The sequence below is a fragment of the Vibrio qingdaonensis genome (genome assembly GCF_026191675.1).
In the GTDB taxonomy this organism is placed as follows: Bacteria; Pseudomonadota; Gammaproteobacteria; order Enterobacterales; family Vibrionaceae; genus Vibrio; species Vibrio qingdaonensis.
Window position 1 is genome coordinate 1 of record NZ_JAKRRY010000020.1, and the last position, 57,671, is coordinate 57,671.

61 protein-coding genes (1 of these 61 running past the window's edge) are annotated in these 57,671 nt (G+C 44.7%); 20 read left to right on the forward strand and 41 right to left on the reverse strand.

Annotated elements, in window-relative coordinates:
* From MD535_RS14650 to MD535_RS14665, 4 genes are all read left to right on the forward strand, one after another.
* A partial coding sequence (locus MD535_RS14650; protein WP_265675770.1) for a dicarboxylate/amino acid:cation symporter occupies positions 1-1,121 on the forward strand: 1,121 nt, incomplete at its 5' end.
* Positions 1,122-1,516: 395 nt separating this feature from the next.
* Entirely contained in the window at positions 1,517-1,915 is a 399-nt protein-coding gene (locus MD535_RS14655) for a YgiW/YdeI family stress tolerance OB fold protein (protein WP_265675771.1), read from the forward strand.
* Positions 1,916-2,268: 353 nt separating this feature from the next.
* Entirely contained in the window at positions 2,269-3,672 is a 1,404-nt protein-coding gene (locus MD535_RS14660) for a methyl-accepting chemotaxis protein (protein ID WP_265675772.1), read from the forward strand.
* A gap of 122 nt (positions 3,673-3,794) precedes the next feature.
* On the forward strand, positions 3,795-4,529 hold the full coding sequence (locus MD535_RS14665; RefSeq protein ID WP_265675773.1) for an RNA methyltransferase: 735 nt from the start codon (positions 3,795-3,797) through the stop codon (positions 4,527-4,529).
* Between the two features lie 132 nt (positions 4,530-4,661).
* Here MD535_RS14665 and fdxA read toward each other — a convergent pair whose 3' ends face one another.
* Complete coding sequence (gene fdxA / locus MD535_RS14670; RefSeq protein ID WP_265675774.1) at positions 4,662-4,985, reverse strand: ferredoxin FdxA; 324 nt, start codon at positions 4,983-4,985, stop codon at positions 4,662-4,664.
* A gap of 268 nt (positions 4,986-5,253) precedes the next feature.
* On the opposite strand from fdxA, the gene MD535_RS14675 reads away from it, so the two are divergent.
* Complete coding sequence (locus tag MD535_RS14675; protein ID WP_265675775.1) at positions 5,254-6,870, forward strand: NAD(P)/FAD-dependent oxidoreductase; 1,617 nt, start codon at positions 5,254-5,256, stop codon at positions 6,868-6,870.
* 138 nt (positions 6,871-7,008) lie between these two features.
* Here the strand turns inward: MD535_RS14675 and MD535_RS14680 are convergent, their stop codons facing one another.
* Together MD535_RS14680 and MD535_RS14685 are read right to left on the reverse strand one after the other, a co-directional pair.
* Positions 7,009-7,410 carry a hypothetical protein gene (locus tag MD535_RS14680; RefSeq protein ID WP_265675776.1) on the reverse strand — a complete coding sequence of 134 codons (402 nt, stop codon included), beginning with the start codon at positions 7,408-7,410 and terminating at the stop codon, positions 7,009-7,011.
* A gap of 263 nt (positions 7,411-7,673) precedes the next feature.
* Complete coding sequence (locus MD535_RS14685) at positions 7,674-8,174, reverse strand: DUF3332 family protein (protein WP_265675777.1); 501 nt, start codon at positions 8,172-8,174, stop codon at positions 7,674-7,676.
* 558 nt (positions 8,175-8,732) lie between these two features.
* On the opposite strand from MD535_RS14685, the gene MD535_RS14690 reads away from it, so the two are divergent.
* Positions 8,733-10,325 carry a BCCT family transporter gene (locus MD535_RS14690; RefSeq protein ID WP_265675778.1) on the forward strand — a complete coding sequence of 531 codons (1,593 nt, stop codon included), beginning with the start codon at positions 8,733-8,735 and terminating at the stop codon, positions 10,323-10,325.
* A 575-nt stretch (positions 10,326-10,900) separates the two neighbouring features.
* On the opposite strand, the gene MD535_RS14695 is transcribed toward MD535_RS14690, so the two are convergent.
* The 4 genes from MD535_RS14695 to MD535_RS14710 form a co-directional block, all read right to left on the reverse strand.
* Positions 10,901-12,157: a DEAD/DEAH box helicase gene (locus MD535_RS14695; protein ID WP_265675779.1), complete on the reverse strand. Its 1,257-nt coding sequence runs from the start codon at positions 12,155-12,157 to the stop codon at positions 10,901-10,903.
* Positions 12,158-12,337: 180 nt separating this feature from the next.
* A complete protein-coding gene (locus MD535_RS14700) occupies positions 12,338-12,820 on the reverse strand; it encodes a YehS family protein (RefSeq protein WP_250615501.1) in 483 nt (160 codons plus the stop codon).
* Positions 12,821-13,084: 264 nt separating this feature from the next.
* Positions 13,085-14,695 carry a methyl-accepting chemotaxis protein gene (locus MD535_RS14705; protein ID WP_265675780.1) on the reverse strand — a complete coding sequence of 537 codons (1,611 nt, stop codon included), beginning with the start codon at positions 14,693-14,695 and terminating at the stop codon, positions 13,085-13,087.
* 258 nt (positions 14,696-14,953) lie between these two features.
* Complete coding sequence (locus MD535_RS14710; protein WP_265675781.1) at positions 14,954-15,796, reverse strand: crotonase/enoyl-CoA hydratase family protein; 843 nt, start codon at positions 15,794-15,796, stop codon at positions 14,954-14,956.
* 365 nt (positions 15,797-16,161) lie between these two features.
* Between MD535_RS14710 and MD535_RS14715 the strand changes: the two genes are divergently transcribed.
* Together MD535_RS14715 and MD535_RS14720 are read left to right on the forward strand one after the other, a co-directional pair.
* Positions 16,162-16,437, forward strand: coding sequence for a hypothetical protein (locus tag MD535_RS14715; RefSeq protein ID WP_265675782.1), 276 nt, complete (start codon positions 16,162-16,164; stop codon positions 16,435-16,437).
* Positions 16,438-16,613: 176 nt separating this feature from the next.
* Positions 16,614-16,856: a hypothetical protein gene (locus tag MD535_RS14720; RefSeq protein WP_250615505.1), complete on the forward strand. Its 243-nt coding sequence runs from the start codon at positions 16,614-16,616 to the stop codon at positions 16,854-16,856.
* 79 nt (positions 16,857-16,935) lie between these two features.
* On the opposite strand, the gene MD535_RS14725 is transcribed toward MD535_RS14720, so the two are convergent.
* The 11 genes from MD535_RS14725 to MD535_RS14775 form a co-directional block, all read right to left on the reverse strand.
* A complete protein-coding gene (locus MD535_RS14725) occupies positions 16,936-17,829 on the reverse strand; it encodes an acyltransferase (protein WP_265675783.1) in 894 nt (297 codons plus the stop codon).
* 145 nt (positions 17,830-17,974) lie between these two features.
* Complete coding sequence (gene pgpA / locus MD535_RS14730) at positions 17,975-18,481, reverse strand: phosphatidylglycerophosphatase A (RefSeq protein ID WP_265675784.1); 507 nt, start codon at positions 18,479-18,481, stop codon at positions 17,975-17,977.
* Positions 18,478-19,449, reverse strand: a complete 972-nt coding sequence (thiL, locus tag MD535_RS14735; RefSeq protein WP_265675861.1) for a thiamine-phosphate kinase — start codon at positions 19,447-19,449, stop codon at positions 18,478-18,480. Before thiL ends, pgpA begins: the two co-directional genes overlap by 4 nt.
* 91 nt (positions 19,450-19,540) lie before the next feature.
* A complete protein-coding gene (gene nusB / locus MD535_RS14740; protein ID WP_265675785.1) occupies positions 19,541-20,008 on the reverse strand; it encodes a transcription antitermination factor NusB in 468 nt (155 codons plus the stop codon).
* Complete coding sequence (gene ribH / locus MD535_RS14745; RefSeq protein WP_004741508.1) at positions 20,008-20,478, reverse strand: 6,7-dimethyl-8-ribityllumazine synthase; 471 nt, start codon at positions 20,476-20,478, stop codon at positions 20,008-20,010. Before ribH ends, nusB begins: the two co-directional genes overlap by 1 nt.
* A 175-nt stretch (positions 20,479-20,653) precedes the next feature.
* The gene (ribBA, locus tag MD535_RS14750; RefSeq protein WP_265675789.1) at positions 20,654-21,763 is read right to left on the reverse strand and encodes a bifunctional 3,4-dihydroxy-2-butanone-4-phosphate synthase/GTP cyclohydrolase II; all 1,110 of its coding nucleotides are present in this window, start codon (positions 21,761-21,763) and stop codon (positions 20,654-20,656) included.
* A 145-nt stretch (positions 21,764-21,908) separates the two neighbouring features.
* The gene (locus MD535_RS14755; protein WP_265675790.1) at positions 21,909-22,562 is read right to left on the reverse strand and encodes a riboflavin synthase; all 654 of its coding nucleotides are present in this window, start codon (positions 22,560-22,562) and stop codon (positions 21,909-21,911) included.
* 79 nt (positions 22,563-22,641) lie between these two features.
* A complete protein-coding gene (gene ribD, locus MD535_RS14760; RefSeq protein WP_265675792.1) occupies positions 22,642-23,772 on the reverse strand; it encodes a bifunctional diaminohydroxyphosphoribosylaminopyrimidine deaminase/5-amino-6-(5-phosphoribosylamino)uracil reductase RibD in 1,131 nt (376 codons plus the stop codon).
* 23 nt (positions 23,773-23,795) lie between these two features.
* Positions 23,796-24,245: a transcriptional regulator NrdR gene (nrdR, locus tag MD535_RS14765; RefSeq protein ID WP_250615512.1), complete on the reverse strand. Its 450-nt coding sequence runs from the start codon at positions 24,243-24,245 to the stop codon at positions 23,796-23,798.
* Positions 24,246-24,346: 101 nt separating this feature from the next.
* Positions 24,347-25,126 carry a tRNA pseudouridine(65) synthase TruC gene (gene truC / locus MD535_RS14770; RefSeq protein WP_265675862.1) on the reverse strand — a complete coding sequence of 260 codons (780 nt, stop codon included), beginning with the start codon at positions 25,124-25,126 and terminating at the stop codon, positions 24,347-24,349.
* Positions 25,127-25,185: 59 nt separating this feature from the next.
* Positions 25,186-25,485, reverse strand: coding sequence for a YqcC family protein (locus MD535_RS14775; RefSeq protein WP_265675793.1), 300 nt, complete (start codon positions 25,483-25,485; stop codon positions 25,186-25,188).
* A gap of 117 nt (positions 25,486-25,602) precedes the next feature.
* Here MD535_RS14775 and MD535_RS14780 point away from each other — a divergent pair, with 117 nt between their 5' ends.
* Positions 25,603-26,652 (forward strand): DUF3549 family protein, encoded by a 1,050-nt coding sequence (locus MD535_RS14780; RefSeq protein ID WP_265675794.1) that lies wholly within the window; start codon positions 25,603-25,605, stop codon positions 26,650-26,652.
* Between the two features lie 9 nt (positions 26,653-26,661).
* Positions 26,662-26,961, forward strand: coding sequence for a DUF3301 domain-containing protein (locus tag MD535_RS14785; protein ID WP_265675795.1), 300 nt, complete (start codon positions 26,662-26,664; stop codon positions 26,959-26,961).
* Positions 26,962-26,996: 35 nt separating this feature from the next.
* Here the strand turns inward: MD535_RS14785 and MD535_RS14790 are convergent, their stop codons facing one another.
* Entirely contained in the window at positions 26,997-27,476 is a 480-nt protein-coding gene (locus MD535_RS14790; protein ID WP_265675796.1) for a GNAT family N-acetyltransferase, read from the reverse strand.
* A gap of 790 nt (positions 27,477-28,266) precedes the next feature.
* On the opposite strand from MD535_RS14790, the gene MD535_RS14795 reads away from it, so the two are divergent.
* Positions 28,267-28,554: a hypothetical protein gene (locus MD535_RS14795; RefSeq protein WP_265675863.1), complete on the forward strand. Its 288-nt coding sequence runs from the start codon at positions 28,267-28,269 to the stop codon at positions 28,552-28,554.
* Entirely contained in the window at positions 28,547-28,999 is a 453-nt protein-coding gene (locus MD535_RS14800) for a YaiI/YqxD family protein (RefSeq protein ID WP_250615518.1), read from the forward strand. The genes MD535_RS14795 and MD535_RS14800 overlap by 8 nt, the downstream gene beginning before the upstream one ends.
* Positions 29,000-29,077: 78 nt before the next feature.
* On the opposite strand, the gene MD535_RS14805 is transcribed toward MD535_RS14800, so the two are convergent.
* The 6 genes from MD535_RS14805 to MD535_RS14830 all read right to left on the reverse strand — a co-directional run bounded on the left by MD535_RS14805 (position 29,078) and on the right by MD535_RS14830 (position 35,374).
* Complete coding sequence (locus MD535_RS14805) at positions 29,078-30,328, reverse strand: glutamate-5-semialdehyde dehydrogenase (protein ID WP_265675797.1); 1,251 nt, start codon at positions 30,326-30,328, stop codon at positions 29,078-29,080.
* Between the two features lie 19 nt (positions 30,329-30,347).
* Complete coding sequence (gene proB, locus MD535_RS14810; RefSeq protein ID WP_250615520.1) at positions 30,348-31,484, reverse strand: glutamate 5-kinase; 1,137 nt, start codon at positions 31,482-31,484, stop codon at positions 30,348-30,350.
* 162 nt (positions 31,485-31,646) lie between these two features.
* On the reverse strand, positions 31,647-32,036 hold the full coding sequence (gene crl, locus MD535_RS14815; RefSeq protein ID WP_265675864.1) for a sigma factor-binding protein Crl: 390 nt from the start codon (positions 32,034-32,036) through the stop codon (positions 31,647-31,649).
* A 128-nt stretch (positions 32,037-32,164) separates the two neighbouring features.
* Positions 32,165-33,412, reverse strand: coding sequence for an esterase FrsA (gene frsA, locus MD535_RS14820; protein ID WP_265675798.1), 1,248 nt, complete (start codon positions 33,410-33,412; stop codon positions 32,165-32,167).
* A 164-nt stretch (positions 33,413-33,576) separates the two neighbouring features.
* Positions 33,577-34,041: a xanthine phosphoribosyltransferase gene (gene gpt, locus MD535_RS14825; protein ID WP_265675799.1), complete on the reverse strand. Its 465-nt coding sequence runs from the start codon at positions 34,039-34,041 to the stop codon at positions 33,577-33,579.
* 37 nt (positions 34,042-34,078) lie between these two features.
* Positions 34,079-35,374, reverse strand: coding sequence for an NCS2 family permease (locus tag MD535_RS14830; RefSeq protein WP_265675800.1), 1,296 nt, complete (start codon positions 35,372-35,374; stop codon positions 34,079-34,081).
* 903 nt (positions 35,375-36,277) lie between these two features.
* Between MD535_RS14830 and MD535_RS14835 the strand changes: the two genes are divergently transcribed.
* From MD535_RS14835 to MD535_RS14845, 3 genes are all read left to right on the forward strand, one after another.
* On the forward strand, positions 36,278-37,747 hold the full coding sequence (locus MD535_RS14835) for an aminoacyl-histidine dipeptidase (protein ID WP_265675801.1): 1,470 nt from the start codon (positions 36,278-36,280) through the stop codon (positions 37,745-37,747).
* Positions 37,748-37,894: 147 nt separating this feature from the next.
* Entirely contained in the window at positions 37,895-38,098 is a 204-nt protein-coding gene (locus MD535_RS14840; protein WP_265675802.1) for a YaeP family protein, read from the forward strand.
* Positions 38,099-38,108: 10 nt separating this feature from the next.
* Complete coding sequence (locus MD535_RS14845; protein WP_265675803.1) at positions 38,109-38,300, forward strand: DUF4250 domain-containing protein; 192 nt, start codon at positions 38,109-38,111, stop codon at positions 38,298-38,300.
* Between the two features lie 117 nt (positions 38,301-38,417).
* Here the strand turns inward: MD535_RS14845 and MD535_RS14850 are convergent, their stop codons facing one another.
* The 13 genes from MD535_RS14850 to bolA form a co-directional block, all read right to left on the reverse strand.
* Positions 38,418-39,797, reverse strand: a complete 1,380-nt coding sequence (locus tag MD535_RS14850; protein ID WP_265675804.1) for a sodium-dependent transporter — start codon at positions 39,795-39,797, stop codon at positions 38,418-38,420.
* Between the two features lie 248 nt (positions 39,798-40,045).
* Entirely contained in the window at positions 40,046-40,795 is a 750-nt protein-coding gene (locus MD535_RS14855; protein WP_390902939.1) for a YggN family protein, read from the reverse strand.
* Positions 40,796-40,843: 48 nt separating this feature from the next.
* Positions 40,844-41,320 (reverse strand): transcription elongation factor, encoded by a 477-nt coding sequence (locus tag MD535_RS14860; protein WP_265675805.1) that lies wholly within the window; start codon positions 41,318-41,320, stop codon positions 40,844-40,846.
* 1 nt (position 41,321) lies between these two features.
* On the reverse strand, positions 41,322-42,392 hold the full coding sequence (gene dinB / locus MD535_RS14865) for a DNA polymerase IV (protein WP_265675806.1): 1,071 nt from the start codon (positions 42,390-42,392) through the stop codon (positions 41,322-41,324).
* Positions 42,393-42,506: 114 nt separating this feature from the next.
* Complete coding sequence (nqrM, locus tag MD535_RS14870) at positions 42,507-42,740, reverse strand: (Na+)-NQR maturation NqrM (RefSeq protein WP_265675807.1); 234 nt, start codon at positions 42,738-42,740, stop codon at positions 42,507-42,509.
* A gap of 12 nt (positions 42,741-42,752) precedes the next feature.
* Complete coding sequence (locus MD535_RS14875; RefSeq protein ID WP_390902940.1) at positions 42,753-43,751, reverse strand: FAD:protein FMN transferase; 999 nt, start codon at positions 43,749-43,751, stop codon at positions 42,753-42,755.
* 165 nt (positions 43,752-43,916) lie between these two features.
* Complete coding sequence (gene nqrF, locus MD535_RS14880) at positions 43,917-45,143, reverse strand: NADH:ubiquinone reductase (Na(+)-transporting) subunit F (protein ID WP_265675808.1); 1,227 nt, start codon at positions 45,141-45,143, stop codon at positions 43,917-43,919.
* A gap of 35 nt (positions 45,144-45,178) precedes the next feature.
* Positions 45,179-45,775 (reverse strand): NADH:ubiquinone reductase (Na(+)-transporting) subunit E, encoded by a 597-nt coding sequence (gene nqrE, locus MD535_RS14885; RefSeq protein ID WP_265675809.1) that lies wholly within the window; start codon positions 45,773-45,775, stop codon positions 45,179-45,181.
* Between the two features lie 7 nt (positions 45,776-45,782).
* Positions 45,783-46,415 carry an NADH:ubiquinone reductase (Na(+)-transporting) subunit D gene (locus MD535_RS14890; RefSeq protein ID WP_244358056.1) on the reverse strand — a complete coding sequence of 211 codons (633 nt, stop codon included), beginning with the start codon at positions 46,413-46,415 and terminating at the stop codon, positions 45,783-45,785.
* Positions 46,415-47,182 carry a Na(+)-translocating NADH-quinone reductase subunit C gene (locus MD535_RS14895; protein ID WP_265675810.1) on the reverse strand — a complete coding sequence of 256 codons (768 nt, stop codon included), beginning with the start codon at positions 47,180-47,182 and terminating at the stop codon, positions 46,415-46,417. Before MD535_RS14895 ends, MD535_RS14890 begins: the two co-directional genes overlap by 1 nt.
* Positions 47,172-48,413, reverse strand: coding sequence for an NADH:ubiquinone reductase (Na(+)-transporting) subunit B (locus MD535_RS14900; protein ID WP_265675811.1), 1,242 nt, complete (start codon positions 48,411-48,413; stop codon positions 47,172-47,174). The genes MD535_RS14895 and MD535_RS14900 overlap by 11 nt, the downstream gene beginning before the upstream one ends.
* A gap of 3 nt (positions 48,414-48,416) precedes the next feature.
* A complete protein-coding gene (locus tag MD535_RS14905; RefSeq protein WP_265675812.1) occupies positions 48,417-49,757 on the reverse strand; it encodes a Na(+)-translocating NADH-quinone reductase subunit A in 1,341 nt (446 codons plus the stop codon).
* 511 nt (positions 49,758-50,268) lie between these two features.
* Positions 50,269-50,577: a transcriptional regulator BolA gene (bolA, locus tag MD535_RS14910; RefSeq protein WP_265675813.1), complete on the reverse strand. Its 309-nt coding sequence runs from the start codon at positions 50,575-50,577 to the stop codon at positions 50,269-50,271.
* Positions 50,578-50,726: 149 nt separating this feature from the next.
* Between bolA and MD535_RS14915 the strand changes: the two genes are divergently transcribed.
* The 4 genes from MD535_RS14915 to MD535_RS14930 all read left to right on the forward strand — a co-directional run bounded on the left by MD535_RS14915 (position 50,727) and on the right by MD535_RS14930 (position 54,540).
* The gene (locus MD535_RS14915; RefSeq protein ID WP_265675814.1) at positions 50,727-51,857 is read left to right on the forward strand and encodes a methyltransferase; all 1,131 of its coding nucleotides are present in this window, start codon (positions 50,727-50,729) and stop codon (positions 51,855-51,857) included.
* A gap of 152 nt (positions 51,858-52,009) precedes the next feature.
* Complete coding sequence (locus tag MD535_RS14920) at positions 52,010-52,579, forward strand: YajG family lipoprotein (protein WP_265675815.1); 570 nt, start codon at positions 52,010-52,012, stop codon at positions 52,577-52,579.
* Positions 52,579-53,124, forward strand: a complete 546-nt coding sequence (locus MD535_RS14925; protein ID WP_265675816.1) for a peptidylprolyl isomerase — start codon at positions 52,579-52,581, stop codon at positions 53,122-53,124. Before MD535_RS14920 ends, MD535_RS14925 begins: the two co-directional genes overlap by 1 nt.
* A 69-nt stretch (positions 53,125-53,193) precedes the next feature.
* The gene (locus MD535_RS14930; RefSeq protein ID WP_265675868.1) at positions 53,194-54,540 is read left to right on the forward strand and encodes an AmpG family muropeptide MFS transporter; all 1,347 of its coding nucleotides are present in this window, start codon (positions 53,194-53,196) and stop codon (positions 54,538-54,540) included.
* Positions 54,541-54,662: 122 nt separating this feature from the next.
* Here the strand turns inward: MD535_RS14930 and MD535_RS14935 are convergent, their stop codons facing one another.
* The 3 genes from MD535_RS14935 to MD535_RS14945 all read right to left on the reverse strand — a co-directional run bounded on the left by MD535_RS14935 (position 54,663) and on the right by MD535_RS14945 (position 56,650).
* The gene (locus MD535_RS14935; protein WP_265675817.1) at positions 54,663-55,355 is read right to left on the reverse strand and encodes a ChrR family anti-sigma-E factor; all 693 of its coding nucleotides are present in this window, start codon (positions 55,353-55,355) and stop codon (positions 54,663-54,665) included.
* A 1-nt stretch (position 55,356) separates the two neighbouring features.
* Entirely contained in the window at positions 55,357-55,935 is a 579-nt protein-coding gene (locus MD535_RS14940) for a sigma-70 family RNA polymerase sigma factor (RefSeq protein ID WP_265675818.1), read from the reverse strand.
* A gap of 124 nt (positions 55,936-56,059) precedes the next feature.
* Positions 56,060-56,650, reverse strand: coding sequence for an LON peptidase substrate-binding domain-containing protein (locus MD535_RS14945; protein ID WP_265675819.1), 591 nt, complete (start codon positions 56,648-56,650; stop codon positions 56,060-56,062).
* A gap of 311 nt (positions 56,651-56,961) precedes the next feature.
* Here MD535_RS14945 and MD535_RS14950 point away from each other — a divergent pair, with 311 nt between their 5' ends.
* Positions 56,962-57,671: the 5' portion of an outer membrane protein OmpK gene (locus MD535_RS14950; protein ID WP_265675820.1), read on the forward strand. It continues 76 nt past the right edge of the window; 710 of the gene's 786 nt are visible here — the first part of the coding sequence; it begins with the start codon at positions 56,962-56,964; the stop codon falls past the right edge of the window.

Genomic DNA, 57,671 nt, shown 5'->3' on the forward strand with positions numbered 1-57,671 from the left:
AAATGGTCGTTGGTATCGTTGTTATGCTGTCCTTATTGCAAGGTATTACCAGCATTGGCTCAACCATGCGCCTAAAGAAAATTGGCCGTTCCACGCTACTGTTCTATAGCTTCACATCGTTCATTGCCGTTAGCTTAGGTCTTGGTGCATCACTCATGCTGCCTGCTTGGCAGCCATTAGCAACCCCCGTTCCACTTAATGACAGTGTGCAACTGATCAATTCAGAAGCCACGACTGGCGGCGCTATTGCAGCAAAGCTAGTAAGCATGGCATTAGTAAACCCTGTCGCGGCGCTTGCTCAAGGGAACTTGCTGGCTATTGTCGTTTTTTCGTTTATGTTGGGCGTGGCGCTGCTGGCCTCTTTACCTGAAAAGCACTCACTATTTGAAACGCTTTCTGGATTGAACAAAGGCATTACTACCATTGTAAGTGCGATTATTCGTTTGGCACCCGTCGCCGTATTTTCAATCGTGTTTGAATTCACGGTTAATGGCAATAATGCTCTATTTCATCAGCTGGCTTTGTTTGCTTTACTCGTTTTTACCTTAACTGTCGTTCATGGCGCGATCGTACTGCCAAGCATTGCCAAATTCATCACTGGTATTCGCTACCGTCGTTTGTTCCGTGCGATATCCGCGCCTATGGCCATGGCGTTTGCCACGTCATCAAGCTCAGCAACGCTGCCTCTATCCATGCAAACGGCAGAACAGGAGCTGGGTGTTTCTCAAAGTACTAGCAGCATGGTATTGCCTCTCGGTGCGGTAATGAATATGGATGGAACCGCTCTATTTGAAGGGGTGGCGGCTATTTTCTTAGCGCAACTGTTTGGCGTTGATTTAACCACGACTGGCCTAGTGATGATTTTCATTATGGCGATGGTTTCCTCCATTGGTGCACCTGGTATGCCATCAGGGTCCATGTCTGGTATGCAGATGGTATTGCTTGCGGCAGGCATCCCGCTGGAGGCCATTGCGATACTGCTGATCATTGAGCGCCCACTCGACACCTTCAGAACCGCAGTAAACGTTGAAGGCGATTTAATTGCGTCACTTGTCATAGACAAATGGCAGCAAGAGCAACCAGCCTCCATCAAAGTAGCAGGTAAACAATGCCTAAATTAGTCAACTTATTCCGCTCTATTTCTTATGAATGTCATTTGAAAAATTGATTGTAGGTATCAGCCTACGCTCGTACTTTGACGCTGAGCGATATGAATATCAAGATCCCAATGAGCCCGTGGTACCTAGCGTAAGAATAATATAAGCATGGATTGGAGGTTAGCGAGTACGCAAGAAAACTGACATTCTTGCATACAATTTTCAATCTAATTTTTTTAGCAGCTTATTTTGCAAATATCGCCATTGAGCATGGAAGGTGAAGTTTGCAAAATGATCACCTATATTTCATAGCATCAGCACATGGAATTTCTAGCACGCTGATCTATAGTGAAAATTAATGATTAATTTATTCACTGCATAAAGTCGTGATTGACTCACTGTGATTTCTGGGGAAAACAATGAAAAAAACATCTCTCGTTCTAATTTCATCACTGCTTCTTTCCGCTTCTGTTTTAGCCTCTGAAGGGGCGATCAATAAAGAAGCCATGCAAACTACCACGGGTGGATTTCAAGGCCCAACGGATAACGACACATTAAGTACGGTCGAAGAGGTCATGAATGCGGGCTGGTTAACCGATGGCAATAAAGTCACGCTCGTCGGCCATATTGTTAAATCAATGGGAAATGACGTCTACACCTTCCAAGACAGTACCGGTCAGATGCCAATCGAAATTGAAGCAGACGAATGGGGCGGTCAAACCGTTACACCAAAAGACAAAGTAAAAATCTTTGGTGAAATCGAGAAAAATGACAGCGATGTGGCGGTTGAGGCCGATTCAGTGCAAATTCTGAAATAGCTTCCCATCCCCCTAATAAGTTCTACATGCCATGCTTAGCTCACTATCGCCAAAGCATGGCTTCATTTTCATGCGCACTGTACACCAGCGCTTAGTGGCGCCCTTCTCTACTCTCTACTCTCTACTCTCTACTCTCTACTCTCTACTCTCTACTCTCTACTCTCTACTCTCTACTCTCTACCAGAGTAACAAGCGTAACCGCCGACAAAACAAACAGACTTTGTGAACATCATTAATCCCATCGCGCACAACGTGACTTAGATCACATAAAGACTCTAACCCCAATACGCTTTACATGGATAATGTGCCCCAAGCACCTCCTGCTATTCATACAAGACCTAAAGAGTAACGTCATGAAAGAAATCGCATTCCGCTGGATTGATAAGTATTTGATCAACGTAACGATCAGAGAGAACTTTCTCATTCTTTTTTTCGCGCCAGTTCTTACCATCCTTATCGTTAGTTCAACGCTTATCAGCGCATCAGAAAGTCAGCAACAACAGCTACAACAACAAAACATGAACACGGTAGCGAGCCTCATCGCACAATCTTCGCTCTCAGAAAATGACGTCCGTCGTGTACTTTCAGGCAGTCACATACAAATTGGTCACGATAGTCGCGAGAGCATTCCAGTACCCGGCGCTTCATATAGCCTGACAAGCACTGAGCAACCCAGCTTACTTTCATCACTCACCATCACGCATATCAGCGTAATTTTAGTATCGTGCCTCTTTATCGCACTGAGCCTTTACTACATCATGACTTTTATGGGTGGCGCGCTCTACAATATTTACGATGCCGTTCTTCGCCTTGCTGATGGCGATCTATCCTACCGAATCGGTCATGCGCCCGCGCGTAATGATTTCAACTTAATCGCAAGAACCGTGGATCGCGTCTCTACCCGTGAACAGCAGTTAGTCAAAGCGACGCAAGAAGCCATTGCTCTCGTTCAACAGATTAGCTCCGACCTACGCCAGCGTAGCCAAGCGAACCAACAACTCACTCACGATCAACAAGAACGAATTGACTCCCTAGCCAGCGCAACGGAACAAATGGCAGGCTCTATTCGTGAAGTGGCTAGCCATGCACAAGGCACCTCCAGCCAAACGAACCAAGCAACCAAGGCAACGGCTCAAGGGCTGGAAAACGTCAGCCAAACATTACAGGCAATTAACCAATTAGGCTCAGAAATTAACAGCGCAGCTGAAGCCGTGGCCGAGTTAGACAGTAACACCACACAAATTGACGACGTGGTCACCACCATCAATGCGATTTCTGAGCAAACCAATTTACTGGCACTAAATGCGGCGATTGAAGCGGCACGCGCAGGTGAGCAAGGCCGAGGTTTTGCGGTAGTGGCCGATGAAGTCCGTACCCTAGCAGGCAGAACGCAAACCGCGACCGTCGAAATTAAGAAGATGATTGAGGCGCTGCAAACCAACAGCCAAGGTTTAATGACCGTCATGCACCAAACGGTGAACAACGCTGAGTCCAGCGAGCAACTCATGAGCTCGGTGAACAATGATATCAACCACATCGCAGAGCAAAACCAATACATCTCCGATCGAAGCATTGAAATTGCCGCTGCCGCCGAAGAGCAAGGAGTAGTGGCTGACAATATTGCCTCAGATGTCGAGCAAGTTCGCGCCCAGTCACAACGAGTCGCTGATATGGTGACGCACTCAAACAATGAGATACAACGCTTAAATCAGCAAGCCGACGCGCTTGAAGCGCTCATGACCGGGCTTAAGGTATAGCGGATACGTACTGGTATGACGATGCCAGTACACCATCTTCTCTATTTCACTGAATGGCTTCAGACTCGCATCTATCACTCACTTGAGGTTATAATGCCCGCGCTTTCATCTGGGACATAACTATGATTTCTAAAAACCAATTAAAACTACTTCGTGCATTAGGCCAAAAGAAACAGCGCAAAGCGCATGGTTTGTTTTTAGTCGAGGGTGAAAAAAACGTCCTTGAGCTGGTTGGTGCGCAGCTGACGGTCAAGCAAGTCTTTGCCACCAGCGACTTTCTTAGCGCTAATGAGCAAGCGCTTAGCCGTTTTGATTGTATTGAAGCGTCTTTGGATGAATTGACGAAAGCAAGCAGCTTAGTGACTAACAATGCCGCTGTCGCAATTGTCGAAATACCGAGCCACGATATTCCTGAAGCAAAAGGATTGATGATTGCCTTAGATGGTGTCTCTGATCCCGGTAACCTTGGCACCATTATTCGCGTTGCCGATTGGTATGGCATCAAGCACATTGTTGCCAGCACTGATTGCGCTGACCCCTATAACCCGAAAACCATCCGCGCGACGATGGGCAGTTTTGGCCGTGTTCAAGTTAGCCTAACCGACTTGCCGAGTTACTTAGAACAAGCAAGTATCCCTGTTTATGGGGCGTTTCTGGAAGGTGAAAGTGTCCACAGTACCCAATTTTCTGCGCAAGGCATCTTACTGATGGGCAGTGAATCTCATGGGGTGCGTGCGGAAGCTGAAAAACACGTCACTGACAAAATTACCATTCCAGCCTTTGGCGGAGCAGAATCGCTCAATGTCGCCATGGCAACAGGTATTATTTTGGATAACCTTCGCCGCCAGCACAGCTAAATAGCACCTTGCATAGATATCGTTGAATACAAATGTATTGATGTCACTTGAATACAAAAAAACGCAGCCACTGAGTCAGTGGCTGCGTTTTTTCTTTCTAGTAACGTGTCCTAGAAGGTAAAAAGAGCGCGGTTATTTTTCTAACATGCCTAACTTGTTTGGTACGCCATTCCACTTATCCGCTTCGTCCATTGCAGGCTTCACTTCGGTAATGTTTGGCCACACTTCTGCTAGCTCTTCATTCAATGCAATAAACACTTGCTGATCTTCAGATAGCTCATCTTCTTGAAAAATCGCCTGAGCATCACATTCTGGAACACAAAGACCACAGTCAATGCAGTCTATTGGGCTGATCACCATAAAGTTCGGGCCTTCATAAAATGCATCGGCCGGGCACACCGCCACACAATCGGTAAATTTACATTGAATACAATTATCTGTTACGACAAATGCCATGGTCATCAGCTCTTGGTTAGTCAGTCAATCAATAGGCAATACGTACAAAAACCGCTCATGCCTAATATGGAGGGGCGATGATACGGATTCACGGGTAAAATTCAACATCATGCCAAGCATAAATTTTTCACGCTCGGTATTCCCGCACTGCCCGGTCATTTGAATTAAGTATGACAGACAAACCAACTTCACGTAAAATGCGCGCCATTGTGAGCGTAGAAGCGAATTAGGTTCTACGCTAAGACACCTACTAACACGAGACATCACCATGATACGTTTAACCGAAATTAAACTTCCTCTTGATCACGAGGAAGACGCAATTCTTGCCGCCATCGCGAAAAAGCTAAACATTCCAAGCGAGCAAGTCCTGTCATTCAATATGTTTAAGCGTGGCTATGATGCTCGTAAAAAAAGTAAGATTTTACTGATCTATACGCTCGATGTTGTCGTCGATAATGAAGCGCAACTGCTTGAACAATTTGCCAATGATCCGCACGTTAAAGTGACCCCAGACATGGAATACAAGTTTGTTGCTCAAGCGCCGGCAAACTTAGCTGAGCGCCCTGTAGTGATTGGTTTTGGTCCTTGTGGCTTGTTTGCTGGCCTTGTACTTGCGCAAATGGGCTTTAACCCAATTATTGTTGAGCGCGGCAAAGAAGTACGCGAGCGCACCAAAGACACCTTTGGTTTTTGGCGTAAACGTACACTGAACCCTGAATCCAACGTGCAATTTGGTGAAGGTGGCGCAGGGACATTCTCCGATGGCAAATTGTATAGCCAAGTGAAAGATCCTAAGCACTATGGCCGCAAGGTGATCGAAGAATTTGTTGCCTCTGGCGCACCAGAAGAAATCCGTTACGTCAGCAAGCCGCACATCGGGACCTTTAAACTGGTCACTATGATTGAAAAAATGCGCGCCAAAATCATTGAACTGGGCGGTGAAATTCGCTTTAGTACTCGCGTTGACGACATTCACATGGAAGACGGTCAAATCACGGGTTTAACCCTTTCTGACGGTGAGCAACTTCACACTCGTCACGTTGTGCTAGCGGTGGGTCACAGCGCCCGTGACACCTTCGAGATGCTGCATGAGCGTGGTGTTTACATGGAAGCGAAACCGTTCTCGGTAGGTTTCCGTATTGAACACAAGCAATCTGTTATTGACGAAGCTCGCTTTGGCAAAAATGCTGGCAACCCAATTTTAGGGGCTGCTGACTACAAATTGGTTCACCACTGTAAAAACGGTCGTACTGTCTATAGTTTCTGTATGTGCCCAGGTGGAACCGTGGTTGCCGCGACATCTGAAGAAGGTCGCGTGGTAACAAACGGTATGAGCCAATACTCTCGTGCCGAGCGTAACGCAAACAGCGCGATCGTAGTGGGTATTTCACCAGAAGAGGACTTCCCTGGTAATCCATTGGCAGGTATTCAATTCCAGCGTGAACTTGAAACAGGCGCGTTCAAGCTAGGCGGAGAGAACTACGATGCTCCAGCACAAAAAATTGGCGACTTCTTGAAAGGTCGCGATCCAAGTGCTCTTGGTGATGTGACTCCATCGTTCACTCCTGGTATTAAGCTCACCGATATCTCTAAAGCACTGCCTGCTTTTGCTATTGAAGCTATTCGTGAAGCCATCCCAGCCTTTGACAAAAAGATCAAAGGTTTTGCTGGTGCAGATGGGCTACTAACAGGTGTAGAGACGCGTACGTCATCTCCTGTTTGTATTAAACGTGGCAAAGACTATCAAAGCGTTAATCTAAAAGGCTTCTACCCAGCGGGTGAAGGCGCGGGTTACGCGGGCGGTATTCTATCCGCTGGCATCGATGGTATTAAGGCAGCTGAGGCTCTTGCGCTGTCGATGGTTGAGCAAGCAAATAACGCGTAAATTCAAATACGCGCAGTAACTCACTTCGACGACCTTGTAAAACCAAAAAGCGATGGTTCAATACCATCGCTTTTGTTCGTTTACACGGCTATATTTTTTACTCGTTGCTTGACGAGACTGCCAGGATTCAACTTTACGTTAAAACTTCCAAGACACACCAAGGTCAACGCCAACGCCCAAGTTGGCACCGTTATTGAACTTCACTTCTGGAGTGGCAAATAAATCGACATCAAGGTTTTTCACCGGCTCCCAGCGAAGACCGACAGGTGCATGAATATCAATCGCTTCACTGTGCCAGTTGTAACCTACGCCACCTTCCACAAACCAACTAATGTTGTGCTCTTGGGAAATGGGTTTTTGCAACAGTGCCATACCACCATTCACATAATTGTCTTTGACACCAATAATAAGGGTATTGAACTGAAATGTGACGCCTCGTTTGCTGTCAGCACCTAACTCAAAAGCATGAGCGGTGGTTGCTGTCATTGCAATAAAACCAGTAGCGGCAAGTAAAAGTGATTTCGTCAGTGTGTTTTTCAATGTGTTTTCCTCTATTGAAACATCCTGTTTGTTTTTATCCTGCAATAATGAATGCACTTGCCCGCTTAGGCGTTGGTTTTACTGTGTGCATTTGATGAGGCAGAGTTTAGAGGAATCGAAAAATTGAACTTACCACTTTGTGCCATGCGGGTATGACAATTCGGGCAAGGTAACGGAGAAGGCTAAATAGCAGTGATGAAATACATAAAGGCCTGCCCTATCTCATGTAGGCAGACCTTTATCGGTGTATTCGAGAAATACAGCTACGATAGAGAAGAGTGGGCTTTTAACTCATCGTGTGATGCCGTAGTGACATACTCACCGTCAAGATAGAAATCAACGCTGTCTTTACCACTCACGCCAAGCAAAACACGTGATTGACCGTTGTCATCAACAAAGTTCATTTGAGTCGTATTGCCATCAAGCATAGATATCTTAACGGGTGCGCTTGTTAGTTTCTTGTCTATCTTATGGTTCACTTTAATATAAGAGTTAGCAGGCATATCAGCCAAAGCTTTCTTCTTACTTAATGGGTTAGTACCGGTCCAAAACTCAATTGAGTTGACGACAAATAAGTCTGCCATTGATGTTATTGCGTAAACCGGAGACATCAGCGTATAGAGACCTGCACGAGCATAACGGTTATCAACACCTTTTATGTTCACTTCATGCATAACAAAGCCTGTTGTCGCCATTTGGCCAATACAACCAGAAAGCACGGAAGCCATCACAGCGCTGGCCATCAGCGTCTTAATTTGTTTCATGGTACGTTTTCCTTCTTACCTCCTACCACTAAAAATGGTGGGTAAGTTGAGCTAAATATCATCACTAAAAATAATATGGCTATTATCTTCATCACCCCCAACTATGGAGCGACGCCGGATTATATTGACCGCCTTATAAATGGCAAGTGATTCAACCGCGTAGAATTCACGAAATAATCTTACTGTTTATCGACCAAATGTCCCCTGAAACCACCCCATACGAGAATTCAATGTTAATCTCTTTTATTTCAACCAATTAAGCTCACAGTTACCCTTTCCTATTTCACTTCCAAAGCCGTAAAGAAAACGGATGACGTTTGCCGTTTATTGCACTAAGCAGGCCAAATCCTACAATACGAAGCTTTTTGCGTATTAAGGAGATCACCGGGAAGCACTTGAACATTGCTCGATTTTTAATCGCAGCAAAAAGTCCTGTTTCGATGCTAACAATGTGTTAGGATGTCCGGCTTTTATGATTCAGCTCACACTTTGCTTGTCAAATAGTGAGAAAACACACATTGCTGGCTATCACAGCGGCACATGAATAGTGAACTTTTAATGCCAAATTCTAATACTGTCGTAGACTCTTCGACAGCTTCTCGCTCAGCGTATGACGCCATTCATCCGCCCGAACGACTGAAACAGCTAGCTGATAAACTGGAAATGAATAATCCAGTATTCTGGATCAGTGGCTCTTTCCTAACGTTATTTGTTTTACTTGCTCTAACCCACCCTGTCGCACTCTCCTCTGTTGTCGATTCTGGCTTTCAACTGGCCACGAAATACTTTGGTGCCTTCTGGCAAATACTCCTTCTCGCGAATTTTGTTATTGGTCTAGCACTGTGCTTTGGTAAAACAGGTGACGTTAGACTCGGCGCACTATCTGCACCTGATGTAGAAAACTTCAAATGGATCTCAATCATTCTCTGCACCCTACTTGCAGGTGGCGGCGTATTTTGGGCCGCAGCAGAGCCGATTGCGCACTATGTTTCTGCGCCCCCTTTATTTGGCTCAGCAGATCCGTACACCAACGCGATTAATGCGCTGTCGCAATCTTTTGTTCACTGGGGATTTCTTGCTTGGGCGGTACTAGGCTGCCTGTCTTCCGTTGTTCTCATGCACCTGCATTACGACAAGGGCTTGCCTCTTAAGCCACGTACGTTGCTCTATCCGTTATTTGGTCAACGTGTTATCAGTGGCTGGCTTGGCAACACCGTCGATGCGCTTAGCATTATTGCTGTGGCTGCAGGCACCATTGGACCTATCGGTTTCCTTGGCTTGCAAATTAGCTACGCACTACAAGAACTGTTTGGCATTCCAGATACTTTTGCGACCCAAGCAACGGTAGTGGTGTTTGCGATGGTGTTCTATACCTTATCAGCATTAAGTGGCGTTAATCGCGGCATTCAAATCATCAGCCGCTACAACATTATCCTTGCTGCAGCACTTATTGGCTTTATTCTGATTGCCGGACCAACAAGCTTTATTGTGGATAGTTATGTTCAGGGCCTAGGACAAATGATTGATCAATTTGTTCCTATGGCACTTTATCGTGGCGACCCAGAGTGGCTTGGTTGGTGGACGGTATTCTTTTGGGGCTGGTTTATTGGCTATGGACCAATGATGGCGATCTTTATCGCTCGTATTTCTCGCGGTCGTACTATTCGTCAATTGATCTTGTCTATTAGTATTGCGGCTCCGTTAGTCACTTGTTTCTGGTTCACCATTGTCGGTGGCTCTGGGCTAGCGTTCGAACTGGCGACACCTGGTATCATCAAAGCAGGTTTTGAAGGCTTTAACATGCCGGGCGCACTATTGGCGATTACGCAACAATTGCCATTCCCAACGCTAATTTCAGTCTTGTTCCTAGTGCTGACCACGACATTTATCGTGACAACGGGTGATTCCATGACATACACCATCACTATGGTTATCAGTGGTGATGAAGAACCTAATGCGGTCATTCGTGCCTTTTGGGGTGTGCTGATGGGGGCGGTCGCGATCGTTCTTATCTCAATGGGAAGTGGCGGCATCTCGGCACTGCAATCATTTATCGTGATCACGGCAGTTCCAGCCTCGCTAATCATTGCACCAAGTCTATGGTACGCACCGAAAATAGCCAATCAAATGGCAAAAGCACAAAACCTATAGCTTTGTTTAAGAACCTCAACACCCTGTGTTGAGGTTCTATAATCCTTCATTAACAGCTATATCTCTCTTTCTCTTTGTATTACTTCGTTTTTACTCGTTCTGAGTGTTGCTGTTCTCCATGACTAAATAGCTTCGAAAACCACGATTACAATCACCCCCATCAATCTTACCACCCAAGAGATTGGCACTGCGAATATCTTGCTATATAACACTATCGTATTAATAAATAACACGCATATTGACTATTCACACAAGTGAATATGAATGACATAATTTTCCAGGAAAAATAAGAGTGGAACAAAGATCACGACCTCTTACTCTTTATCAGTAAGAGCAAAGTGACAAAAATTACTATTTCTCAGGATGATTGACATGTGTGAACACAATGAATACTTGGTCAGGGTACGTCGGACAACGTGGCAGCGACGAATAAAGCGAATTAAGGAGTTATATCGCTGCAGGGTTTGTAGGAGAGCTTTAATCATTAAATAGTATTTACATTGTTCCCTCTACGCAGCCTATGCGTAGAGGGAACAATGTTACATGCCTAGCTTAAATAACAATTGCGGCCTTACCTAACGCTTAGTCTTAAACTGCTTCGCGCTGCCTTTTTTGTTGGTGCGGCGGTTCGCTTGTTTGTCTCTTTTCGGACGTTTACTTTCTGTAGAAGCTGGCTTATCTGTCACTGGAAATTCGGCAAGTTGTTGCAATGGTAGTGAGCGCTCTGTCAGTGTTCTAATGGCGTCCAAGTATCCTGTTTCACCATGACAAACCAGAGAAATTGCCAAGCCAGATTGGCCGGCACGCGCCGTTCGACCGACACGATGAACATACACTGACGCATCTGCAGGTAGCTCATAGTTGATGACGACTGGCAGCTGTTCAACATGTACGCCGCGAGCGAGTAAATCGGTGGCAATAAGCACTTGCACCTTGCTCTCTTTAAACGCCTGTAACGTCTGCTCTCTTTCTACTTGATCTTTATTACCATGTAACGCGGCTGTCTTAAAGCCAGCCTTAGATAGCTTTTTACACAAAGCGTCGGCATTATCTCGTGCACCGATAAACACTAAAACTTGCTGCCACTGATTGTCTTTAATCTGTTCAATCAAGACATTGGCTTTGCTGCCTTTATTTACTAGGTATAAGGATTCTTGCACGTCAGTGACTACGCTGTTGGTCACATGGCTTTGTACGCGAGCTGGCTCATTGAGTAGCAACGCCACTTTTTGTTCCAACGCATCGGGCAACGTCGCCGAGAACATCATCGTTTGACGCTGACTTGGCAAAGCAAGCAAAATGCTCTGTACATCCGACCAAAATCCCATATCAAGCAAACGGTCTACTTCATCCAACACGACATGCTTGATATCGCCTAGCCGGATCGCTTGTTGATTAATCAAGTCAAGTAAGCGTCCAGGAGTGGCAATGATCATGGTCGGGTGTTGCTCTAACTGGTACTTTTGGGCATCAATATCCACACCACCACACAGTACGATTGACGACTGAGATAGGCTTTTCGCCAGCGGCGCCAAAGCATCATTCACCTGCATCGCCAACTCACGTGTCGGTACAAGAACCACTGCTCCACTGACGTTTTGATGGCTATCAGCGCTCTCTTCACCCGTCGCTGCCCTTTCTCTGTACAATTGTTCGATTAATGCTAAACCATAAGCCATGGTTTTACCGCTGCCTGTCTGAGCAATCGCTAACACATCTTTACCCAATAATGCCTGTGGCCATGTTAACGATTGAATTTTAGTCGGCGACGGGTACATCTTCGCAATAGCGGTAGTCAGCTTAGAGTTAAAATTGAAGGTTTTAAAAGGCATAATCAAGTTCATCGTAGGAGAAAAGTGAGTGGGTACTCTCGGTGTTGCGTCTGGTGGTCTACAGCAACCACTATGAGGGTAAATGAGCGAATATCAGTGAGAACTGAGAGGAATTGGTAAGCTGGCATGGCAGCAAAAGACATTGCATCTTTTGCTGCTTAACTGACTTAACTTACAAGCTTAATCTTGGTATTCGCTTTTGTCTTCAGGACGTAACTGGCGTTGAATCGCCATTAAGAAGTTACGCAAAATCTGATCTTTACATTCACGATAGTGCTTATTGTCTGGCTTACGGAAAAACGCACTCAATTCGTGCTTACTTAGATTAAAATCTACCGATTGTAGGGCATCTAAGATATCTTCCGCTTTCATATTTAGCGCGATTCTAAGCTTCATGAAAATCATGTTATTGGTTAGGCGCTTTTCAGGCTCAGGTTGTGCCCCTTCGCGCTTACCGCGTTTAATATTGATTAAGCCATTCAAGAAAATCGCTAAGTCTGTATCGCTTGCTGACTTATAGTTATCATCGCTGTCTTTTTTTAACCAATTCGACACTTGTTCACGTGTCACTTTGTGCTCTGCCGCTGCAAACACGTCAATCATTTCTGCGTCTTTAAAGTCAAAGGTATAGCGAATACGGCGTAAAATATCGTTATTAGTCAAAATAAATTCCAAACAAGAAAGTAATCAGCATGGTCAGTAACACAGGGTGTGTAGCCGTATGTACCACTGACCTTGAAAGTCAAGCGCGAAGCCTAACACAACCGTGTTTGACTACCTACCTATTTAAGCACTGATTCGACGATGAAGCCATGTCTGAGAACGAATTATTCAGACACACCTTGGCGTCACTCGGTAAACATACATACACTCACCGATGAGCGATGCTTTACACACTGAATGGCTTCCGTTTAACCGCTGACCGCGCTACAACGTGAACCGCGCAACTAAGTGCTCAAGTTCGTTCACTTTCTTGTTGAGCTCATCTACTTGCTTAGCACTGGAATGGGCTCGTTCTAATGTACGATCTGAGATATCACTAATCGAGGAAATATCCGATGCTATTTCCTTTGTCACTGCTGTTTGCTCTTCTGCTGCGGTCGCAATGGCGTTAATCATATTCTGGACATTGCCCGCACCTGAAACTATCTCTTCAAGTGCACCAATTGCCCCTTCACTTTGCTTTACTCCCAACTCAACCAGCTGACAATTATCAACCGTAAGCGAGACCGCCTGTTCAGTTCCTGATTGAATTGACTGGATTAACGTTGCCACTTCTTGCGTCGCACGTGTCGTGCGCTCTGCCAGGGCTCGAACTTCATCCGCAACGACAGCAAAACCACGGCCTAATTCACCCGCTCTTGCCGCTTCAATAGCCGCATTCAGTGCCAATAAATTGGTTTGTTCGGCGATCTCTTGTATCACCTTAATCACGCTTCCAATTTGTTGACCATGTTCACCGAGGGTACTCATTTGAGATGACATCTCTTGCATTTGGATAGACACTTGCTGAACACTCTCGACCATTCCGGAAATAACTTCGCGCCCTTCTACCGCACTCGACTCTGAACGCTGCGCTTCACTATAGGTCTGGTTACCTTGCTGGGCGACTTCAGAAATCGTTAAGCTAAGCTCCTCTGACGCAGTCGCTATCAATGTCGCTTTGTCAGACTGCGATGATGCCCCAACAACCATCTGCTCACTAATCGCACTTAGTTCATAGGTTGCTTCTTTGACATTCGCACTGACAGAGTGGATCGAACATATTAAGTCAGCCAGCGACTGCTGCATTTGATTAATAGATTGCGCGAGAGTCGACAGTTCATCACTGGCGTCATCTTTCACTTTCGCATTCGATAAATCACCATTAGCGATACGACGAGCAATATCGTTTAATACCGAAACACGACGAACAATAGAGTTAGACAGTAAATAAGCAACTACGATGGAGCCTACCACTACGGATATTGCTGAAATAATGATGGTCAAAAAGATCACATTGAACGAATCGACTAGACCATTTAAGGATTGATAAGTATCTTTTTTTTCTGAAGCAGAAGCCTCATCAAGCGCCTTTTCTAGCGGGACTAAATACTGCTGAAATAGCTGTTTGGTAATATCAAAATTGACTGAGATACGTTCTTCAGAAACAGACGTCATAACTTGTGCTTCAAAGTTATCGGTATAACGTTGCAGCAGCGTCAAACCTTCTTTCAGCATCAAGCTATCGGCCCGGTTGCTCGCTTCTAAGCGTCGCAACTCCGTAAACGCGGCATGGGCACTGGCTAGGTTGTCCTGATAGGCGTGGGCAGCTTGAGCGTCACCCATTATCACTTCAAGTGAACTACGATAGACGTCGCCAATCTCATCAATCAAAATAAGATACTGCTCAAGCTCAGGGACATCATCACTACTCGCTTCTATCGCAACTTGCTCTGAAGCGGTCACTTCAAACCAAATAATGCTTAACCCAGAACACATAATTGCGAATACTGCAAAAAAACCGCCGTACAACTTATTCTTAACTGACCACTTCACGCTAACTACCTATCAATAGACTTATTTTTCTTCGAGAATTATAAGGCTAATTTGATATAATCACTAGGTAAAGTCGCTCACTATGGGAAACAGTTAACACGTCTCCCCTCATCGTGAGAACACTCGTATCCCATTGAAAATCATATGCTACCGCCAATAAGTGCAGTCATTTTCAGAACAACGAGCAAAGGTAAAACCTACTAGCATTAAGGTCTATTTGCCAATATTAAGGTTTATTTGCCAATACTAAGACGTTACCTACCAATATTTTTGTCGACTTTTAAAACTGGCCGCTGTTTTATTACGCAAGCCTTTTTGCGCTTGTTTGAAGTTTTGGCCCAGCATAATTCGAATCTGGCTATACGTTTCATAGGCAAGTAACTTCCATGCAGGGGCGGTCCAATAGCGAGTATAGATGTGCTTGATTGCAGCGGTAACGTCTGGTGACTTAAGAGCGAGCTCTTGGCATAAGTCATCGGCGGCCTGCATCGGTGTATCATGGATTTCGGTGATCAATCCCAACTCCAAGGCACGCGCCGCATCAAGTTGTGTCGCGCACATGGAAATTCGCATCGCTTGATCTTTTGCCATCACCTCTCTAAGTCCAAGGGAACCTGCCATATCGGATGTTAAGCCCATTTTTGATTCCATAATAGATAGATTAGCGTTCGGTGAACAGATTCGAAAGTCAGCGCCCAACGCTATTTGCAAACCCGCTCCCCAGCAGTAACCTTCAATGACAGCAATAACAGGTATCGATAGCGCTCGCCAATTAGCACTAACTTGCTGAGCTCGATTAGCACTTCCTGGCCACACTTTAACAAGCAGTTGGGCGGCAAACCGTTTATTGGCCATCATGGCACTAAAATCTAAACCAGAGCTAAAGTTATCACCATTACCCGTCAGAATGACCGCTCGAAGCTGACGATCTCGCTTTAACCGACGACTGATATCAATCAATTCATCAAACATAACCATATCGACACCATTGAGCTTATCTGGGCGATTCAGCGCTACTGTGATGACATTATCCCGCCTAACAACCTCAATATTTCGATAGTTATATTCATTGCTAGAATCATGAATAGATTCAGATTTCATACTCCACCTTCTCTGCGTGCGGTTGACAGGCTGAATTGAATTCTAAACAGACTACCATTACCGCGGACTTTAGATGTGTTAACACGTAGTCACACATGACGCGGCTTTATTAGACAATAAAAAGCCGATGAAGAAAGTGTAGACACTCACCGACAACGCATTAGTGTATTTACTCGAACTGAGACATTAAGCAGAACACTCACCGCTAATATCCCTTTGTCATTTTGTGACTCCCTCGCTTAATAATAAGTCAAGTAAACTGCGATTCTTTGCACTGTATCCAATTAATATGATTATCAACTTGTGTTATTCGCGGGAGTTGTTTGAATGGGCGGGTAGTAATGGATAAAAGGGAACGCTATCCAATGTCAAATGACTCTAGCAATAAAGATATTAATCACTCACACCCTCTTTGGTTATCGGCTCTATTCGCCGTTTTTACTTTTGTACTGCTTTATTCGGTATTACCTAGCTACGCTGGCTTAGATAGCCCAGCAGGCTCTGCTTTACTATCAACTATGAGTGAATGGGCCGCGCCTATCGCAACGTTGTGGTTACTTCCACACGTTAAGGGAGGCTTTCATCTGCGCGATAACGTTCAAAAAGAATCTAACTTAAAAAAAGCAATTAACGTGGAATAACCGTAACATCACAATGATTCCATAATTTATGCATTAGGTTTATTATCTATTTAACAACAAGTTACAAGTCAATACCGAATCACGACTAAAAATGTGATCAAGTTCAACTTGATCCATGAATATGGCGGTGGTAGTGTGGTCAGCGATGACGAAAACATGACCACAAGGAGCGTGCTTTGCCGAATATTCAAGTGAGTCGTTGGCTAGTTGAATCTTGCCCTAAAGTCTTAGAGCAAAAGATCATCTCAGCTGTCGCCTACCGAGAAATGAAGGGATCTATTTCTGATATGGAATTATGTCAGATATTCGGAGAAACCGTTTGGAAGAGCGGTGACAACTACCACACACATGCGGTCTCATTGCACATCAATGAAGAAGAAAAGCGTTGTCGAGTCATTCCTAGACTATCTATCGCTTAATTCAATAAAAAAGGTCTACCTCACGGTAGACCTTTTTTATTATTCATATTTCGCACTAAACAGCGACGTAAGTGTACGCTTACTTTAAACCATTATTCTGATAAATTGATTCCAGCGTTTCGTCTTTTCGCTTCCAAAGCGCGTTCAGCCAGTGATGAAAACGACGTTTAAACGCTTTGTCTTTAAAGTAATCCCCATTTAGATTTTCATCCATAGGGTAGACCTCTATCTTAACCACCACTTTAGTTAATCTACCTTTAAGCAAATCTTCAAACGGGCTTTCACGGTTTTCTGGGTAAGCCAAGGTAATATCAACAACCCCATCTAACAATTGATTCATCGCGTTCAAAGTAAAGGCGACACCACCTGTTTTCGGTTTGAGTAGATGACGATAAGGCGTTTTACCTGTTTGAACCTTTTCAGGGCTATAGCGCGTGCCTTCAACAAAACTGATCATCGTGGTGGGTACATGCTGAAATTTTTTACACGCCTTTTTTATCGCATTGAAGTCATCATTACGACGCTCTGGGTGCTTAACAAGGTAAGCTTGGGAGTGACGTTTCATAAACGGCATGTCTAGCCCCCAGCACGCTAAACCAACAAAAGGGACGTACAACAAGCTTTGCTTTAGTAGAAATTTGCACATTGGCATTCTGTCTTTCATTACCGAGCTGATAATCACAATATCGGTCCAGCTCAAGTGGTTTGAAAGTAACATATACCATTGCTCAGGGGTGAGCTCCTCTCCCCCTTCTATCTGCCAATCGATGTTGTTGTTTACGTTTAACAGCCAGAGGTTAACGGTTGCCCATACCCACATTTGCTTATTTGCCAAACTCGTCATGGTCTTTTGCACTGGATGAAGTGGCAAAATCAGTTTGATAATAGAAAGTGTTGAAACCACGACTGCGGTGACCGCCGTGTTCAATATGACGAGAAGTGAGTTGATCAATAAACGCAGATTACTAAGCATACATCTTGTTACGAGTTCAAAAAGGGAGGCTAATAATAACAATTTTTTCAGCTCAGTATAGTAAAGCTTTGTCCCTACCCGGCAATAAATCGAGAAAATCACCCTATGAGTGCATAGGGCAAAAACTCTAACGCTTACTTTCGCTTTACGCTAGCCAACCAGAGAAATGACCGACTAAGTACAGACATAGCCCTGCCATCACACCAGCAACGATGTCGTCAATCATAATACCTAAGCCGCCATGAACGCGTTTATCTAGCCATCCGATAGGCCATGGTTTCACCATATCGAAAAATCGAAATAACACAAAACCCGTAATTAGCCACTTCCATTCATCCGCTGGAATATTCAATGCAGGCACGAGCATCATGGTAATCCAAAAACCTGAGAATTCATCCCAGACAATAGAACCATGATCATGAACTCCCATATCATCAGACGTGACCTGACAAATTTTCACGCCTATAAAGCACGACGCCACAACCAATACAACATATAGGCTAAACGGTAGTTGCACCAACAGAAGATACAATGGAATGGCCGCTAGTGTCCCCATCGTGCCGGGAATGATTGGAGACAAGCCACTACCAAATCCTGTCGCCAGCAGGTGCCATGGGTTTTTTAACGAGATCAGGCTCAATGGGTTGGTCATACGGTTACCTTAAAGTGGTCAAAGCCACTTACGTTCCAGTCTAAAGGGATATTATTGCGATGCAGTTCTAAGTCACGAGTGCCTGTGATTCTGCCTATACAGCGAAAAGGCGTGTTCGAAAGCGCAACCTCTAGTTGCCCGCGGTTCGTTTCCGGAACAGTAAAGCACAGTTCATATTCTTCACCGCTAGTCAGGGCGTAGTACTGTCTCTCATCCTCTTGCTGCAAAAATGCCGTCAATGCCGGTGAGATAGGTAGCTCTGCGACATCAATTCGCGCCCCTACGTCAGAGCGAGCAAGAATATGTCCGAGATCGGAGACAAGCCCGTCTGAAATATCGATAGCAGAAGAGGCAATGTCTCTTAGTGCCATACCACTTAACACTCTAGGAGTAGAGATAAAATGTTGCTCTACCAGATGCTCATTAAGCGCTACATCGTCGCTCATACGCTGCTGTAAAATAACATCTAACCCGGCCTTAGCATCACCTAACGTCCCCGTTACGTAAATCCAGTCACCTACTTTTGCACCACTGCGAGTGAGTCCCTTACCTTCGGGCAACGTTCCCTGAACGGTCAACGTAATCGACAATGGACCTTTTGTCGTATCGCCACCAATTAATTGTATGCCGTAATAATCAGCCAGTTTGAAAAAGGTTGTGGTAAACACTTCGAGCCATGCATCATCAACGTTAGGAAGCGCGATCCCCATGGATACCCATGCAGGAGAGGCTCCCATGGCAGCAAGGTCGCTAATATTTGACGCTAACGCCTTATGAGCAATATGAGCAGGGTTTGCATCTGCGAGAAAGTGAGTGCCAGACACTAGCATGTCTGTGCTAATAGCAATGTGGCTATTCTGTGCGGGAGCCACAATAGCGCAATCATCACCTTGGGCTAGGATTACATCTTTACGCTGTTGCTGCTGATGAGCAAAGTATTTGTCAATTAAGCTAAATTCACCGGACATATGGGTAATAGACTCTAGAATTAGGTGTTCAGAGTATATAAAAAAGGCCAGCATAATGCTGACCTTTTTAGGATAAGACGAACGTTAATTGTTACTTTTTACGTACGCTTGGCGCGGCTTTATCAAGCACACCGTTAACGAACTTGTGGCTATCTTCTGCTGCAAATACTTTTGCTAGCTCAATAGCTTCATTGATAACAACTTTGTAAGGAACGTCTTCACGGCTTGTCATTTCGTACATAGCTAGACGAAGCAACGCCAGTTCCATCATATCGAGATCTTGCATTGGGCGAGATACGAATGGACGCAGTTTGCTGTCTAATTCTGTGTGATTCAACGCGACACCCGTGAGCAAATCACGGAAATACACAACGTCAGTCTCTGGTGCGCTTAACGCTGGCTCTGCGGCATGATGTTCTTCTTCATCATACTTACCACCTGACAAGAATTGTTCTTCTACATTGGCAACATTTTCTTTAGTAATTTGCCAAGAATAAATTGCTTGCAGAGCAAATTGACGTGCATTACGACGTGCGGCTGGTTTCACACTGGCCCCCATTAGGAATCGATTTCAGAAAGAACGTTGATCATCTCTAGCGCGCTTAGTGCAGCCTCTGCACCTTTATTACCAGCCTTGGTTCCGGCGCGCTCAATAGCTTGATCGATAGTATCAACAGTCAAAACACCAAATGCGACTGGTAGGCTGTATTCCAGTGACACTTGAGCAAGACCTTTATTACACTCACTACAAACATAGTCAAAATGTGGCGTTCCGCCACGAATCACTGTACCTAGTGATACGATAGCGTCAAACTTGCCTGTTTTAGCAACGCGTTGAGCTACCAATGGCAGTTCAACCGCACCAGGACAACGAACAACAGTAATGTTGTCTTCGCTAACCTGACCATGACGTTTCAAAGTATCGATAGCACCAGACAATAGGCTTTCATTAATAAAGCTATTAAAACGAGCAATAACAATCGCAATTTTTGCGTTTGGTGCAGGGAAGCCACCCTCGATAACTTTCATATACTTTCCTTATAAACTATGTTCATCTCGCGAGAATCGCCGGATTCTAGCACAACTCAATTATCAATATCTAGCTCAAACTTCCTCACACCTAAATCATTTAAGGCTTGAAGAAGCTTGAATCTATGTGTTAAACGCGGTTTGTTCCGTTTTCATTGGATAAAAACGTTAGCGCCTATTTAGTTACGTACTCAGTCACCGTTAAACCAAAGCCGCCAAGTGCGTGGTATTTTTTATCGGCCGATGACAGCAATCGCATTTCATGCACACCAAGATCAGCCAAGATTTGCGAACCGACTCCCACACGACGTGAGGTGCCTTGTTTTTTCGCCATGGTTGGTGCTTGGCCGCTGTCTTGCTGCTCAAAGACTTTGATCTTGTGAACGATAGATTCCGTTGTTTCTTCATTACCTAGCAAGACTAAAACGCCGCCCTCGCTACCAATACGCTGCATGGCCTTGTCCAAAGTCCAGCTACGTTCAGAGTTTCGATCTGAGCGAAGAATATCAGTGAAGGTATCTTGTAAGTGAACACGCACTAGCGGGGTTTGTGCGGTCAAATCACCACTGCACATCGCATAGTGAATTTGGTTATCAATGGTATCGCGGTAAGTCACGAGCTCAAACTCACCAAACTCAGTAGGAAGGTGACAAGCTGCCACTCGCTCAATCGTCGTTTCGTTATTATTACGATACTCAATTAAATCCGCAATGGTGCCCAATTTCAGATCATGCTTCTCTGCAAAGATTTCTAAATCCGGGCGACGAGCCATACTTCCGTCGTCGTTAAGAATTTCAACAATCACTGACGCAGGTTCAAAACCCGCTAACTTTGCCAAATCACAACCCGCTTCAGTGTGCCCTGCACGGGTTAATACCCCACCATCTTGCGCGGCAAGTGGGAAGATATGCCCCGGCTGAACCAGATCGGCAGCCTTCGCCCCTTTCGCTACGGCCGCTTGAACCGTGCGCGCACGATCCGCTGCTGAAATACCGGTGGTCACGCCCTCTGCGGCTTCGATAGAAACGGTAAAATTCGTCGTGTATTGGGCGTTGTTATCTTGCACCATTGGCGGTAAGCCAAGTAGTTCACAGCGCTCTTTAGTCATGGTCAAACAAATCAAACCGCGACCATGTGTTGCCATGAAGTTGATCGCTTCTGGCGTGACATGTTCCGCAGCCATGATGATATCACCTTCATTTTCACGATCTTCGTCATCCATCAAGATGACCATTTTACCTAATCGAATATCTTCTATAATGGCTTGGGGCGTACTAATTGGCATATCACATTCCTGTTATTCATTTTGTTTGGTTGCAGCGTTTGCCATATTGCTCAACGTTTGCTGTTTCACTAAGCGTTATACCGCTCTAAACGGTCATTGTTTCGCTATGCGATGCTGTCTCTCTAAACATGGTCTTATCACTAAACTAAGCGAAACCATTTTGTTGCAAAAATTCCATTGAGATGCGTGACTCTGGTTCGCTCTGCGTGTGGCTTTGCAGTAAGCGCTCCATATAGCGAGCCATGACATCCACTTCTAAATTCACTTTGCGCCCGACTTGAAAGCGATCAATGGTCGTTTCTTCAGTTGTATGCGGCACAATGGTGAGTTTAAAGGCATTTTTTCGTAATCCATTGACGGTCAAGCTAATACCATCAACAGTAATCGATCCTTTTTCTGCGACATACTTATTAAGTTCTTGAGGCATCTGAACCCAGAACTCGATGGCTCGTCCCACATGCTGGCGATCAATAATCTCGCCAACGCCATCGACGTGTCCAGAAACAATGTGCCCACCAAAGCGCGTCGTTGGCAGCATTGCTTTTTCCAAGTTTACCTTTTCACCCACCTGGTAATGCGCAAAGCCTGTTTTATTTAACGTTTCAACCGACAGATCCGCAGTATATGTGGTGGCCGTATGTGCCGTTACGGTTAAACAAACGCCATTGGTGGCAATACTGTCGCCCAACTTCACGTCACCCATGTCAAGCTTCCCCGCATCAACATGAATACTAATATCTTCTCCACGAGGAGTGATGGCTTTTAATGTGCCAATTGCTTCAATAATACCTGTAAACATCTGTCTCTATTTCTATTTTGTTGGGGACGCGACGATTAATGTCGCCATGTATAACGTATTCATAAAGAATATCGATTTATCAACTGTGTCGCGACTTAGGTGTGGCTACAATGCGTATATCTTGCCCCACCATTCTTACGTCTTTAATCACCAAATCGATGGTGTCTTGCATATATTGCAGACCTAAAGCGCCGATCAAACCGCGACCATCCGCACCCATAAGTTTAGGCGCTAAATACACGATCAGCTCATCAACCAATTGTTTTTGGATTAACGCGCCAGCTAATGTTGCGCCCGCCTCAACCCATACATGATTAATTTGCTGTTCTGATGCCAATGTGGTCAGAGCCTCTTCGAGGCAAAGCTGCCCCTGATCATCCAGCGATATATTTATATCACTATCCGATTGAGCGATGCGAAGCACAGCACCGTCACTTTGATAAAGCGCTAAATCAGGGGTTAAGTGATGTTGCCTATCTAAAATAGCTCGAATAGGTTGACGCAGCTGCTCCGAAGTTATCGTATCTGTCACCTGACTTGGCAGTTCGTGCCAACGTACATTCAGTGATGCGTTATCCTCTATCACGGTTTTACTCGTCGAGAGGGTTGCACCAGCTTGCGCTCGATAGGCCTGAACATCTCGCCTTGCACAAGGTCCCGTAATCCACTGGCTCTGGCCATTTTCTAGCGCGGTTTGTCCATCAAGGCTTGCCGCCATTTTAAGCTGAACAAACGGTAATCCCGTTTCCATTTTCTTCAAGAAACCTGGATTTAATGCGCGCGCATCCGCCTCTAACAAGCCTACTTGAACCTCAATCCCGGCTTCACGCAACATGCTAAATCCCCGCCCCGCGACTTGCGGATTGGGATCCGACATCGCGCAAATCACTTTCGCGACACCAGCTTTAATCAAGCCTTCCGCACACGGAGGCGTTCTTCCATAATGTGAACATGGCTCAAGAGTCACATAAGCCGTGGCACCCAAAGAATGCTGACCTGCCATTCTAAGCGCGTGCACTTCAGCATGGGGCTCACCTGCTTTTTGGTGATACCCTTCAGCGACAATCTGCCCATTGAGTGTGAGCACACAACCAACATTAGGGTTTGGAGCCGTTGTAAAGCGACCTTTGTACGCCAGCGCTATTGCTCGACTCATCATCTGATGATCAATAGCACTAAATCCAGCATCACTTGTGTTGGACTGCTTCATACAAGGTGTTCCTTTTGTATCGATTAATCTTCTAGTCGAGCGATTTCTTCGCCAAACTCTCGAATATCTTCAAAGCTGCGATAAACCGATGCAAATCGGATATAAGCCACTTTATCGAGTTCCTTTAGCTGGGTCATCACCAAGTTACCTATCATATCACTTGGAACTTCGCGCTCACCGGTCGCTCGAAGCTGCGATTCTATATGGCTAATTGCCAGTTCGATGGCGTCGGCACTAACCGGACGTTTTTCTAACGCACGCTGAATCCCACCTACCATTTTATCTTTATTAAATGGCTCACGGTTACCGTTTGACTTAATCACTTTCGGCATCACAAGTTCTGCGGTTTCAAAGGTAGTAAACCGTTCACTGCACGCCAAGCACTGTCGTCTACGGCGAACCTGATGACCATCCGCTACCAATCTTGAGTCGATGACTTTTGTATCATTTTCTGAGCAAAAGGGACAATGCATAACACCTCCTAGGATTGAAGTGACCATTTATGTGGGTCGAAGAGACAGTCTATCGAAATTCAACCCATTAAGAAATCTACTATTTCCGCTTCTCAGCTTGATTACTTCACGTAATCCTGAATCGCTTCACATTCTTGCCAACCAAATTCATTAATCAGGTCGATCCATGTATCATCAAAACGAGCGTTGATCACAATTTCAGTCTCTAGGATTGGGTGTGTAAACTTCAACGACGACGCGTGAAGCATCAATCGGCGAGCAGAAAAGTGATCACGAAACAAACGATTGTGTTTACCATCACCATGCGTTGTGTCGCCAATAATGGGATGGCTAAGATGGTGCATATGCCTTCTTAGCTGATGCTTACGCCCGGTTTCTGGCTTCATTTCAACTAAGCCATAGCGGCTTGTTGGGAATCGTCCTGTCGAGTAAGGCACTTCGACTTGGGCTAGCGGTTCGTAAACCGTCACCGCGGGTTGCGCTTCTTTTTCTTGCGTCGCAAACTTGTCCGCGATTTTGTCCAATTCAAGCTTGAGCGCGTAATCAAGGCGATCACCCTCTTCTATCCACCCTCGTACAATCGCGTGATAGGTTTTTTCCATTTTGTGTTCGGCAAACATTGGCATCGCTTTCGAGGCTACATCACTCGATAATGCAAACAACAACACGCCAGATGTGGGTCTATCTAAGCGGTGCAATGGGAAGACATGTTGACCAATTTGGTCACGCAGAGTCTGCATAACAAACCGAGTTTCCCCTTTATCTAACCACGAACGGTGAACAAGCATCCCTGCAGGTTTGTTCACCGCAATTAAAAACTCATCACGAAAAACAATCTCTAGCGGGGCAACCGGTTCTAAGGTGGTCGTTGATTCTTTCACGGTTTCTGACGAGTTTTCTAAATCACGCTCAGAGGGATGACTGGTGCTGTTCGAGGTGGTCACGACTTGGACGCTCCATCAATTTTTTTTAGGATGTGGATAACATCATTATACTGTGGCAAAGTTTGCCAAGCCTGCTCAAAATACGGTGTTATGTCGAAATTAGCCGGTAGCGCTTGTCCGGCGGCAAGCATGGCTTCAATACGAGACACAAACACCCATTGTAACCACTCTTCTGGCGCTAATGTATCTATCGCAAACGGCTGCGTGCTTAACAACTTTTCTTCTGCAGGAGATTGCTTCTGCCATAGGCCATGTTGCTGCATCGCCCATTTTAATTCTTCAATATGTTGCTTCATGTTCAATATCTGAGTTGTCAGGCTGATTTAATTCAATGAAAACCAACCATGACCTTGAAAATTCGCGATAGAATACCATCTATTGCTCTATACCCAAACCGTACTAGGAACAACGCCATGGATACCCTTCATACTTTGACAAACATGCTGGTGAACAGTGGTTGCCAATACCACATCTACGATCTATCACGACGTGTTCAGAAAATTGATAACCAGCAATTTGCCAATGTTGAAAAAGGCAGCCAACCTTATCCGTTTCCCATTCAACGCAAAGCACAATTTGCGGTGGCATACTGGAATGAAGAGAAACAGCCTTGGATCTGGTTTTTAACGTTCAACTTAGACGAGCGCGGGTTATTAAACCAAGGTGATATTGGGCAATTTATCCAATTTGTCCTAGAGGCAATGGGATCTCGTTTAAGCCAGGAAATGACTGACGAACAGCAGCAAAAGCTAGCAAACAACCCGTTTACCTTCCGGCCAAAAGACGACAAGCTCGCCATTTTCCATAGCCTATTAAGAGCTCAGCTTGCTTTACCTACTAGCCAATACTACACACACGCTCAAGAATATTTCCAAGGAAAGCTAGGCTGGAACAACTGGCAGGGTGTTGGTTTACAGGGGATTACTGATCTCGCAGCACGATTAACGAATGACGATAATGGTCGAATCGTTCGTACCAGCTTACGTCATATTGCTAGCGAACCTAAATACGCACTACTCGGTGCCCTTGAACATGTTGCGTTACCTGACAAACTATCTGATGTCATATTTGAACTCGCACACGATGAATGCCAATCAAGCGACGCTGATCTGTTTTTGCTGTCCGCTTACGTTCGTGCATTAGCAGGTGGCAAGCCACAACAGCTCGAAACCTTAGTGACGGGCATCCTAAATAGCGCTCGCCTTAGCCACCAAGAGATCCTCATTGCTATTGCTGGTAGAGCTTGGCTTCCTCTCACGACCACTACGATCGCCGACCAATACCTCATTCGCTTAGCACAGACAGGTAATCAAGCGCTGTTTAACCAGTTATTTGCAGATCTAGTGATGATGCCCAGCTTAAGAATGGTGCTATTACCGTTGTTGCATTCCACCCCTTCACAAGAACTCACTACTGCTCTCGTAGGCTTGCAACAAGCCGCAACGCAAGGGCGTACGCACTAAGGATAGGCTGTGATTGATAACCTTTTAATGATTTTGGCACTGAGCCTATTTTGCTTTTTCTTTTGGCAACAAAGGCGTCAATCCGAAATCGCGAAGTCGGCGGTAAGTCGTCGCTGTAAAGAGCTCGATTTACAGATGCTCAGTGTTTCGTTCGGTACTCATAGGATTAAAGATGCCAATGGCCGGTTTGGCTGGCACACCATTTATGAATTTGAGTTTTCCGCACTTGGTGACGACTACTATCAAGGCAAGCTAGTGATGAAAGGATTTTATGTTCTAAATTTTCATATTCCGCCTTACCGCATGTAAAGACAACAACATTGCCTTTAACTCAACGGTTAAACTTAACGAGCGGTCATGGTGAACATTAAATAGGGTCCGTGCTCATTAACGGCTCGGCCACAGGACTGAAAGCCCAGCTTTTCCAATAGTCGAATAGAAGAATGATGGTCAACATCAACGTTGGCTGTCAATGATTGCACGCCGAGCTCATGACTCGCAGTCGGCAGAAAACGCTGCAACACTTCTGTGGCGATTCCTTGGTTCCAATACTGCTTATCAAACAAAAATACCAATTCAGCCTGCTCTTTAACGTTATCAACAAACACATGACCTAAATAGTCACGCGTTCGAATATCTAACACCGCCATTGCAAATATTTTTGGCTCTTCTAGTAACGTTTGAAAGAGTTGACGAGCAGTCTGCAGTGAATGAGGGCCATTCATATGCTGACGATTTTTGGCGCAAACATTTAGCATTAAAAAATCCGATTCTAAATGCTTGGTATAAGGGACTAAAAGTGTCCTAAGTGTCGCGATTGTCATGAGGCATTCCTTTACGTTCATTCGGTCGTAGAACAATATCAGGAGAGGGGAAAGGCGTTGGGGTGTGATGTGGGAAAAAGAAAAGCCCCAACACTCGCGTATTGGGGCTATAGTCTTACTCGCAGCAGTCCGGCTACTATAGGTGCTCCATGCATCATCCGTAATAGTGGCTGAATCCTTCAGCTATATCCTTTCATCGCCGTCCTAGCGGTGTCCATATCATCCAATGACACTAACCATCCCAGTCAGCTCGCTTCACTTGTTCCTTGAGCGGTGTCCTTAAACATCATCCTGATGTGTGTCCTAGCACTCTCCTGAGTGTGTCCTTGTCCTTTTAAATCATCGTCCTGATGATTTTTACGCATCCAGCGTTTGTCCTTACTTCCGTGCTAGTCACTCTTACCTTGAGTCACTAAATCTTCTTCCTGAAGATGACCTTCCTGTGTCTTTCCTATTCCGTGTCAGCATCCTTCCGACAAGTTCTAATTTACGCGATTTCAGCATTGAGACAATATACTGACAGAAAAACTTTCTTCAAAAATAAAACAAAAAACCACTATATTCACTTTAAATCAACCACTTAAAAACAATAAACCAGACAAAAACCTGTTATTTTTCTCTTTATCCTACAGCTCATGTGAGAGATCTCTCACGCCGCATTTCCACTTTGTCCGTGCCTCTGTTCATCACATAAGTCACCATAGCGCCCCAGCATCACAATTTGTTAGGCTGTACCCCCACGCCATTCAAATGTACTATTCATTGATGACCTGTTTAATGGATAAAAATGATGTTAACCAAAGACGTTTCTGCTGAGATTCACGCAGTCCTCACGAGTTTGAACGAAGAAGGAAAAGAACCTACCGTCGCTTTGGTCAAAGGCCGATTATCGACAAAAGTCCCAATGCCGGCTCTCATCACTGTCATTAAGTCATGGAAAGCCACTCAGCACATTCCTAAAGTTGAAGTTGCAGCAGACAACCGTTCGCTTTCACAAGAAGCCCGAATTGCAGCCTTAGAAGCTCAGGTGCAGCAGCTCACAACAAGATTAGAAAAGTTGGAAAATACACATGGTTAAAATTTGGGTAGATGCCGATGCATGTCCAAAAGTGATTAGAGAAACACTTTGTCGAGCAGCAGAAAGAACCGGGCTGACCTGCACGTTTGTCGCAAACCACACCGTCCCAGTTCCCAAACGCGACAACATTCATTCAATTACGGTACCCGCTGGTTTTGATATTGCCGACAATGAAATCGTTAGACGCGTTGAAGCGGGGGATTTAGTCATTACCTCAGACATCCCATTAGCGGATGAAGTGATCACTAAGAATGCTTTAGCGCTAAGCCCTCGTGGTGAGCTCTACACAAAAGAAACCATAAAAGCACGGCTTAACATTCGTGATTTTATGGACACCATGCGCTCGAGTGGTATTCAAACCGGTGGGCCTGCTCCATTAGGTCAAACGGAAAGACGTGAATTTGCCAATAATTTGGACCGTTTTTTGGCTAAGGCGAAGCGTTAAGCTTACCTGTGTTCAATTTAAAGCATTAAAAAAGGCGCAGTATTCTGCGCCTTTTACTTTGTATTACGTGAAGACTCGTTACGGTCTTGCAAGGTAATCGGCTTTTCCGACCCATTTATAACTGGTCAATTCTTCTAAGCCCATAGGACCACGCGCATGAAGTTTCTGTGTCGACACAGCAACTTCCGCTCCTAAACCAAATTGCGCACCATCGGTAAAGCGTGTCGATGCATTCACATAGACTGCCGCCGAACCCACTGAGTTAATAAACGTCTCTGCGCTCGCCAAGCTATTGGTCATGATGGCATCAGAATGGCTAGCATTATGAATTCGCATATGGTCAATCGCTTCATCAACATCAGCAACCACCTTCACACCAAGCGTATAGCTGAGCCACTCAGTATCAAAGTCACCTTCTTGCGCTGCTCGTAACTCATCAGCACCCTCAAGTATGGCAAGCGCTTTAGGTTCGGCAACCAGTGCTACTTTACCCTGAATACGCTGTGAGAACGCTGCTAAGAACTCTACCGCGACTTTTTCATGTACCAACAAGGTATCAAGTGAATTACACGCAGAAGGACGTTGGACTTTGGCATTTTCTACCACATCCATAGAGCGCATTAGATCAGCCGATTCATCAACAAAAATATGACTAATACCAAAGCCACCGATGATCACTGGAATATTACTGTTCTCTTTACACATTTTGTGTAAACCAGCACCGCCGCGAGGAATAATCATATCGACATAATCATCGAGCTTTAGCAGCTGTGACACTAACTCACGGTCAGGCTTCTCAATATATTGAACGGACGCAGCAGGCAGCCCAGCTTTTGCCAACGCTAATTGGATCACTTTCACTAGTTCCATATTGGAGTGAAAGGTTTCTTTTCCGCCACGTAAAATACTCGCATTGCCCGTTTTCAAACACAATGCGGCAATATCAATGGTCACATTGGGGCGCGCTTCGTAGATAACACCCACAACACCAAGAGGCACGCGACGACGAGACAAGCTCATGCCATTTTCTAAGACTTTGCTGTCCATCTCACTGCCAACAGGGTCATTGAGCGTGATAACGTTACGAACGTCATCGGCAATGCCTTTTAATCGCTGCTCATTAAGCAGTAAACGGTCAAGTAACGCTTCCGTCAGTCCAGCTTCTCTTCCTAGATTGATATCGATGGCATTGGCAGCCAAGATAGCAGGCAAGTTCGCCTCAAGTTCATCAGCGATAATATGCAATGCCTGATTTTTTTGTGCCGTCGATGCTGTAGCCAGTGCAAAACTTGCTTGTTTTGCATCACGACCCATTTGGATCATATCCATTATTTATCCTTTTGAATTCTTAATCTTGAATGACAACCATGTCGTCACGGTGAATCACTTCTGAGCCGTAGTCGTAACCAAGCAGCGCCGATATTTCATTACTATGCTTGCCAGAAATCTTAGCTAAATCGCTATCAGAATAGCCACAAATACCACGAGCAATAAGAGCGCCGTCGAGCGTTGTCACGCGCACGACATCGCCGCGACTAAAGTGACCAGACACACTAACCACACCTTTTGCTAATAGACTACTTCCCTTGCCAATCACCGCATTTACCGCGCCTTTATCGATAACAATATCACCCGTCGCTGCTGGACCGGCTAAAATCCAACGCTTGCGATTTTCTAGCGCTTCAGCAAGTGGCAAGAAGCGCGTACCTTGCGGCTGTTCAGACAAAGCATCAAAAATCACGTTCTCCGCACTGCCTGCGGCAATAATAACTTCAATACCAGCTCGTCGAGCGATATCAGCCGCTTGTAATTTCGTCGCCATACCACCGGTACCCAACGTTGTGCCACTACCACCAGCAATTTTTCGTAGCGTTTCATCAATCGTCGTGACTTCTCGTATCAGCTCAGCGTTTGGATCTTTACGAGGATCCGCGGTAAATAAACCACGTTGATCCGTCAATAATAGTAATTTATCCGCACCACATAAAATGCCGACTAACGCGGATAAGTTATCGTTATCGCCGACTTTAATTTCGGTTGTCGCCACCGCATCATTCTCATTTACAATAGGAATAATGTCGTGGTTAACAAGCGCATTGATCGTGTCGCGTGCGTTAAGGAAACGCTCACGATCATCCAGATCAGCACGAGTCAGTAGCATCTGCCCTATTTTAAGACCATAGATTGCAAATAAAGACTCCCATACTTGGATCAATTGGCTTTGACCAACCGCGGCAAGCAGTTGTTTGCTTGCCATTGAGTTGGGAAGTGCGGGGTAATCTAAATGCTCACGACCAGCCGCGATCGCGCCAGACGAAACAATCACGACAGAATGACCCAGTTTTTTTAACTCAGCACATTGTCTAACTAGCTCCACCATATGCGCCTTATTTAGCGCCAGTGAGCCACCCGTAAGAACACTTGTTCCCAACTTCACCACAACGGTTTGTGTATTGGTCGTTACAGAATTGATTTCAGTTGCCATTTCTTTGAGCTTGATATGAAAAATTTAATAGGAGTGATGTTTTAGCAATCAAACATCAATTGTACAAGTAAAAACTGGTTAGCTGGGAAAGAGGGGGGTAGATAAACGATAAAAATAGCCTCAGAGATCCCCAAGGCTACTTACTTGCTACATTAAGCCTACTTACACAAACTCAACCGAATCATCATGAATCTCTACAGAGAGCTTAAATTTATCATTTAATGCTTTCGTCAGTTTTTCATGAAACACTTCTTGAGTGCGAGTAATTTCCGCCGTTGCCGCTTTCGGGGCAGATTCAAGTACCCACTCACCCACTTGGTTATAACGGCCGATCTGATACGTAGCTTCTAATTTTGCGTCGTCTATAGATAAATCTAACCACCAGCCCCAAAATTCACGATCTTCGGGTGATTTACTATCATCCACACAAACCGATAAGCAATCAAAGTGGTAGGCTCCTTCTTTACACAATGGCTCTCTCAAGTAGGGACCAATGGCTTTTAGTGCCGTAACCAAACGGTAATGTGTGGGTTTTTTCGCCTCTTCTGACATCATGAAACTCCGTTTCAATGTAAAAATACTAGTTAGACGGTATAAACCTATTACTCATGATTTATTTATATTTTTATCATAGAGTTGATTACACCATTATTTCATATTTAACTAAATACAAACAAATGTCACCTGAAAAGTTCATCTTCTAACCACTTTATCGCCATTTCTAGCGATTGCTCATACCCTTTGGCGATCCCTTTCGCTGGGATCTGCTTCGCTTTACCATAGTCACTAAACATCGCAACAAGACGATTGTCAGAGATTGGCGAGACCATATCGCCTTCGAGACTCATCGCGAGAATAGGCACCCGTGTGCGGCGAGACGTCAAAAAACCTTGCACTTTTAATGACCAAGCCATGAGTTGACCCGACAGACTGTTTATATCGACGATATCTTTGCCTAAACGCGATGCCAGCATATCCAAATACATCTTTGGCATCTGCTTGATTTTTTCTGGTTTGGTCAACACGTCGTGTATCGGGGCGCCAAGAGAAACGCAGCCCTTAATTTTATAGGGCTCTAAAAACGATAACCGTACCATTGCGTTACCGCCAAATCGGAACCCGAGCAAGCCAACCTTAAAATGATCGACCCAAGGAATATTTGGCAATTCGTTGAGTACCGCTTGATGCAAACAAGAGCTGTCTTCACTCAATGGCCAACGAGCGCTGTGACCAATAGAGGGCATATCAACCGTCAACATCGCAATACCTGCAGGAGCAAGGTAATCACGGTATAAACGCCACATATCCGTTTGCAACGAATCTAGCCCTGCGCTAACAATGACTACCGGTTGAGGTTTATCAGTACTTGGCAAATGAAGGTTGGCGACAATGCGCTTGTTCTTATACGGGATTTCAAGTTGTTTGATAATATGGCTTGTTCGCTTAGCGGCTTCATTATAAGCCGTATTGGCAAGCACCTGAGCTTGAAGTGCCAAATTGTCATTTTTTAAGTGCGGATAACCAGCAATACTAAAACACAACGACGCAGTAAAAAGTTGCTCTGCCGAAGCATCACCATTGAGATCGTTGGCCTGCTTTTGATGCTGCATACCCAATTTTGTCCACTCGTAGTTCCAGTTACCACTGTGGTATCCCATCACCGTGTCTAACCACTCATCCACCGTACGAGAATGATCAGAAGAAGCAATACGAGCAAGAATTCGCTCTTGTTCTATGGGATCGACACCTTGCCAGACCCACTGCAACCGTAGCAAGTTTCGATACCAAGCTCTTGGCATCAGCTCTCGCTTCTCCTCAAGAATTTTTTCACTACTCGGCATATACCTCATAAGGCGAGAGGTTTCTTTCGCCTGCTTGTTCTTTTCAAACAAGGTTTCGGAGATATTTTTACTGACTTCTTCTGACATACGATGACCTTACTCATATCATTCACGCCCTATAGTAATCAAAAAACCGTTTGGGTTCAGTTCTTTTACGTCGCCGAGGGGCAAACCGCACCTAACTCACTACCGTTTCAGGCATAAAAAAAGCCCACATTTTCATGTGGGCTCTCAATCTACGAATAAGCGTATTATTTTTGCTTGCGATTCACAGGCTCTACATAAGATAGAACCATATCCCAAGGCTGTTCAATCCATGTATCTTGCGGAATATCAACAATGTACTCGTCAACCAGCTCGATGCCAGCAGGCTTAGCACAAACAGTGATCAACTTTGCTTTTGGATACATTTCACGAATTTTACGAGCAGTATCGCCACTGTCGACTAAATCATCGATGATCAAGAAGCCTTCGCCGTCATGCTCAGGTGCTTTTAGTACTGTCATATCACGTTGATGGTCGTGATCGTAGCTAGAAATACATACCGTATCAACAAAACGAATGCCCAATTCACGAGCTAGAATCGCAGCAGGAACCAAACCACCACGGCTTACACCGATGATGCCTTTCCACTGCTCTGCCGGCATTTGTAGCTCAGCAAGTTGACGGCAATATGCGTGCATATTGTCCCATGTAATGACGAATTTGTTAGCCATAGTAAAAACCTAAATTATTTAAAATCGAATGAGCCAATTATGCAGCTTCAAGGACATACTTGATGATGAAAATCGCAGCCATCACCCAAACACTGACTGAAACATCGCGGCCTTTGCCACTAAACAGTTTGATTGCAGCGTAAGAAATAAAGCCCAGAGAAATACCTTCAGCAATAGAGAACGTAAAAGGCATCATCAAGCAAGTCACCACAACAGGTGCGGCTTCTGTAAGGTCACGCCAATCAATGCTCACTAACCCTGACATCATCAGAATTGCGACATATAACAGCGCGCCAGCCGTTGCGTAAGCAGGAATCATACCCGCTAAAGGCGAGAAGAATAATGCAAGTACAAACAAAATGCCAACAACTACGGCAGTTAATCCTGTTCGACCACCGACAGCAACACCTGCCGTACTTTCCACAAACGATGTGGTGTTTGATGTACCAAGCAGAGCACCAACCGATGTTGCCGTTGAGTCAGCAAGTAGCGCTTTATTTAAACGAGGGATTTTACCGTCTTTACCAATAAGGTCTGCTTTTTGAGCAACGCCTACTAGCGTGCCTGCCGTATCAAATAGATCAACAAACAAGAAAGCAAAGACAACTGAAATCATGCCAATTTCAAACATATGTGAGAAATCAAGCTGTAAAAACGTAGGTGCAATGCTTGGGGGCGCAGACATAATGCCGTGCCATTGAACATCACCAAAAATAATACCCAACGCTGTTACCGAAAGAATCGCGATCATCACTGCGCCTTTTAGGCCGCGATGTACAAGAGCAATCGTAAGGAAGAAACCAAAGGCTGCTAAAACAGCAGGCAGTGATGTGATCGCTCCCATTGAAACCAGTGTTGCCGGGTTATCAACGACAATGCCCGAATTTTTTAGGGCGATAAGTGCTAGGAATAAGCCAATACCCGCTGAAATACCGGTACGCAAAGACATTGGAATGGAGTTAATGATCCATTCACGAATCTTGAAGACACTCAATAGGATGAACAACACGCCCGAACAGAACACTGCTGCAAGCGCCACTTGCCATGTGTGGCCCATGCCAAGAACAACCGCATACGTAAAAAATGCATTCAAGCCCATACCCGGCGCTTGTGCAATAGGATAGTTTGCTACAAAACCCATAATGAAACAGCCAATTGCCGCTGCCAAACAGGTTGCTACAAAAACAGCATCACGATCCATTCCTGCATCCGCTAGAATAGCTGGGTTTACAAAAATAATGTAAGCCATTGTCAGGAAGGTAGTAAGTCCAGCAATGATCTCAGTGCGCACATTCGTGCCATTTTCACTGAGTTTAAATAGCCTTTCGAGCATATTCGAATCCCTAAAGAGTAAAAAGTAAACGGTTGCGTAAACGATTGGCGCGAATTATAAGGGGTTCAATTGGCAAATTCCACCTAGAATTTTCACTCTATTGCAGATAAATGTTCTTCGATATGAAATCAATTAACTATGCAATAGTAACAAATTGAGACAGTTAGCAATAAAACCAACGTGAACAAAAAGAATTATTCACACACCAATTGCATACTATTTATACAGCAATTGACATTATAGAAGACAAGAAAGAGAGAGGGGACGAGATCGCAGGCAAAAAAAACGCCACTCATTGAGTGGCGGTAGAAAAATTTTGGTCATCAATTGGGGTAACCAGCAATAATTTCTAAAATATAGGGGTATAAACTTTATTATCTACCGAAGTAGACGCTGTAGGCGAAGTCTTGTGTGTATACATTTTTACTTGTCCAAAACATCGCGCTTGCTAAACCTTTCATAAATATCACCTTAAACAATACAACTTAATTTAAATGTTGAATCTCGGTTCCTTGGAGGCGATAACTCGGGTTCAATCCTTGAACGGGTGTGTTGAACTTAATCAACTGACCAAAAGAATACCATACTGATGATTAATTACAATACATATCGTGATTTAAATCACATTTAATTGATAGATCTGTATACAAACGAACTATTCTGAAAGTTTATTACATAAATTAGATCGATAGATATCAAAAGGAAGCAAAATGGGTTATTCGCCCTCGAGACTGCACACTTTCTTTACATCAACATCAAACTACTTATCTATGACTACTCCCTGTTTACAACTAATGGTATCCTTTGCCCATCTTTAATTCGCTAGAAAACCAGAGAATCACAATGACATTTGTGCTTTCTTAGGAATAACTATCTAGCAAAGTCGCTACAAAGGAGAGATCTGTGTCTGAATTCCACTCTGAGATCAGCAAGTTGTCACCAAGCCCGGTTTGGCAGTTTTTCGATAAAATTTGTTCGATTCCTCACCCATCAAAGCATGAAGAAGCGCTCGCGCAAACCATCATCCAGTGGGCTCAAGAGCAAAACCTTGACGTTAGGCGCGATAAAACCGGTAACGTATTCATTAAAAAGCCCGCGACAGCCGGTATGGAACACAAAAAAGGTGTCGTGCTTCAAGCGCACATCGATATGGTTCCTCAAAAAAATGAAGATACGGATCACGACTTTACTCAAGATCCAATTCAGCCATACATCGATGGCGAATGGGTGACAGCCAAAGGCACGACACTTGGTGCAGATAATGGTATGGGCATGGCGGCGTGCCTTGCAGTGCTGGCGTCAAACGACATTAAACACGGTCCACTCGAAGTGTTACTAACTATCGATGAAGAAGCCGGTATGACCGGCGCATTTGGTCTTGAAGCCGGTTGGTTAGAAGGTGAGATCCTGCTCAATACCGACTCTGAGCAAGAAGGCGAAGTCTACATGGGCTGTGCGGGTGGTATCGACGGTTCAATCCAATTTGATATCGCGCGTGAAGCGGCGCCTACCGGTTATGTGGCTCGCCAACTGATCTTAAAAGGTCTAAAAGGTGGTCACTCCGGTTGTGATATTCATACTGGCCGTGGTAATGCCAATAAGCTGCTTGCGCGTTTTCTTGCTGGTCACGCCAAAGAGTTAGATGCTCGCTTGATCGAGTTCCGTGGTGGTAGCCTGCGCAATGCTATCCCACGTGAAGGTTTTGTCTCCCTTGCGGTACCAGAAGAAAAGGTTGCCAAGCTTGAATCGCTATTTGCTCAGTACACCACTCTACTACAGCAAGAGCTTGCGGCTATTGAAACGGGTTTAGTGACGTTTAATGAAGCGACTGAATTAACTGAAGTATTTGAAGTACAGTCACAAGCTCGCTTTATTGCTGCGCTTAATGCTTGCCCTAACGGCGTGATTCGCATGAGTGATGACATTGAAGGTGTGGTAGAAACATCACTAAATGTTGGTGTTATCACCACAGAACAAAACACTGTGACGGTATTATGCCTGATTCGTTCATTGATTGATTCTGGTCGATCTCAAGTAGAAGGCATGTTGACGTCTGTTGCTGAACTGGCCGGTGCCAATATCGAATTCTCTGGCGCTTACCCTGGCTGGAAGCCAGATCCGGATTCAGCCATTATGGCGATATTCCGTGATATGTACGAAGGTATCTACGGGCATAAACCAAACATCATGGTCATTCATGCGGGGCTTGAGTGTGGTCTATTCAAAGAACCGTATCCGAATATGGACATGGTCTCGTTTGGTCCAACGATTAAATTCCCTCACTCTCCTGATGAGAAAGTGAAAATTGACACGGTTGCGCTATTCTGGGAACAGATGGTTGCACTGCTTGAAGCCATTCCGGCAAAGGCTTAATTCCCAAACATATTGAATTAAGTGACTAGCTTTTAAGCCGACGTTTTCAAAACGTCGGCTTTTTTGTTTTAGGTCAATCCGGAATTTTGTTTTTTCCCAATAGCCTGTGTATATTGAGATAAATTATCATTTATAAGAGAATGAAACATGCAAGTATATGGTTGCTGTGAGAGAGTCAGAGAGCTTTACGCACAAATAGGCAGTGGCGATCAAGCCTATATCCCTAAGGCCATCTCGTGTGCAGTACGAGCGTTAAACGATATTGCCGCCGATGATTCGTTACCGCAAGACGTGAGAGAAAAAGCCGCCTTTGCTGCTGCTAACTTATTAATCTCTGACTTCGATGATTAGAAGGTAGCACATGAACCTAGCCAGCTTTGCTACCATGGATACTGTCATGTTGATGAGTATTATCAATATGAAGCTGCGTGACGACTTTAACGGAAGTCTTGACGAGCTCTGCGCAACGCATGATTTAGATAAGCAAGCGTTAATAGATAAATTATCGCAAGCAGGTTTTGATTATCTCGCAGAGATCGGACAGTTTAGATAACCATTTTGACGGTTTAGATAACCATGCGGCTATCTTAGATTAAAACGTAAATAAGAATAATGCCGACGATAATCGTCGGCATTATTTAATCAATCCGCTTCGCGCACTAACATTTTTTTAGCCGAATGAGGCCCATATTACCGTCGCAACCAATACCGGACAGACAAACTTCACGTAAAGTGGCCATACTTTACCAAACCAGCCAAGCTGAAAATCAGGGCACCCTTGCTCTAGCTCTTTCACTTTACTCGCCCGGCTCCACACCCAGCCACCGAAAATACAGAACATTAGCGCAGCAATTGGCTGCAGGTACTGGGTAGCTATCATCGCCACCAATCCAAATAATTCGCCAAAATTGAACACGATAAAAATACTGAATGCGGCGATCAACGCTCCCAGCACCCAGCTGGTTTTCTTCCTACCTGTGTTTAATCGCTCATCTACCAAGGCAACCGGACATTCAAGCATAGAGATGGACGATGTTAACGCTGCGATAGTCAGCAGTAAAAAGAAAACGACAGAGAATACTAAGCCCAATAACCCTAAGGACTCAAACATTAACGGTAATACTGTAAACACCAAGGTATCTGAGCTGATAAGTGAGCCATCTTCCGCGTAGATTTGCACGCCTTTTTGCATCGCAACAAACATCGCAGGCATCACCACTAGTCCAGCAATAAAAGCCACTGATGTATCCACTAAGGTCACATTCATTGCCATTTTCGGCAGATCTTCTTTCTTAGAAAGGTAAGAGCCGTAAATCAGCATGGAACAACCACCAATAGTCAAAGAAAAGAAGCCCTGCCCCATTGCAGCCAAAATCAACTTTCTATCCCAAACTTTTTCAAAATTCGGAACTAAATAGTGTTTAAGCCCTTCCATCGCACCTTGTTGCATCATGATGTAGACAAACAATAGAGCAAATAAAATAAACAAGGATGGCATAAGTCGAGTTGACCACTTTTCAATGCCCTGTTTCACACCGCCTTGTACAATTAAGATAGTCAGCAGATAAAATGCAATCGTACCAAACACATTACGTCCGACACTGAACCCTTTAAACCAATCAGCAAGCGACGCGTAACCAACAATTTCTAAGACCGCGCCAATCAAAAAGCAGATTAACCAGCCACCAACAATGGAGTAAAACGCCAATACAGCGCAAGGTACAGCAAGACCTATCCAACCGACACAAGCACCCAGCTTTTTGGCAATAGGGTTGGCAGAAAGCGAACGCATGCTATCGACTGGGTTCGCTTGTCCATGACGCCCTATCGCCATTTCCACGACGAGCATTGGAAACGCCACGACAAGAATCATCACAAGATAAACAAGAAGGAACGCACCTCCGCCATTACTGGCAACTTGCGTTGGAAAACCCCAAATGTTGCCTAGACCAACAGCAGCCCCTGCTGCCGCAAGAATGAAACCGAGTTTTGAACCAAAATGCTCACGGGGTGTTGCGGCAGTCGCCGACGAAGAAGTTGTATTATTCACTATTGATTAGTCATTGCGTACTAGTTGGCTGATACAGTAATTCAATTGCTCTAGTAAAGCAATATTAAGCAGTGTAATAAACTAATATATTGGTAAACTAATTTGTACATCTTCTATTCTAGGTAAGTAAACCCAAATAACGTAGCTAACGCGATGTGAACGTAGTGGCGAGAACCTACCAATGAAAATGCCATCCAAGCCGAGCACTGCCAGCTTGGATGTCGAAAACGAATCCGCTTTATAGACCGTTAAATAGTGAAGACTTGATAGTCTTTCAACTGAGGAATTTTTTTCTGTAGCTCTTGCTCTTCCGTCGCCACATCGTTAAGAGAGTCGCAGTAATCTTCAGCTTGCTCCTTGATCACTTCGGATTGGTTGTTCATTGTCTCAGCAAGTCGTGTTTTAAGCTCATCCATTTGCTCTGAAAGTGCCGTCAGGTTTAACCCACCTTCTTGCTGCATTTTCTCTTGCAACGCGGTGAACGCGCTACTAAAAAACTCTTTGTTGAACACTTCTTTCGCTTTCTCATAATCCTGCTGCCAGTTGTTAGTAAACGAACTGAACGCCTCAGACTTCAAAACAAAGCTGCCGTCTTGGTGGTAGCGAGATTCGATATCTTTAAAAAACTCGGACAACGCGGTCTTGACGCTATCAAAAGCTGCCGAATTATCGAAGCTTGCAGAAACATCATCAATAAGGTCATTCGTTAGCGCTAAGCCGTTCTCAGCCAGTGCTTTAGCTTGAGGAACATACTTGTTCATATTTTCCCGATAGCTTGCTAGCGCTTCTTGTTGAAGCCTATCGAGCGCCACTTTCTCACCATTGATAAACAATTCATTATTGTCGTCAATTAGCACCTTCGAGCCTTCAGCCTTGACGATTTCGACTTGTTTGCCGTCAAGGTGCACTTCATTCTTGATATCAAGCTTACACTGCTCATAAGCCAAAGACGCTGTCGATAGTAACGACAACCCTACCCCAAACAACAAGTGCTTCAATTTACTCATCATGGCCAATTCCTTCACATTCCTAATGACTTTACACGCTCAAACAATATTCACAATAACATGATGGGTCACACGCTCTCCAACTTGTAAGGCTATCTCATCATCTAACAGTCTTCCAACTAACGCGCGTCCTAATGGCGACTCTGGAGTCACAACTCTTATCCCTTCGGCAACGATTGACACGCCACCACCGCAAGGTAACAGTAGATAACGACTTAGGACTTCTTGGTCGTCTTCCAACTCAACCATAGCGGATAAACCAACTGGAGTGTCGTGATCGAATGTACGAATAACCAAATGTCTTAGCGTTGCTATGTCTTTCTTTATTGCTTCTAATCGCATTGCCTGCCCATGAGCAAGATACGCTGCTTCGAGTGCAAGCGTGTCATATTTATTGTCTGGTATGGTTTCCTCATTGGTCGCAGCATCCACGGTCTGCTCCATTGCAGACAATAGCGTAGTGATTTTTTGTTCCAACTCAACAATGACCTGTTGGACAACGGCGGCTTTATTCATTTCATTCCTCAAACATGGACAATTGACGCGCGCTTTCTAGCGGCTCTAAGATAACGTTCAATCCCAATAATCTAATTTCTCGTCCTTGCTGTCGTTCCAAAATTTCCCGCAATAGCGCCTTGAAATAAGGTAAATCGAGCTGATTGTGGACATGTTCAATCGTGGTTTGCTTAAAGTCGGCAAACTTCACTTTAACACCTTGCTTAATCACATTTCTCGCGGGCTTTGCTCGATGCAACCTTGCCTCAAGTTCGGGATAAAGCTTTTCTTCAATGACCTGCCAGCATTGCTCAAAACTCACGATATTTTGGCTGAAGGTGCGCTCTACTCCAATAGACTTGCGCTCCCTTTCTACCACGACTTCCCGCTCATCAATACCATGACTTTTCTTCCATAGCGATGCCCCCAAACGGCCAAAGCGCACGATCAGATCTCGGTAGTCACTGTTTCTCACATCTAAACAAGTATACAGGCCCGCCCGATTTAATTTATCTAGACTCACTTTTCCTACACCAGGAATTTTGCCTAAGTCTAAACCATCAATAATTCCCTGGACCTCGTCGGGTGATATGACAAATTGCCCATTAGGCTTATTGAGATCGGACGCAATTTTGGCTAAAAACTTAAGCGGTGCCACGCCAGCCGATGCGGTTAAATTCAGTTCTTGTTCAATATCATGTCGAATACTTTGTGCTATCAACGTGGCAGAGTTTTGGTGCAACTGACAATCCGTGACATCTAAGTATGCTTCATCCAGAGATAACGGCTCTATCAGAGAAGTGTAACGCGAAAAAATGGTACGAATATGCTGCGAAGCTTGCTTGTAGACCTCCATTCTCCCCGGAACAAGAAGTAAATGAGGACATAACTTAACGGCTTGCGCAGAGGGCATCGCTGAACGGATACCAAATTTTCTCGCCTCATAGTTACAGGTGCTAATCACCCCTCTTTGCCGCTCGTTCCCGCCGACAGCTAGTGGTTTACCTTGATAGTAAGGGTTGTCCCTCATCTCTACCGCGGCGAAAAAACAGTCCATATCAACATGAATAAACTTACGGATCGGATCAGACACAAACGCACCATACTGGTTATACATACAGCTTAAGTATACGCAATTTTTACACCGCTAACACGCAAAAAAGCCAGAGCGAGGCCCTGGCTTTTTAATGTGATTGAATTCATCTTTTTAGGCGATGCGATCTTTTTCCCAAGCGGCCAGCTTTTCAGCTCGAACTTTCGCTTTTGCTTCGCGTTTTTTACGTGCATCACAAGGCTCTGGGCAATTACAAACTTTATCAATGCCTACAGCACCTAAACCACCACAACTACCTTTCACGACTTTCTTTTGAAAAATGTAGCCAACAGACATTGCAGCAATAACCGCAAGAAACACACCAAATGTAACTAAAAACGTACTCATTTTGTCCACCTCTTACTGATTAAGGTAAGGCTTAAAGGCCTCTGATGCAATTTCTTTATATCCATCGTCGGTCTTCACCACAATGAAAGCAGGGATCTGGTTTTCGTCCGCAATTTTTAGTGCTTTGTCTTCACCTAGCACCATTAATCCTGTCGCAAGGCCATCCGCTGTCATTGATGACTTATCTAAAATAGTCACTGACACCACTTTATTATGAATAGGCTTACCCGTTGCAGGATCGATAATGTGAGAATAACGCACACCGTCTTTCTCAAAATAATTGCGATAATCACCAGACGTCGCAATAGCCATGTCACCTGGCTCAATGATTTCTTGGATATTACGTTCGTCAGTTGACGGCTTTTCAATCGCGATACGCCATTTCACGCTTTCACGATTCACGCCTTTCAAACGCATTTCACCACCAACTTCAACCATATAGTCATCAATGCCAACGCTCTCGAGGTACTCAGCGACCACATCAACACCCCAACCTTTGGCTATTGTTGAAAGATCAACATACAGACTTCTTAGGTCTTTGCGCAGCGTTTCATCCGTGGCCGATAGATGAGCGATACCCGTTTGTGCTTTACGCTGAGCAAGCTCTTCATCTGTCGGTACAATTTCCGGCCTTGCCTCTGGGCCAAAGCCCCATAAGTTCACTAACGGCCCTACCGTGACGTCTAAAGCACCTAATGTTAGCTCATTGAGTCGAATGGCTTCATTCACCACAATCGCTGTCTGCTTAGAGACAGGAAAAGGTTCTGTCCCGTAATAACGGTTAAACCGGCTCAGCTCTGAATCTTGTCGGTAAGTCGACATTTGATCGTTGACTTCCTCTAGCAGGTCATTGATCTCTGCCTGGATATTTTCCGGCTTCGGCGTGTTCTCTTTCACTATGTACTTCACATTATAGAGCGTTCCCATTGTAGGGCCACTCAAATGAATTTGTTCACGACTGCCGCCACAAGCGGACAAAACTATTAAAGCCATAAGGCTTACGATAATCATTCTCAAGCGTTTAGCTAGATGAAACATACTTTTACTCACCTACCGAATTTAAAAACATTCTGCTTATCAGTCTTTTATAAGAACGGATAACCACGAATATTCTTACATTCTAAAAATAAAATGGCTGACTCACATGAGCCAGCCATGATCATACATTACCTAAACTTAACCACCGAAGTCATCAAGTAGGATGTTTTCATCTTCAACACCAAGATCTTTCAGCATGCCGATAACAGCAGCGTTCATCATTGGTGGACCACACATATAGTACTCACAATCTTCAGGCGCTTCATGGTCCTTCAGGTAGTTTTCATACAATACGTTATGGATAAAGCCGGTGTAACCATCCCAGTTATCTTCTGGCATTGGATCAGACAGAGCACAATGCCATACGAAGTTTTCATTCTCTGCCGCTAGGCCGTCAAAATCATCTACGTAGAACATTTCACGCTTAGAACGTGCACCATACCAGTAAGACATCTTACGCTTCGACTGAAGACGTAACAGTTGGTCAAAGATATGTGAACGCATTGGTGCCATACCTGCACCACCACCGATGAAGACCATTTCATTGTCCGTTTCTTTAGCGAAGAACTCACCAAATGGACCTGAAATTGTACATTTATCACCGGCTTTAAGTGACCAAATATAAGACGACATCACACCAGGTGCTACGTCTGGGTTATTTGGCGGTGGAGTCGCGATACGTACGTTAAGCTTGATGATGCCTTTCTCTTCTGGGTATGAAGCCATTGAGTAAGCACGAATCGAATGCTCTTTTACGATAGACTCGTAACGGAATAAGTTAAACTTGTCCCAATCTTCACGATATTCCTCAGGAATATCATAATCCGCATATTTAATGTGGTGAGGTTCAGCTTCAATCTGAATATAACCACCAGCACGGAATGGTACTTCTTCCCCTTCAGGGATTGCCAGCGCCAATTCTTTGATGAAGGTTGCTTCGTTATCGTTTGAGATAACGGTACATTCCCACTTTTTAACACCAAAGATTTCTTCTGGAAGCTCAATGTCCATATCCGTTTTCACGGCAACTTGACATGCTAAACGCTCACCTTCACGGGCTTCGCCTTTAGAAATGTGGTCAAGCTCAGTTGGTAGAATATCGCCACCGCCTGATTTTACTTTTACGCGACACTGACCACATGAGCCACCGCCACCACAAGCAGAGGAAACAAAGATGCCTTTACCCGCCATCGCACCGAGTAATTTGTCACCTGGAGAAGTTGTGAAGCTCTTCTCTGGATCACCGTTAACGGAGATAGTTACGTCACCTGTTGGTACCAACTTTGATTTAGCAAATAAGATTACTAATACCAAAGCCAATACGATCAAGGTAAACATCACTACACCAAGGATAATAACTTGCATTGACTATTCCTTAAAATTTGTGTCGTTTACCCGACCTACAGTTGAACACCAGAGAACGACATGAAGCCAAGAGCCATCAGACCAACCGTGATAAACGTGATACCAAGACCACGCAAACCTGGAGGTACATCTGAATACTTCATTTTCTCACGAATACCCGCTAACGCTACGATAGCTAGCATCCAACCAATACCTGAACCAAAGCCATAAACCACAGACTCGGCAAAGTTATAATCACGTTGAACCATGAACGATACACCACCAAAAATCGCACAGTTAACTGTGATCAATGGTAGGAAAATACCCAGAGCGTTATACAACGGTGGGAAGAATCGATCGAGGATCATTTCTAGGATTTGAACCAGCGCTGCGATTACACCGATAAACGTAATGAAGTTCAAAAAGCTAAGGTCAACACCTGCAACTAAAGCGTTCTCTTTCAACACGTAGGTATAAACAAGGTTGTTCACTGGCACAGCAATGGTCAATACCACGACAACCGCAACACCAAGACCAAACGACGTTTTCACTTTCTTAGACACGGCTAAGAAAGTACACATTCCCAAGAAGAATGATAACGCCATGTTTTCGATGAAGATCGATTTAACAAGTAGACTAATATAATGTTCCATTTCGACCTTACTCCTTCGCTTCTACTTGTTCTGGTTTAAGGATACGGATAGCCCAAATCATAAAACCAATTAAGAAGAATGCTGATGGTGCTAGAAGCATCAGACCATTTGGTTGATACCAGCCACCGTTAGATACCAGTGGAAGTACTTCAACACCAAACAGTTTGCCAGAACCTAATAGTTCACGGAAAAATGCAACTGTCATCAGTACAAAACCATAGCCAAGACCATTACCAATACCATCGATGAATGACGGCAGTGGCGCTGATTTCATTGCAAACGCTTCCGCACGACCCATTACGATACAGTTCGTAATGATCAAGCTTACAAATACTGAAAGCTGCTTAGAAATATCGTAAAGATACGCTTTCAAGATTTGGTCAACAACGATTACCAAAGAGGCGATGATCGCCATTTGTACGATGATACGCACACTGTTTGGCATATGGTTACGAATAAGCGAAACGAACAAGTTAGACAAGGCAGTAACGAAAATTACCGCCAATGTCATTACAAATGCTGTTTCTAATTTCGTCGTTACGGCGAGTGCAGAACACACACCTAGAACTTGAAGTGCAATTGGGTTGTTATCCAACACCGGTGCAAACAGGCTCTTTTTCATTTCTTTAGCATCAGACATTAGTTCAGACCTCCGTCACGAACCTTCGCTAGGAAAGGACCAAAGCCCATATCACCTAACCAAAAGTCAAATGTGTTTTGAACGCCGTTACTTGTCAACGTGGCACCAGATAGGCCATCTACGCCATGCTCTGAACCAGCAGGAGCACCACCTTTCACCACTTTGATAGCTGGCTTATGGTTTTCATCAAATAGCTTCTTACCAACAAACTGATCACGCCAAGTTGGGTTTTCAACTTCGCCACCCAGTCCTGGAGTTTCACCTTGCTCGTAGTAAGTAATACCGTTCACTGTGTTACCGTCAGTTTGTACCGCGACAAACGCGTACATCATTGACCATAGACCATTACCATGAACCGGTAGAATAAAGCTCGTTACCTTACCGTCTTGCTTAACAAGATAAATAGTACCCACGTTAGCACGACGAATGATCTTCGCTTTATCTTGTTCCGCCGTTAAACGGATAGATTCTGATGGTACTTTTGACGCTTTACGTTGGTCGTAAGTTGCCGCATCACCGTCAACAAACTCACCAGTATCAAAATCAACCAAGCGAGGTTCGATGTACTCAGCAAACAGCTCAGGGACCGTGCCCTCCGCTTGAATACCAGCAACGTCAACAATTTTACTTTGTTTATCTAGAACCGCATTAGCTTGCTGCTTATCACGTAGACCAACAGCCGCTGTTGATACAACGATTGAGCACACTAAGCTCAATGCGATAACAACAAACAGCGTTTTTTTAATGCTATCGTTATTACTTGCCATAGCGCGCTAGTCTCCGTTTGATGTTTTTCTCAATAACCACGTGGTCAAACAGAGGGGCAAACAAGTTGGCGAATAGGATCGCTAACATCATACCTTCTGGATACGCTGGGTTAACCACACGAATCATGACACACATCGCGCCAATCAAAATACCGTATCCCCACTTACCTTTGTCGGTAAATGATGCAGATACAGGATCCGTGGCCATGAAGAACATACCGAATGCGAAGCCACCCAAGACTAGGTGCCAGTGCCAAGGCATTGCAAACATAGCGTTAGTGTCAGAGCCGACAACATTGAACAAGGTTGCAACGGCAATCATACCGATCATCACACCAGCGATAATACGCCATGATGCAATGCCCATGTAAACAATCATTGCCGCACCGATCATCAGCGCAAGTGTCGACACTTCACCGATGGAACCTGGAATGTTACCGATGAACGCGTCCATCCAAGTGATCGTTTGACCAGTAATGTTGTTCAGTAGTGCGCCTTCGCCGCCTTGTGCCCATTGGCTCAGTGCCGTAGCACCAGAGAAACCATCAGCCGCTACCCAAACTACGTCACCCGAGATTTGCGCTGGGTAAGCAAAGAATAGGAATGCACGACCTGCCAAAGCTGGGTTTAGGAAGTTACGACCTGTACCACCAAAGATTTCTTTTGCAACCACAACACCAAAGGTAATACCTAATGCAGCTTGCCAAAGAGGAAGTGTTGGCGGAACAATCAAAGCAAACAAGATAGATGTTACGAAGAAGCCTTCGTTAACTTCATGTTTGCGCACCATACAGAACAACACTTCCCAGAAACCACCAACAATAAATACCGTTGCGTAGATTGGTAGGAAGTAGGTGGCGCCAAGTAGCATCTTGCTGCCCCAACCTGCGTCGGCCCCTAAGGTGCCGCCAATAGCTTGAGTTAGCCAGTAATGCCAGTTGCCATCAATCATTGCTGCAAGCTCTGCTCCAGCATACATATGATTTAGAGCCATGACCGCTTGGTTACCCGCGTTGTACATCCCCCAGAACACTGCAGGGAATACCGCAAACCAAACCATGATCATGATACGCTTCAAGTCGACGCTATCGCGAACGTGCGAGCTGCGCTGTGTCACCAAGCCTGGTGTGTAGAACAACGTCGCCGCTGCTTCATACAAAGCAAACCACTTCTCGTGTTTGCCACCTGGCTCAAAGTGATGCTCGATATCCTCAAGGAATTTCTTAAGCATGAATTACCCTTCCTTCTCAATTTTGTCTAGGCACTCACGTAGGAGTTGACCATATTCGTACTTACCTGGACAAACAAAGGTACATAGCGCCAAATCTTCTTCATCTAGCTCTAGAGCACCAAGGCGCTGTGCGCTGTCGATATCGCCAGCACATAAATCGCGAAGAAGTAACGTTGGTTCCATATCTAAAGGCAATACTTTTTCGTAGTTGCCGATAGGTACCATTGCACGGTCACTACCATTCGTTGTCGTTGTCATGTTGAACAACTGACCTTTAAACACATGGCTTAAGAATGAACGAGTAATAGAGAACTTGTTTTTACCCGGTACAGCCCAACCAAACAGTTCTTTTTCACGACCTTCGCGCAAAACAGACACTTGTTGGTGATAGCGACCTAGATAAGCATGAGCGCCTTTAGCATGTGTACCAGAGAGTACTGAACCAGAAATCACTCGAACTTCTCCTGGCATCAACTCGTTATCCGTGACGTCTTCTAGGCTAGCCCCTAGCTGTGTACGGATTAAACGAGGATTGTTCACCACAGGACCAGCAAGAGAGATAACACGATCAGTGAAAACTTCACCGGTAGTAAAAAGCTTACCAAACGCGATGACGTCTTGATAATTAATGCTCCATGCTACCGTTTCCGCATTAACTGGGTAAAGGTGATGCATGTGAGTGCCCACGAGACCTGCAGGGTGCAGACCGTCGAAAACGTGCTCTTCTACATTAGACTGAGTTGAACGAGGAAGGCTCGTACCTTTCTTGCACACATATACCTTGCCATCTGTCAATTTAGAGAGAAGGTCAAGGCCAGCAACGAATGCTTCTTTGTGTTCGTTGATGATCAATTCAGGTTCAGCCGCTAACGGATTGGTATCCATGGCGGTGACGAAAATCGCCTGAGTTGTTGAATCAATCGCGGGTACCTTGCTAAACGGTCGAGTACGTAAAGCTGTCCACATTCCAGAGGCAACAAGCTGGTTTGTGATCGTCGCGCGATCAAGCCCTGCTAGTTGGTCTGCTGTGTAACTGTCGAACGTCACTTGGTCGTTGCCACTTACTTCAATCACTACAGATTGAAGTACGCGCTTTTCACCACGGTTAACTTCGATAACTTTACCGCTTGCTGGTGAAGTAAACATAACGCCTGGGTTCTTTTTGTCTTCAAAAATAACCTGACCTTTCTTTACTTCATCGCCTACACGAGCATGCATTGTTGGACGCATACCCACGTACTCTTCGCCAAGCAAGGCGACTTTAGTGATGGACTTACCATCATTAATCACCTGGGATGGAGTTCCTGCGATAGGAAGGTCCAAACCCTTTTTTATTGTAATCATACGCACTTGCACTACTTTTATCGGGAAAAAGATTCTTTTTATTGCGTAACATTTAGACACGACATTGAGGTGTCTCGCCTCGGCGTTTCAAACACCAAGACAGCAACATCACATTAACAATCTCACTGTTAAATCACTGCGAGATTTGTCTGGTGCGATAGTTTAACATCTTTTGCAAAGTGGATGCCATGATGAATCCCTGCAATAGCCTTATTATTTCGAAAGTTTTGCTATTGCAGCGCTTATCAATATTGATAACTTTGACGCATCGCACAAAGCGCTATTAAGTCTATTAAAATTAAGCAGTTAATTTATTCACAAAATGAAACAATTGCACTTAAAACGTCTTTACTCAAAAACATGTTGACACACTGTTAAGAAAATACCCATTAAGGGCTAGATTCATGAGAGACGAGCTGGCTTTCATTAACAAAGCCAATACCAGCAGTAAAAAATGTTATTCATTGCAGAATCGACAGGTTTGGCTGTCAAAAAATGTCACTATTTGCCACTATTTGCCACCACCAGCGCAGTCTGGGCTATTTGGAGACTGCTGATTTTTGTCATTCCACTCTTGAGGGGTATAAGTGTGAATGGCAAGAGCATGAATCATGCCGGCTAACTCTTCTGCTAGAACTGTATTTATTTTACGATGGCGAGCGATCAATCGATCGCCTAAGAATGCATCACTAACGACAACAACCTTAAAGTGGCTCTCAGAACCCGGTGGGACGTTATGCATATAACTTTCATTGAGTACATCTAGAAAAGTGGGTTCAAACGCTAGATGAAGTTTCTGCTCGATGGTTTGTTGAATCATCTTACTTCCTTAAGCAGGGTTATTATTATGACATTGTCGGTAAAGTATATCTTTTACTTAATCAATAATCTTCCTTTAAACCGCATTCTCTTTGGCTATTGGCGCGAGTTTTTGTCAAAATACAGCGATAATCACTAAATATCATCATTATGAAAACTGAACTTTCCTTGCTCAACCGCACACTTGAACTGTATCGCTATCCAAAGCTTAGTCACGATAAGCTCCAAGCATGGGACGCAGGAGATGAATATTTAATCACTCATGTTGAAGAACAGAACTTCAACCGTGGCCAACATATTTTAGTGCTTAATGACAATTTCGGCGCATTGAGTTGTTGGTTATCATCTCAACATGTGGTGACGACCGTTAGTGACTCCTTTATTTCCCAGCAAGGTATACACGCCAACCTTGCTCACAATCATTGCGCCTCGGTGAATGTGATTTCCTCCGTTGAGAACTGGCCAAACCATGTCGATTTGGTCATTATGCAAATACCGCGCAATAACCGCTATCTTACTTGGCAACTCAGTCAAATTCGTGCTTTGTACGGTGATAGCTGTCAGGTGATTGCGGTGAATAAGGCCAAGGAAATTCATAGTTCAACACTGAAATTGTTTGAAAAGCACCTCGGCCACACAACCACCTCCCTAGCATGGAAGAAACATCGCTTAGTCTTTAGTCAGGGGGACCAGCCAAACCCACCTCATGTAGAGCCGTATACCACTTGGCGGGTTGAAGAAGAGGCGATGACACTGTCAAACTTGCCCAACGTGTATTCAGGGGAAAGTCTCGACCTTGGCGCTCGCTTTTTTTTACCGCACCTACCAGGCCATGCAAAGTACCACGATATTATTGATTTAGGCTGTGGTAATGGCGTCTTGTCGGTCAAGCTCAGACAACTCAATCCAGATGCGACAATTACCTCGGTTGATGAGAGCTATATGGCGGTTGAATCAGCAAAAAATAATATTTTGTTGAATCATTTATCCAATGAGAAAGCACGATTCGTTGCCAACAATTGCCTCGACGGTTTCAGCGCACAAACGCAAGATCTTGTGGTCTGTAACCCTCCATTTCATCAACAGCAAGCCATCACGGATCATATCGCATGGCAAATGTTCTGTGACGCAAAGCATGTTCTTCGGACTGGTGGCGAGTTATTAGTTATCGGAAACCGCCACCTAGGCTACGATAAAAAACTAGAGAAATTGTTTGGTAAGCGGCAGGTCAAACTTGTCGCGACTAATGCTAAATTTGTTATTTTACAGGCGACTAAGTAAAGTTATCGTCATAGTTAGTGAATACGCTAACGACACTATATGTTATCAGATAGAATTACGTTATCAGATAGAGTTTCGTCAGTGCGCACAACCTTATATGGCGCTGACAAGTGCTGACTCATCGCATTGATGAGTGTGAAAAGGAATTAGGAATGAAAAAGCTCGTTTTAGCCGCAACCATCGTCTTACTCGCTGGTTGTGCAAGCCCAAAACAAGAACAAATCAATTTTGCCCCACAAGCCGCCACTAGCGCTGCAAAAATTGTTGAAGGCAAAACCATGTCACTTTCCAGCCAAGATGTGCGTACTGCGCAATATGTGGCGTTAATGGATAATGGCCGCGCCAATATCACGCCTATTCACACACGACAAAATGTTCGTATTGGCATTGAGAACGCATTGGTGCAGCAATTTTCATCTCAAGGCTATAAAGTCACTGTGAATAGCCCAAATACCGTAAAAGTAGAAATTCAAGAAGCCCTCGTCTCCGTCAAACACACTGTTATGGAAAATGACATGGCTGCCAACGTCGTTGTAGAGCTAACGGTTGAAAACAGCAAAGGTAAATTGGTCAAAACCTATACGGGTAAAGCGACACGTTCAGGGCTAATGAGCGCATCAAACGATGATATTGAAACCGTCCTCAACGATACTGTAAACCTGGTACTAAAAGAAATATCGAACGACGCTGAACTGGTTGATTACATGAAGGAACGTTTCTAATGATGAGAACTCTAATTTCAACACTGGCTTTAATGTCTGCCACGGTTTTTGCAGCACCAACCGTACAGGTTGACACCAATATCGGCTCTTTCACCGTTGAGCTAAATGAAGAAAAAGCGCCAGTGAGCGTCGCCAACTTCCTACGCTACGTTGACGATGGCAGTTACGTAAATAGTCAATTTCATCGCGTTATTCCTGGTTTTATGGCTCAAGGTGGCGGCTTTGATGAGAAATTTAATCGACTACCTGTCAATAAAGCGATTCAAAATGAAGCCGCAAATGGCCTTGATAATGACATAGCGACCATTGCCATGGCTCGTACCCAAGACCCAGATTCCGCAACGCGTCAGTTTTTTATCAACTATGCCGACAATGATTTTCTCAATTACAGCGTATCCAACCCCGGCTATGCCGTATTTGGCAAAGTAACCGAAGGGTTTGATGTGGTGAAAAAAATGTCTCAAAAACCAACCCGCACGGTGCGCGGCATGCGTGATGTACCAATGGATCCCATTATCATTACCAAGATTGAACGCCTTCCATAAACCAACCAACAGAGAGAGTTCGCTCTCTCTTTTTCTTTTTAGGTGAGGAGCACCTCTGTGGAACAGAAAATGACATGGCAAGATACAATCAGAAGTTACTGGGATAAGCGCCTACTTTGGGTATTTATGCTTGGCTGTTCAAGTGGTTTCCCATGGGTACTCATTGGCTCTAACATGTCGGGGTGGCTAAAGGATGCTGGGCTGACTCGAACCGCAATTGGTTACTTTGGCTCGGTCTTTGCTGTGTACGCCATTAATTTTTTATGGGCGCCCCTTGTCGACCGTGTACGACTGCCTCTGCTATATCGTACTCTTGGACAACGACGCAGCTGGATCTTTTTATGCCAGTCTTTAATGTTAGTGTGTACATTACTGATTGCGGGTGTTAATCCCGCAGAAAACTTAATGCTCACCTCGCTATTGGCGTTAGGTATTGCGATAGCCTCTTCTACTCAAGACATAGCCGTCGACGCCTTTAGAATAGATACGTTCCCAAAATCTCAATCCAATAAACTGCCTCAAGCCTCTGCGATGGCGGTCATTGGTTGGTGGACAGGATACTCTCTTCCTGGTTATCTGGCATTCGTCAATGCCGATAGTATGGGTTGGAATGGTGTGTATTATGGCATGGCTATTATTGTCGGTGTCCTCATGATGTTTACCTTGCTGGTCGGTGAACCCAAAACCGATCGAGACGCACTGCAAGCGCAAGCGGAGCAGCGCCATCAGAAGGTGGTCGACAATAAAGTCCTCGCTTGGCTCAGTGTGACCGTCATCGAGCCCTTTCTTGATTTCTTCCGCAGCAACGGCGTAAGAGTGGCGGCAACCCTGCTACTATTTGTCTTCCTATTCAAGATTGGTGAAGCCTTTTTGGGCAGAATGTCCATTCCGTTCTACAAGGAAATTGGCTTTAGTAACGAACAGATCGGCTATTACTCCAAGCTAATTGGTTGGGGAGCCACCATTGCCTTCACTCTGCTCGGCAGTATGTTCAATGTCCGATTTGGCATCGTCAAAGGCCTAATGATTGGCGGAATTGCCATGAGCGCCAGTAACCTTATGTTTGCTTGGATTGCTCAAGTAGGACCAAACGAGCATCTTTTCTTAGCGACGATCATCGTCGATAACTTTACGACCGCCTTCTCCACCGTCGCGTTTGTCTCGTTCTTGACTATTTTGACCGGGCAAGCTTTCTCTGCAACTCAATACGCCCTGTTAGCATCGCTAGGGAACTTTGGACGAACGACATTGGCGTCCTTTAGTGGTGAACTGGTCGATATGCTCAATGATTGGAGTCTATTCTTTATTATCACCTCACTGATGGTTATACCAAGTCTGATCATGCTCTACTCGCTAAGGCATTATTTTAATGACTTGCTGACCAAAGCTAAAGAAAGGGACCGCGCACCAAAGTAGAAAGAACGACTAACGGATATAAACAAAAATCCCCCTCTGCCTACCGCATAGGGGGATTTTTATTCATCACCTTTCAATGACTAGTGAGTGATTGGATACTTACCCGCACCAAGCTTCCCCCTTTAAGGGTACATTCCCTTGCCAAAGCGATTGAATATCCTTGCAACACCCTGAGTAAATACCAATGGTTGCGTCAGGATCGACAAACATAAACAATCTTGTCCTTGCATCGTTTTGGGCGCATGTTTCGTGTCTTCGTTTTCTTCAAGATAATCGCCCTGACTATAACAACCCGACTCGTCACTAAACGCACCGTGGAGTACCAAAGTCGACTCCAGCCCTTTGTGAGTATGCTGAGGGACTTGAACACCTTCAGTGATGTACAGCAAACTCACTCTATAATCTTCACCTAAATCTATATTTGAAGTGAACACCTTACCGCCATAGCTACGCCACTCCCCCATTCTTTCAACGATAGGTTTTAGTGGTGCGGGCACTGAGAATTCTTTCCCGTTGACCGTGACTTTCGCTGCCTGTCTAGAACGAGGCATGGAAAAGTCCATATCCAACGACATAATATCTTCTAGCATATTATCAAATACACGCTGCATTTCTTGCTCGGAAGTATCGCCAGCCTCAATCTTGTCCACCTTCATCTGCTGCAACAAATTTGCTTCAAGTTGTTCAAGCTCATTTACTCTGTTGCTACAACGGCTGCAAGATTCTAGGTGAGACGCGATAGCAACGCCTCTGGCCGTATCGATTTCACCATTGGCATAGAGCGCAAGTAAAGTATCATCTGGATGGTAAGCCATATCAATGCTCCTCCATAGAGAGTCGTAATTTTTCCACGGCAAGTCGCAAACGAGACTTCACGGTGCCAAGAGGAATGTCGTACATGTCTGCCACTTCTTGATGAGGCAAATCTTGCAGATATACCGCCCTAACCACATCCCTTTGGGGTTTGGGCAAGTTATCAAGAAAATGAATAATCTGCTCTTTCAGCCTGTCTGTTTCTGGCGAATAATGGTCGACAAAATCGGGTGGACAATAATCCGTCGGCCAAATGTCATCAGCGCGCACGTGTAATTCTTTGCCTTTCTGCTTGCGCAACATATCAAAGCACAGATTTCGAGTAATCGTGTATATCCATGTTGATACTGCACTTTTGTGAGCGTCGAATAAGTGTGCCTTTTGCCAAACGGCAGCCATCGCTTCTTGCACAATTTCAATGGCGACCTGCTCGTTACTGATATAACGGAAAGCAAATTGCTTTAATCTTGGGGAGTAATAATGAAAAAGCATGGCGTAGGCGTGTTTGTCTCGCGACTTAATCTTAGCCATACACTCATTCCACTCTTGCTTACTAAGTGTTTCTGATTCGTCTGCAATCATACACAAAATCCTAGGTTAGCTTCATTACGTCACTAGTACAGTGTACGCACGGTTTAGAACATGGATCACAATAATATTAATTTATTACTTTCATCACTCAATCAGCATTTTGAGTTGTCACTTATTAGGTTTGGTCTAGTAAACCTTGCTTGATAATAGCGCGTTCTATGAAGCTCAGCATTGCGTCACAGTTGGGCTGCGCCACTAACTGCTCAAACTCTTGGCAAGACACAGGCAAGACTTCTAACCATCTTTGGCTAACCCACGTTGCATCGTCATAAAAGCAATGCAAATAGAGTGACTCCAGCATAGGGAAGGCTTTAAAAACTTCTTGTAATCGTTCACCAATAAACTCTTGTTCTCGACTTAACGTTTGAGGTTGCCATGATGGTAACCAATCTACGTTAGCCACGCGTAAACCATCGTACTCGCTCTCTACACTATCAACTAAGAAACGTTTAATGCCCGAGACAGTTATACCCAATATGTCGCCTTCCAATACCTCAAAGTCGACAATACTCACGAATGTCCCAATCTGCGTAATATTGCCGGGTGGGCGCCCTGAACCTTCGTCAATCAAACACATCCCAAAGCCAGAACTCTGTTTCAAACACTCCGCCACCATTCGCTTGTAGCGCGGTTCGAAGATTCGTAATTTCATTTTCCCCTCGGGTAGCACAATGGAACCCAGTGGAAATAACATTATTTGAGACATTCAAGCTCCTTATCGATAAGCACAGCGTTTTTACGCTGCTATCAGGAGATTCGATCATTGCACAAAATATTGTTACCAACTTTAACAACATTGTTAACGGAAGGATGCCCAATATTGGTTGATTTGTATGCAATTCATAAAAGTTCCCTTAAACCTTCAATAAATGTGATGGCAATCTCAATATTTAGCAACCGTTTGCGACGTTGCACATTTACTTTGGGACACAAATCGCTATCATGCGTCCCCATCGGATGAGTTCGCACGGAAAGCGACCAATTTTCAGTTCAACTTTAAAAAGAGTAGATCTCATTATGCGTAAATCACTTTTAGCTCTTGGCGTTGTTGCAGCAGTGGCATCAGTTCCAGCTTCAGCAGAATATCTATACGGTTTTGGTGGTGTTTATCTTGACCACCAAAGCTGGGATCACGGTCCTAACTCAATTGAAGATGGCAACGATGGTCGTGGTCGTAACCAATTCGTTCTAGGTATCGAAGGTGGTGCAGGCTTCACTTGGGGTGAGCTATACGGTTTCTACGATCGTGAAAGTGTTGAAAAGAGCTCATCTGAGCAAAAGAACTCTATTAAAGGTTCTGCGCACGTTTACCTTGGTGACTCAGGTGTATCTCTTTACGGTCAGGTTTATCACCACGATAACCCTCATCAAAGCGAAACTAACCGCGTATTAGGTCTTGGTTATACAGCGCTACAAGGTGATAACTGGTTCTTCAAACCATGGGTTGGTGTTCATGACATCACATCTTGGGACAGCTTTTCACCTAACCAAAATGTTAACGGCAACAACGGCTACATGGCTGGTTGGACAGCACGCTACGGCTTTAACGCATTCGGTCAAAACTTCTCGTTTGTAAACTGGAACGAAATCGAGTTCGATCGCAACGATGAATACGCTCAAAACCAAGGCGGCAAAAACGGCTTGAACGGTGCACTACTATTCAACTGGCACGCGACTGAAAATATCACCGCTGCGATCCAGTACCGTTACTTCCGCAACAAACTAGG

Bases quoted from the DNA above. Each gene is read 5' to 3' on its own strand.
- MD535_RS14655 (WP_265675771.1), top strand. From the start codon at position 1,517: ATGAAAAAAACATCTCTCGTTCTAATTTCATCACTGCTTCTTTCCGCT.
- MD535_RS14660 (WP_265675772.1), top strand. From the start codon at position 2,269: ATGAAAGAAATCGCATTCCGCTGGATTGATAAGTATTTGATCAACGTA.
- MD535_RS14665 (WP_265675773.1), top strand. From the start codon at position 3,795: ATGATTTCTAAAAACCAATTAAAACTACTTCGTGCATTAGGCCAAAAG.
- fdxA (WP_265675774.1), bottom strand. From the start codon at position 4,985: ATGGCATTTGTCGTAACAGATAATTGTATTCAATGTAAATTTACCGAT.
- MD535_RS14675 (WP_265675775.1), top strand. From the start codon at position 5,254: ATGATACGTTTAACCGAAATTAAACTTCCTCTTGATCACGAGGAAGAC.
- MD535_RS14685 (WP_265675777.1), bottom strand. From the start codon at position 8,174: ATGAAACAAATTAAGACGCTGATGGCCAGCGCTGTGATGGCTTCCGTG.
- MD535_RS14690 (WP_265675778.1), top strand. From the start codon at position 8,733: ATGCCAAATTCTAATACTGTCGTAGACTCTTCGACAGCTTCTCGCTCA.
- MD535_RS14695 (WP_265675779.1), bottom strand. From the start codon at position 12,157: ATGCCTTTTAAAACCTTCAATTTTAACTCTAAGCTGACTACCGCTATT.
- MD535_RS14710 (WP_265675781.1), bottom strand. From the start codon at position 15,796: ATGAAATCTGAATCTATTCATGATTCTAGCAATGAATATAACTATCGA.
- MD535_RS14715 (WP_265675782.1), top strand. From the start codon at position 16,162: ATGTCAAATGACTCTAGCAATAAAGATATTAATCACTCACACCCTCTT.
- MD535_RS14725 (WP_265675783.1), bottom strand. From the start codon at position 17,829: ATGCTTAGTAATCTGCGTTTATTGATCAACTCACTTCTCGTCATATTG.
- pgpA (WP_265675784.1), bottom strand. From the start codon at position 18,481: ATGACCAACCCATTGAGCCTGATCTCGTTAAAAAACCCATGGCACCTG.
- thiL (WP_265675861.1), bottom strand. From the start codon at position 19,449: ATGTCCGGTGAATTTAGCTTAATTGACAAATACTTTGCTCATCAGCAG.
- nusB (WP_265675785.1), bottom strand. From the start codon at position 20,008: ATGGGGGCCAGTGTGAAACCAGCCGCACGTCGTAATGCACGTCAATTT.
- ribH (WP_004741508.1), bottom strand. From the start codon at position 20,478: ATGAAAGTTATCGAGGGTGGCTTCCCTGCACCAAACGCAAAAATTGCG.
- ribBA (WP_265675789.1), bottom strand. From the start codon at position 21,763: ATGCCAATTAGTACGCCCCAAGCCATTATAGAAGATATTCGATTAGGT.
- MD535_RS14755 (WP_265675790.1), bottom strand. From the start codon at position 22,562: ATGTTTACAGGTATTATTGAAGCAATTGGCACATTAAAAGCCATCACT.
- ribD (WP_265675792.1), bottom strand. From the start codon at position 23,772: ATGAAGCAGTCCAACACAAGTGATGCTGGATTTAGTGCTATTGATCAT.
- nrdR (WP_250615512.1), bottom strand. From the start codon at position 24,245: ATGCATTGTCCCTTTTGCTCAGAAAATGATACAAAAGTCATCGACTCA.
- MD535_RS14775 (WP_265675793.1), bottom strand. From the start codon at position 25,485: ATGAAGCAACATATTGAAGAATTAAAATGGGCGATGCAGCAACATGGC.
- MD535_RS14780 (WP_265675794.1), top strand. From the start codon at position 25,603: ATGGATACCCTTCATACTTTGACAAACATGCTGGTGAACAGTGGTTGC.
- MD535_RS14790 (WP_265675796.1), bottom strand. From the start codon at position 27,476: ATGACAATCGCGACACTTAGGACACTTTTAGTCCCTTATACCAAGCAT.
- MD535_RS14795 (WP_265675863.1), top strand. From the start codon at position 28,267: ATGTTAACCAAAGACGTTTCTGCTGAGATTCACGCAGTCCTCACGAGT.
- MD535_RS14800 (WP_250615518.1), top strand. From the start codon at position 28,547: ATGGTTAAAATTTGGGTAGATGCCGATGCATGTCCAAAAGTGATTAGA.
- MD535_RS14805 (WP_265675797.1), bottom strand. From the start codon at position 30,328: ATGGATATGATCCAAATGGGTCGTGATGCAAAACAAGCAAGTTTTGCA.
- proB (WP_250615520.1), bottom strand. From the start codon at position 31,484: ATGGCAACTGAAATCAATTCTGTAACGACCAATACACAAACCGTTGTG.
- crl (WP_265675864.1), bottom strand. From the start codon at position 32,036: ATGTCAGAAGAGGCGAAAAAACCCACACATTACCGTTTGGTTACGGCA.
- frsA (WP_265675798.1), bottom strand. From the start codon at position 33,412: ATGTCAGAAGAAGTCAGTAAAAATATCTCCGAAACCTTGTTTGAAAAG.
- gpt (WP_265675799.1), bottom strand. From the start codon at position 34,041: ATGGCTAACAAATTCGTCATTACATGGGACAATATGCACGCATATTGC.
- MD535_RS14830 (WP_265675800.1), bottom strand. From the start codon at position 35,374: ATGCTCGAAAGGCTATTTAAACTCAGTGAAAATGGCACGAATGTGCGC.
- MD535_RS14840 (WP_265675802.1), top strand. From the start codon at position 37,895: ATGCAAGTATATGGTTGCTGTGAGAGAGTCAGAGAGCTTTACGCACAA.
- MD535_RS14845 (WP_265675803.1), top strand. From the start codon at position 38,109: ATGAACCTAGCCAGCTTTGCTACCATGGATACTGTCATGTTGATGAGT.
- MD535_RS14860 (WP_265675805.1), bottom strand. From the start codon at position 41,320: ATGAATAAAGCCGCCGTTGTCCAACAGGTCATTGTTGAGTTGGAACAA.
- nqrM (WP_265675807.1), bottom strand. From the start codon at position 42,740: ATGAGTACGTTTTTAGTTACATTTGGTGTGTTTCTTGCGGTTATTGCT.
- MD535_RS14875 (WP_390902940.1), bottom strand. From the start codon at position 43,751: ATGATTATCGTAAGCCTTATGGCTTTAATAGTTTTGTCCGCTTGTGGC.
- nqrF (WP_265675808.1), bottom strand. From the start codon at position 45,143: ATGCAAGTTATTATCCTTGGTGTAGTGATGTTTACCTTGATCGTATTG.
- nqrE (WP_265675809.1), bottom strand. From the start codon at position 45,775: ATGGAACATTATATTAGTCTACTTGTTAAATCGATCTTCATCGAAAAC.
- MD535_RS14890 (WP_244358056.1), bottom strand. From the start codon at position 46,415: ATGTCTGATGCTAAAGAAATGAAAAAGAGCCTGTTTGCACCGGTGTTG.
- MD535_RS14895 (WP_265675810.1), bottom strand. From the start codon at position 47,182: ATGGCAAGTAATAACGATAGCATTAAAAAAACGCTGTTTGTTGTTATC.
- MD535_RS14900 (WP_265675811.1), bottom strand. From the start codon at position 48,413: ATGCTTAAGAAATTCCTTGAGGATATCGAGCATCACTTTGAGCCAGGT.
- MD535_RS14905 (WP_265675812.1), bottom strand. From the start codon at position 49,757: ATGATTACAATAAAAAAGGGTTTGGACCTTCCTATCGCAGGAACTCCA.
- bolA (WP_265675813.1), bottom strand. From the start codon at position 50,577: ATGATTCAACAAACCATCGAGCAGAAACTTCATCTAGCGTTTGAACCC.
- MD535_RS14915 (WP_265675814.1), top strand. From the start codon at position 50,727: ATGAAAACTGAACTTTCCTTGCTCAACCGCACACTTGAACTGTATCGC.
- MD535_RS14920 (WP_265675815.1), top strand. From the start codon at position 52,010: ATGAAAAAGCTCGTTTTAGCCGCAACCATCGTCTTACTCGCTGGTTGT.
- MD535_RS14925 (WP_265675816.1), top strand. From the start codon at position 52,579: ATGATGAGAACTCTAATTTCAACACTGGCTTTAATGTCTGCCACGGTT.
- MD535_RS14930 (WP_265675868.1), top strand. From the start codon at position 53,194: ATGACATGGCAAGATACAATCAGAAGTTACTGGGATAAGCGCCTACTT.
- MD535_RS14935 (WP_265675817.1), bottom strand. From the start codon at position 55,355: ATGGCTTACCATCCAGATGATACTTTACTTGCGCTCTATGCCAATGGT.
- MD535_RS14940 (WP_265675818.1), bottom strand. From the start codon at position 55,935: ATGATTGCAGACGAATCAGAAACACTTAGTAAGCAAGAGTGGAATGAG.
- MD535_RS14945 (WP_265675819.1), bottom strand. From the start codon at position 56,650: ATGTCTCAAATAATGTTATTTCCACTGGGTTCCATTGTGCTACCCGAG.